This is a genomic window from Rhodospirillales bacterium (assembly GCA_016699855.1).
Classification (GTDB): Bacteria; Pseudomonadota; Alphaproteobacteria; order Reyranellales; family Reyranellaceae.
In genome coordinates, this window is the sequence record CP064988.1 from 1,309,111 (window position 1) to 1,365,989 (window position 56,879).

Genomic DNA, 56,879 nt, shown 5'->3' on the forward strand with positions numbered 1-56,879 from the left:
GTCACGCGGCCCGCACGGTGATATGGGAGAACCGCTTGTTCCGGAGTGAGCATGTGGCGGGGGTTGCGCATGATTGCGGCTATCGCACGTTCGAGCTCATCGATGCGTGATCGCAGAAACTCCAGGCGCGCAATGGCAGGTGGCCGCGCACCGCTGCCACGGGCAACAGCCTTGCGGAAGCTGCTGAGGGAGAATAGCGCAAAGGTATCTTCCAGAAGCTCGCGGACCATCGTATCGAAGGCATCACGCGTGAGCTTGCGCCGGTCAGGATCAGTGATGATCTCGAAGCGTCGCGGCAGATGGCCCGGTACGCGCAGCTCCGCTTCCGCCGTGCCGGCATAAAACCCGGGCGACCAGCGCCAGCGTGCGCTGTCGGACGATGAGGCCCGCAACGCCTCAAGCGGCTGATCGTCGATCAGCAGATCGGCGACAGAAGCGTCAGCGCTGTCATGCAGCTCGAAAAGGTAACTTCCTGTCTCCCGGACGGCGCCAGCCGGCACGGCAGCAGCCTCGGGCCATACCTGCCACGCCATGCCTGATGCTTCGTCGCGGATGAGGAGCGAAGCCACGCATACCTCACCGGCTGGCCTGGAAGGAACCGAACTCGTCGAGATCGGCGGTGAGCCTGGCGAGCAGTGCCTGCGAGCGGGGCAATCCCTCCAGTGCCTTGGCGAGCCCGGTGAGAAGCGATCGCTGACGCTCGGCGCCTCGGAGCTTTACGAGCACCTTCTGGACCATCAGATCGTCGGTCACGACTGCCGCCTCGGCTTTCAGCTGCCCTGACGCAAACGCATGATAACGCACGACCTCTTCGGCGACACGGTACCCGAACCCTGAACCATGCCCCGTCATGATCTGCTGCACTGCGACCAGAGGGGCGTCACAGGCGGCGCGAGCCTCTTTGAGCGCGGGCTCACGGGCTTCCAGAGCAGCAAGGAAGCCGGTGAGATCGACCGCAGACATATCGATGACTACGGCGCGATCCAGCACCTTGTCGCTGATGGGGCTTGTTGTCTCGTCGATATTGATGGTGCCGGTGATGTACAGGTTCGGCGGAAGCGGCAGCGCAGCCGGGATAGCCGTGCCGGTCGATCCTTCAAGCGGAACTCCGCTCGAATGGAGCTGAAGTTCCTCACCGGTCTCGATCGCAGAAAGGATGTCAGAAAGATAGTATTCGACGCGAGCGAGATTCATTTCATCGAGCACCACGAACACCGGGGAATCGCGATGGGCCGTCGCCAGAAGGACGGCCTCGAGGAAAGGCGGAACGACATAACGGTTTGACAGAACGTCGTAGTAGCCGGTAAGCGCTGTCGGATCAGTCCATTCGGGCCGGACCGGGCAGACTACAAGAAGAGGATCCGGCTCGCCCCCTTTGAGCCCGTGGACCGCACGCGCATATTTGAGAGCGAGCTGCGTTTTGCCTGTGCCGGAGAGACCAGCAAGAATGACAAAGTGCTTGTGGGCCAGATAATTCATCGCCGCATGAAAGCGCCGGACCTCGCCGCCAGGATAGAAGCCTCCAAGCGCCGTCACGGCCGCCTCAATCGCATCGAGGGGAATCGTGGCCGGCATCCGCTGCATGTCCGGGCTGACGGCAGATGCGTCGGGCCAGACGCGGACTTCGTGGACTTTTTCGCGGCCGATCAGCTTGCCAAGGTAGCCGACGAACTCGCGCGCGAGCAGGCTGCGCCGTGCGGAAGCAGCCGGGGGCCAGATCGCGAACAGGATCGAGTCGACCTTCGCCATGCAATCGGGGTCGAGCGGGCCTTCGGGTGACCCGCTGCGCAGCGACTGCCGGAAGTCATAGTTGTGAAAGAAGATGTCTCCGCTTTCTGTGATGTAGAACTTGACGTTGTTGCTGATGCTGCCTGCCTTCTTCGCGGCTGCAGCCCGCCCCTTGTTCCGCTCTTCGCCTTCATGGAAGAGCTTGATCAACCCCTTGTTGACGCGATCGGCTTCGGAGCTGATCACAACGGCAAAGTAAACCTCGTCCTCCGGCGGAAAGGTGAGAACGCAGAGAAATACGAACTGCCTGAGCGGCGTCTCGGAGCCGTCTGCAAGCTTGGCTGAATATGTGGCGAGGTTGTTGGTGCACGCAAACAGCCCGCCTTCGATGACGCGCGCGCTGTTTGAGAAGCCGAAATTCTTCGCGAACTTCGCATCCGGGGTGATACCCGGTTGCGTGCTGATCGCGTGTTCAAACTGCTGCTGCCGTTCTTCTGCTGACATAGTCTGTCTGGTCTGCCCGGCCGCGCAGGACCTCCATTATTGTTGATGCAAGCGCTCTGGCCATGAGCGGCGGAACCGCGTTTCCGATCTGACGGAAGGCCGGATTCATCGTTCCGCAAAAAACGAATCCGTCCGGAAAGGACTGGAGACGCGCCGCCTCCCGCACGGAGATCGTGCGCGCCTGTGCGCTGTCATAGTGGATATGGCTGTAGCTGTCTTTACCAAGATGGGCCATGAGTGTGCGTGCCGGCTGGTCACGCCACATCTTCCGCCACTTATTGGGGAACTTACCGGCGTCGTAGGGAGGCACGATGGCCTCGTGAAGCCGTCGGTATTCAGCAGAGCCCTCGATGACCGGCGTTCCCTGCCGGCGCAGGATAGCGAGGCGCTCGGACAGCATGTTCATCGCATGCTGCCACGCCTGCGGGTACTGATCGCCCGGGTTAAGACGGGCGAACAGCTCATAGTCGCGGGGCAGATAGCGGATCACGTGATCGCGCAAGCCCTCTTCCGGCGCCTCGAACCCTGGCCAGGAGCGCATCATCGTTGCGTATGCCGATTTGCGCCGGCGACGGTCATAGGCCATCGCCTGATCAAAGCGACGCGCGCCGCGCACGAGCCTGCCGGCCGCAAGCTCCTCGCGTGCATAGATGGCGGGAAGATCGCCGATCGCGTCTTCGGCTGTGACAGCGGCCGGCAGGGCCGGATGTGCAGCGGGCGGCTCGATGTAGTCGTGCGCGGCATGCATCAGGCCGTTAAGCACCTTCAGAGCGACTGCCCGTGATCCTTCGTACCCGGGCGGCAGGACCATCCAGTTTGTGGCTTCCGGAAAGCTTATCCGGTCCGTCAGGTCGCGGTGATAACCGATCAGGAACATCCGCTCCCGCATCTGCGGTACACCGTAGAACGCTGCATTGAGGAGCGTATAGCCACAGACATATCCCTTGCCTTCCAGGACCTCGCAGATCTCCTCGGCGATGTTCTGGCCGCCGTGATTGAGCACGTCGGGGACATTCTCCATGAGGATCGCGACCGGCTGAAACGCATCGACGTAGCGGAGATATTCCTGGTAAAGGCGTGCACGCGGATCGTGCCGGAATGCCTGCGGATGGGCATCGATCTCCCGCAGCTTGGGACGGCCTACCCGTGCGAAGGCCTGGCACGGTGGGCCTCCGACGACCACATCGATGGCCTCCGCGACGGACCCGAGAGAGAGCTGGGCCGCAAGCTCCTGCGGAGTTGTCGCAATGATGTCCCGGGGAACGCTGTGCCTCTCCTCTCCATGGTGGAAATTCAGGCCATAAGACCTTGCGGCATCCGGGTCGAACTCGACGGCGCCCTGAAGATCAAATCCGGCAGCGTGGAACCCAAGTGAAAGGCCGCCGCAGCCGGCGAAAAGGTCCAGAACGCGCGGGGGTGCGCCGGCCCTCAGCCGAGCCATTTTCTCGTGAATGGTCTTCCCCCTCATTGCGTCCCCGCGTCCTCACGAAACTCTGGCCTGGGATCCGGCGACACTATATGCCGGCACTCGAACTATGCCTGACACTATTACCTGGCTGCCACCTCGATTCGATCCCGGCCTGGGAGTTCCAGGAATCCAGATGAAGAATGTAGAACAAACAGAGAACAAACGCAAGAAGACGGGTCAGCCTGCTTCCCAATGGTCCGAAATGTCCGGCTACGGCGGCGGGAAGGGTCGTCCGGCAGAGATAGTGTGGAAACCCCTTGGGGCCTCAGCCAACCCCGGGCTTGCCGCTGAGGCCGGCCTCGTTCAGCGAGACCCATCGAACGATCCCCGGGGTCATATAGACGACCGCTCCCCTGGCAGCGCCAGTCGCCCGTAGATAGTCTTCGAGCTGTCCAGCGTGGAGACGCATGTCCGCCTCGCCGGGAGCGACGTCACTCTTCCAGTCGAAGACGACCTCGGCCACGTCGCCCGCATAGGCGATTGCGTCGATACGTCCGGCTAGCCCTGTGTCCGGGCTGTCGGCCAGTAGTCCATAAACCGGCCACTCCGGAACAAGCCGGTTGCGCAGAGCGGCGACCTCGGAAAGTTGCAAGGTACGCGACGCGGTTCTGGCAATCTCTTCAGCGTCCGGCAGCGTTCCCTGCCCCATGGTATCGGGCACCAGCTCAGCCAGGAGCTCCCGGGTGCGATTGACAAGGTCATTGATGCCGTCACCAAGCTCTCCGGTCAGCACCTCTTCCATCAGCTTGTGAAGGAGAAGCCCTCGGATACGGCCAGCCCCGACGGGTGCATCGACTTCAGGCGCATCGCCCGCTTCGAGTGCGATGGCCTCGGTCACCTGCAGGCGATCGGGGTCCTGGTCGCTTGGCCGGATCCAGGTGAGCGGGCGGGCCGCCTGGGCGATGGCCTCGCGCTGGGCGGCAAAGAGCTCGGATGTCTGGGCATTCGGCACCTCGGTGCCAACCGGCGCGGGCGCTGGTACCAGGCCCGACACATCAAGCTCGGGTAATGCGCCGTGCGCAAGATCAACGACGCGTGCCCACGATTTCTGTTCAGCCCGGGGCAGCTCCGGCAGAATCAGCAGCTCACGCGCGCGCGTGCAGGCTACATACCAGAGCCGTTCGCGCTCGCGCATGAGGCTCTCGCCATCGGTCTCGAGCGCGGCAAGCAGTTCAGGCGGCACAACATCGCCGATGACCCAGTGGAGCGTATCGTCGTCGGCACGGTGCACAAACGGCTCACGCGGGCGCAGTAAAGTGGCGCCGTTGATCGGGATCACCACCGGCCATTCGAGCCCCTTGGCGCTATGCATGGTGATAATCTCGATGGCGTCGCCTTCGGCGTCCACACGACCTTCGGTAGAGGGCGCGCCGAGGCGCCAGTCACGGCTGAGGTCGCGGACAAAGCGCTTCAAGCCCCTGACGCCGTAAGGCCTTGCCCGTTCAAGCACGACCTCGACATTGGCGGCGGCCCGTCCGCTGCGATCACCGTCGCGTGCGCTCAGGATCGGCCGCACGGACAGGCGTTCCACGGCTTCGGCCAGCAGCAGTGCCGGTGTGGTCGCCCGGGCGCGCCGGCGCAGGTCCTGCAAGATCTCAAGCGTCCGTCGCGCGGTTGGATGGGTGACGCGTTCGGCTGGCGTCAGCAGGGAGAACCGCGGGATCGCCTCGGGCCGGTCTGGTGGCGGCGGCAGCACGGCCGTGATGTCGAGCAATTCCTCCTCGGTCAGGCCGACCAGAGGCCCGCGCATCAGGGCGCCCAGGGCCAGGGTGTCGCTTGCATCGGCTAGCACGCGCGCCAACGCCACCATGTCCTGCACTTCCTGGCGGCGGAACAGTCCCTTTCCGGCCTGGGAGGCAATCGGGAGCCCGCGTGTTTCCAGCGCGCGCTCATAGCGCCACAGTTCCGCGCCCGTGGGAGCCAGAAGCGCGATGCCGCCAGGCGTCAGGGGGGCGAGCCCGCCCTCCTCGTCGCGGACGTTCATGTTGCCGATGAGACGCGAGCAGAGATCAGCTACGGCCTCAGCCTCGGCGTCGCGAATCTCCAACGGACGGGCATCTGGCGGCAGATCGATCCTGATCTTCGCCACGCAGGGCAGATCATGGTCCGGTGGATCGAGAGTCGGGGCAAGCGCTACGTAGCCCGGCTGGCCCGGCCTCGAGAATGGCGCGGCAAAGCAGTCGTTGACGTGGGTCAGAATGGCCGGCCGCGACCGGAAGTTGGCGGTGATCTGGACGATGTTGTCGGGCCAGCGCCGCGCGATGGCGCCGCGCGCCTCAGCGTACGTTCCGACGTCGGCACCCCGGAAGCGGTAGATGGATTGCTTGGGGTCACCGACCATGAAGAGGGCGCCCGGGCGCAGAACGGTGTCCTGCCAGCGGGGTGGCTTGTCCTCGCCAGCGATGCGGAAGAGGATTTCCGCCTGCAGAGGATCGGTGTCCTGGAACTCGTCAACGAAAATGTGGCGATAACGCTGCCCGAGCGCGCGCCGGACAACGTCGTGCTCTCGCACGAGTGTGCGCGCGCGCTCGAGGAGATCATCAAAATCCAGCACGGCGGCGGCGCGCTTGAACGAGGCGTACTCAGCAAGCACCTCGTCGAGCTCGTCAGACAGCCTGGCGACGAGAGCGGTTGCGACCCTGCCAAGGATCACCCGGTAGCAGTGGTTGACCCGGGCAAAATATGTGGCGGCCACGTCGTTGAGCCCGCCGCCGCGATCCTTGCCGGCGGCCCGGTCCCAGGCCGTCTTCGTCCGCGGCGTCAGCAGATCGAAGGTGTGCCGCCGCATGCACGGCAGGCGTTGCGGATGAGCGAGCCGCCACAGCGTATCGAAGCCAGGCGGGTTCTCGAAGCTGCCGGCAAAGTGATCCGCGAGCGTCTCGAGCTGCCCGACCAGTTCAAGCGTTCTGGGCTCAAGCGGCTGCGCTGAAAGCCAGCGGCGGAAGTCCGCGACCGCGTCGACGAGATCGATGTCAGGCCGGCCGCTTAAGTCAGCGGCTGGAGCGCGCGCGCCACGGTGCTGCAAGCGAAATCGTGCAAGCCCGTGTAACGTGTCCGCAACGTGCCGGGGATCGTATTGAGACAACGCGGCGATGGGATCGTCGGCTCGCGCTAGGCCGTTGAGGCGCCGCCTGAACCACTGCTCGAAGACAGCGTCAAAGGCCGCCTCGGCCTCGGTCGCATCGAGGATACGCGCGCCGGGGTCGATGTCTGCCTCGACAGCATAGCTGCAGATGATGGTCTGGCAAAAGGCATGGATCGTGGTGGCGGTCAGTTCATCGAGCTTGCCGGCAGCCACAGAGAGGGCGTGGCGTTGGGTCGTGGTGAGGCCGCGAGGCAAAGCCAGGCGCAATGCCCTCGGAACGCGGCCGGCGAGCAACTCGCCTACATAGCGATGGACGCGCGCGCCGAGTGCGCTTGCGGCGAGTTCGGTGAAAGTGATGGCGGCGACAGATCCCGGTTCGCCACCATGCACCAGCAACATGGTAAGGCGTCCTGCCAGCAGAGCGGTTTTGCCCGTGCCGGCGGCAGCCTCGACCATCAGTGTTGAGACCAGGTCACTGAGCGCTCTCAGGCGCGCCTCGGCGTCGGCGAGGCCGGTCATCGCACGCCCCAGATCTGGGCGGCATCGCCGAACAACCGGTCGAAGGCACTCCGCTTGATCGCGAAGTACGTAGCTTGCGATGCTGGCAGCGCCAGTGCGAAATCGTTCCAGCTTTCGCGTGCATCCGGTCCCGGCAACGCGATTCCGCGGCGTATTAGAGCGATGGCTGCCGCGACATGTGCTCCCACATCGGCGACCGCCTGGTCGATGTCGTGCAGCCGGTATGGCCTCGGCTGGTCGGCGCCGAGGAACACCAGACGCGCAATGACCCTCGGATTGTCCGGCACGAGCTGGAGTGCAGCGAGCGCGTAGAGTACGCGCTGCAGCTCAGCACCGCGCCCGAGCACAATCTCGTCGGCCTTCGGTGGTTCGGCACCAGTCTTGTAGTCGGAGACGCGCACGCCATTGCGGGCGCTGTTGTAATCGACGCGATCGATGGTGCCCCGGATGCGAACGCCCGTGCCGGGAATGACCACTTGAGCCGTTGGTGACCAGAGGAGATCAGGAACAACATCCTGCCGCTCCCCCTCACGGCCGAACTCGAGCTCGGTCCAGCTCCGGGTGTTGGGCTGAAATGCCTCATCAAGGGTGAGCGCCTTCAGCGCAAGATCGCGCGCCGCGGCAAGCGTGTGCTGCCACAACAGCAATGGCGGCGCCGAACGCTCGAGCGGCCAGTGAGCGCCGATGTGCGCGGAAGCTGCATCGAGCGCAGCTTCGATCTCATGGCGCGCGGCGCGTGCGTAGCCGGGATTGGGTTCGAGCGCGTCGACCGTACGTTTCAGCATTTCGTGGACGAGTTCTCCATAGGCACGCGCATCGAGCGTCAGGGGTTGCTCGTCCTCCAGCAGAGAGCGCCATCCCAACGCGTAGCGCCACACGAAGGCCAGGGGATCACGCAGCATGAGACGAAGCCGCGTCGCCGATTGCACCTCGCCGATAGCGCGGACGATGATGGGGTGGTCGGCCCGGACGCGACCGTCATGGCCCGTGACCCGTGGTCTTTGCCAGTTATGCCAGCACGCATCAGCGGCACGGAGCGATGGCGAGGCAGCCGCCTCTCCGGGCCGCGCGAGCAGGCGGTCTGCTTCGCTGAAGGCGTGGCTCGGAATGAGGGCGCGTTTCAATGCGATGGTGCGCATGCCCTGCGGCACAAGTGGGCTCGCCGCCTGAAGCCCGCCTTGAGCGTTACGGCGGCTGCGCGAGAGCACCAGGCGTTGTGTGGCGTGAGCGGTGATGACCTCAAAGGCACGTCGGTCCTGGTCAGTGATCGACTCTGCGCCAAGTTCCTGACGTGACAGAATGTTGGTTGGCAGCAGGGGATCCTCGCCGGCGCGGCGCGGCCAGGACCGCGTGGTCATACCGAGCAGACGCACAAAAGGGCGTGGTGCAGCAGCCAGGTGGCTGGCTGGACACCAGACCGCACAGGCACCCGGATCGCGGTCGTCGGGCCGGCGAAGCTCTTGCAGAGAGAATTCGAGTGCCTGGGCCGGGGCGCGGCGCAGCGCTTCCATCCAGAGAGTTTGCGCCGCGCTTCCGAGCAGGAGAGCGCCGGCTTCATCGGCGGCATCGGGTCCCCTGGCAAGAAGCTCGATGACCGGCGTCACCAACGGGCGAACGTCGGCAGCGTTGGCGCGGCACGCGTGGGCCTCATCAAGCGCGCGGCGCCATTGCCCGAGCTCAAAAAGGGCAGCTCCTGGCCGTAAGCCTTGAGCCCAGGTGGGGGGAAGCGCCTTCAGCCTCGGGCTGTGCCCGGCAGCATGACGGAAGAGCCGACGCACACGATCCTGGCTCAAACCGTTGATCAGGACATCAGCGAGCGCGGCGCAGGCCTGCCCGTCACGTGATGCCAGAGCGGGTACGCCGTGCGAAAAATGTACTGGCAGGTCTGCATCGGCCGCGAGGACGAGCATGTGAGCGTCCCAGTCGTCTGTCGCCGTCGCACAAATGGCGATTTCGTCGGGGCGCGCGTGGCCGCAGGCGATGAGTTCGCGCGTCCACCGGAGCGCCTCGACGACTTCGGCGCGGGGCGTGGCGCAGGAGATGATTTCGGGCGCGGCGGCTGAGGCCAGGGGGCCATCGGGAGTCAGGTCGCCGACGAACCAGGAGACATCCGCCGCGGGAGAATGGCGCCAGCGAAGCGGCACGGTTCGGGCCAATATGTCGAGCAGGGGCCTCCAGACGGGAGCCACGCGCACGACACGGTCGAGCTCGATGGGGCCCAGTACAGCGGGCGCATGCTCCACACGCTTCAAAGCCGCATCGCGCAGATCGCGGGGCGCGAAGGTGCCTGCCGCCAAACCGGCACAGGCGCGGGCCTCGATCGTTGCCAGATCTTCAAGGCGGGGGTTCTCCGAGGCACGCCCGGCGAGAGCGAAATCGGCGTCCCACAGCCGGCTCAACGTCGACGCAGCCGAGCGGGTCATGCCGGGTAGACTCCGAATGCTCTCGAGTTCCGTAAAGCCGCCCGCGTCGAGCGCTGATCGGATCGCCGGGTAGAGATCCGCAGACCCGGCGGGGTGCGCGAAGCCGCCGGCGAGCCGGGCCGCAAGCTGTGGCAGGGTCATTATCTGCACGCCAGCTTCGGCCCTGCGCGCAGCCGCGATCCGCCTCATGCGGAAGGCGAGCGGCCCCTCAACAATCACGGTCCGCCGAATCATTGACCGGCTCCCCAATGTTCATTGCCCCTTGTCCGGTCAGGCCGCCGTCTGTCTTTCCCACAGCCCCCGGATGACCGGCTCATATTCGGGCTTCGAACAGAATTGGCAATCGGGGTGCCGCGGGCGACGGGTGCGTCCGCGCGCGATTGGGAGGTTCCACGGATCGACAGACCAGTAGTTGGTGGAGCTGACGCCCGAAAACGACCGCAGCATCTCCACTGCCATCAGGACCCCAGCCCAGGCGGATACGAAGGCGAACGGTGCCAGGACCTGCCGACCTTCCGGTGTCGCAAGCGCCTGTTCCGCGCACAGCTGCCGGAAGAGACTGTCGAATGCCATGCCGGTGATCGCCGCCGGGTCTATTGCCGGGTGCGTCCTCGCAATTCGCCGCGCAATCTCCTCGGTGATCAGGCCGCTGCGAACATGGGCAAGGTCGACGCCAAGCCCGTCGGCGATAGACCGCTCGCGTGCGTGTTCCTCCACCACGTGACGGTAGATGCAGGCCAGGCATGCGTGGTCGGTGGGGAGAACGTTCGAGTGGACGACGACGCCGCGCACATCGGTGGTCGATGCGTCGACGATCCGTCGGGGGACCTCCAGTTGGATCGAGCGACGCACATGCCGGCTGTCGACTGTCACGAAGACGGTCTCAGGAGGCCGGCCAAGTCCGCGCACATATGCCTTGAAATCGGTTACGTGCGGACGGAGCTGAAGCTGAGGGAAGTCAGCCTGGGCGCGCGCGGTGAGGACCGCAGCCTTGTCGCCGTCCACATCCTCATCGCGCAGATACATGCAGCGGTTCAGAATGCCGCTCTGCACGACCTTTGGATCGACGATTGCCAGCTCACCGCGCACATCCAGGTGACGAGCAGCCCGAAGGAAGCCGTGTGCGACGGCGCCCGCGCCAGCCATTACGGCACCGTGCAGCTTGATCGGTCGGTCCAGGGCCCTTTCGGGAATCCCGAGCTGCGCATAATCGAGACGCATGGGCAGGCGCACCGACGGCAGCGCCGCCTCGTTGATCACCGCGTGCACGGCCGCGGCCGTCGCTGCACATGCGGCTGCCGCAGCGTGGAGACCATGAGGTTCGCCAGCGAACCGACCGAGGGGTTCGCTGGAGATGATGGCACGCGCGGCACCGAGGTCGGCGTAGAGGCGCCTTGCATTCGTCCGGGGAGCAACCGCGCCGACCACGAGCTCCAGATCGGGAGCAGCACCATCTGGTTCGAACCTGACCTCGACGGTACGTCCAGTGAGCAGTCCTACTTCATTCGCCCAGGACCACTTCCACCCCGATTCGGCGCTCACGAGGACGGATCGTTTCAGCCGCTCGCCGGCATCCGCCTCGTCCACCCTAAGCAGCGAGGCGAGCATCATGGCATTCTGCTGCGCGGCGGTGCTCATGGCGTCACCATCACCCTGGCGCCCGGCCCCGCGTTCGGGCAGTGGTCCCATTTACCGGCGGAGGAGTATTCGTATGTCATGACCTCCTCCAGGAAGTTCTCGGCGGTGGTGGCGGCGGCAAAGCGAGGTAACACCAGCGAGAGGGCCCCCACGTGCCTGACGATCGCCCACTGAGCGTCGGCGTCGGAGTGGAAAGCGTCTCCGGGATGGGTATGGATCTGCGCAACGATCCGGCGACGTGTCGCTCGAAGGTGACCCATCAACGCCTGCATGGAGGCGGGCGGTAGCCTGAAGTGATCGACCTGGGCGACCTGGTCGGGCTCATAGACCTCGATGATCGGAGCAGGCGTCCGCGGCGCCGCGGTCGACAACCACAGAGCTACCCGTTCTTCGTGGCGGTCGCCGCCGCCTCGGAGGATCGAAAGGGTCGTGCGCAGCACGTGGTGCGAGCAGATGACAGCGTTCATCCGACGCTCCTCTTCCACGCCCGCCAGAGCTGGAGCACGATCCCGCCCAGGTCCATGCCCGACGTCCCGCGATAGTTGTCCCAGCGGTCTCCTGTATGGCTGTCATGAGTGTGGTACTCGCGCGCCCCACGCATGCACACGAAAGGGCGGCCGGTGTTTGGATGCGCACTGCCGTTGAACACGCCACCGATGTTCGGTGGGGCCTCGCCGAGGTGCTTCCCGTCCTCGTCGAGCAGCTCGATGGAGGGTGGAAGCTCGTCCCATTCCGCGCAAGTCAACCTCAGCCTCAGCGGATCGGCGCTCGTGTGGCGAAAGATGACGTCCAGGATCGGATAGCTCGCCCGGACAATCGTCCAGTCGAACAACCGGGCGGATCGCATATCGATCCGCCCGACGTCCCGATCGAACGCAGCGCGGGATAGGGCTTCAAGCACCGCCGCCGCCCTCCCGCGGGCCCCACTCGAGGGTGACCTCACCCGACAGGCCCGCCTGTGCGAACGTCAGTGACTGGTTCACATCGACGCCGGCGACTGTGACGACCCAGGTCTCGGTCCCGGTGAGATGGAGCTTGTGCGCTGCGTCAGACAGTGCCTTCGCGATCAGCGTCGAGCCCGGATAGCGCTTGGCCCCCTCTGACGGGTATGTGCCCGCGGTGGTGACCACCGTTACCAGCACCTTGTCGGGATGGCGGTCCTCGCGGGACACGACGTCCTCGACTCCCCATCTCGCCGAAGGACAGCAGTCCGCCCGCAACAAGCACGGTGTCCGGCTCGTCCTCCCGCTCGAGGACCCAGCGGTAACCGTTGCGCGGCGGCCAGATCGACAAAAACTCGTCGACGTCGATATCCGCGGTCCCCCACACCTGACCCAGCTCATCAACTGTGAAGCTGTAGCTCCGGTCCGACCGGAAGGCGCGGAACGCGCCGCCCTTCTCCTTCTTGAGGTCGAGCTCGTCGTCGGTGCCGATCAGATGGGTCCGACCGTCACGGACCAGAATCAGCTGGTGTTCGCTGGCCGGCACGTTTCCCGAGCGCGTCAGCACCTCCCGCCCGGTGACGATGTCATCCGGGAATTCGACGTCGATGCCGTTGACCGGGTAGTCAGCACCGCGAGTGCGGCGCTCCGTTACTTCTTCCATCGCGACTCTCCACACATACGGTTAGCCTTCAGCTTGGACTCTTGACCCGGGAATCGGATGGACTATTCTTCTGTCCGAGTCCTGATCGGGACTCTATATCGGGACTGAAATGGCATTTCAAGTCCATTTCAAGATAGGGAGTGATGATGCATGTTCAAACACCCGGCATCCGGCAGGGCGCTGGGCAATCACGGATTCCGGCGGAGCTCGAGGCGTTCTTTGCCATCGCTGACAAGTGGCGCCTCTCGACCGATGACCAGATCGCGCTGCTCGGCTCGCCGGGCAGATCGACGTTCTTCAAGTGGAAGAAGGACGGCGGAACGTTGCCGGCAGACACGCGCGAGCGGATCTCGCACATGCTGGGCATTTGGAAGTCGCTTCGGATTCTCTTCACGCAGGATGAGCGGGGTGAGGCGTGGGTACGGGCAAAGAATCGCTACTTTGACGGTGCCAGTGCGCTCGACGTCATGCTGGAGGGCGTCGCAGGCATCATTCGCGTTAGGAGGTATCTCGATGCCCAGCGTGGCGCCTGAGGGGGCTCCCCTGGTGAAGTGGTCCGCCGAGGCTTTTCGCCTCATCCCGTCCCGCTTTCCCCCGGTCAATGTCTACGAAGGGGTCGTCGCCAGCGACCGCCACGATGAAGTTGTCACGGTGGAGAACATCACCAACCCGCGACTTCGTTCGCTTTGGCGGCTCCGGCACTCGATCCAAGGCGACCCTGGAACGGACCCTAAACTGCAAAACTGGAACTTGGCCCCGTTTGCGTACGGCAATCCCGAAGGCAGCACCTTCTTCGGGGAGGACCGGCCTTGCCTTGAGGTCGCCTTGGAGCGGCAGACGGCCCTGGCAGTGTCCGTTGCGAGGCGACAGTCATTTATGGCCGCCACGCAGGAGCCGCCGATCGGCCTCGACATGCGGATGCTGTGCACGCCGGTGAAGGGGACCTTCTGGGACTTGCGCGATGTGTCAGGACTGGCGACGGACTTCGACGAGACGCAGCGCCGCGAGATCGGCGCCAACATGCCGGACGGCGCGCACGGAATCCTCTACCGTCCGGTCGAACGCCCCGCCGGCACGTGCATCGCCATCGTGACCGGCGACGTCTTGCAGCGGTCTCAGCAGACTGTTCATTACCGGTACGTGTGGGACGGTAGGCGTATCGCGGTGGTGTACGCGTTCGACAGCAAAGGAACGCCGATCGAGGCAGAAACGCTCAGGGGCCAGGATGACGTGTTGGCTGCGGCCTGAGTGCGCGTCAGAGCACGCCAGCAGACCAGTCCTCCAGGCGCACGAAATCGTGGAAGTTGCAGCCGGATGCCAGACACACGACACTCGGCGAAACCCTTCCGTTTGCTGCGATCGAGTGTCCTCGCAGCGACACGCCGTGGCCGTTCGAACAAGTGAGTTCTGCCTTGAAGATAGCGCGTGTCCGTGGATGGCACTCCTTCCACATGAGGGGCGGAGGTCGATCGGGTCCCGTCCAGCGTTCAAGCTCAAGGACCGGCCGCGACCATGTGCTCGGGTGCGCTGGCGGGGACCGCGACAGTCCGAAAAGCCGGAGCAGCGCGCTGATCGCCTTCCTCAACAGGGTCATTCGCGTCTTCCCGCCCTGATTCCGTTAGCAGTCTGCAGCGCGTAGGTGCTGTCTAGCTCATGCGACGCGGCTAGTTCGCTCCTTCGAGTGTGGCATCGACCCTCGAATTTGGCGAGCACTTAGCTTACCCGCGATCACCTATCGTAGGCGTGTTCTCCGAAGGCAGAGGTCGTGAGTTCGAATCTCGCCGGGTCCGCCACTTTCTACCATGTTTCAAAGCGCTTACTAAGCGGGCGTTTTGCTCTCGCCGCGCTTGGACTGGCCGCGGAAGCACCACGGAAGCGGCCCAACGCGTGTTGTGGCGTAGAGCCGCGTGCGATCGGATAGACCTGACCCAGGTCGCCGTGGTTGTAGGCGACCGGAAGCGCGAAGTGGTACGCGGTGTGGACCAGGATCGCCAGGACGAGCAGCGGCCAGCTCGCGGGATCGGGCGAGTCAACGAACGGGAGAGCCGCCATCGAGATCACGCTGCCGATCATGTCACCACCGCCATGACGGCGATACGATCGCCGCAGATCTTGATGACGGCATTCCAGCCCGCATTGAGCGCGGCGGCCAGCAACACGAGGAGTGTGACGTCGATGCTCATGTCCTACCTTTCCGCGACCAGAGAGACAAACGACTCCCACTCGGCAGTACCCGGCCGCCCCGCCCTTCTAGGCAGGCGGCAGAATCGACTTGATGATCGCCCGGTCGAGCGTCTCGTAGGTGTCGTATCCGATTGCCTCATAGAGTTCGGCACGCGTCTGCATCGCCCCGAGGAGACTGTAGACACCGTCTTCGCGCGCAAGCGTCTCGTACAGCCGCTCCTGGGCCTTGTTCGCCATCCGGAGCGATGAGACGGGCCAGATCACCATCCGGTAGCCCATTCGTTCGAACTGGGTTCCCGGCACATACGGGGTGCGCCCGAACTCGGTCATGTTAGCCAGCATCGGCACATTGGGAAGCGCACATGCGAACCGCTCGAACATATCCACGCTCGTCAGCGCTTCGGGGAAGATCGCATCCGCTCCAGCCTGCATGTAGAGCCTGCAGCGCGCAACCGCGGCGTCGAAGCCCTCGCTGGCAACCGAATCGGTACGCGCGATTATGTAGAGGTGGCGTCGTGCCCGGGCGGCCGCCGCGATCTTTGCCGCCATGTAGGGCGCCTCTGCGAGACGCTTGTCATTCAGATGGCCGCACTTCTTGGGCAGGAGCTGGTCTTCGAGGTGCACCGCCGCGGCGCCGGCGTCCTCGAAGCAGCGCACCATGTTCATCACGTTCAGTGCTTCGCCATAACCGGTGTCGCCGTCGACCAGCACGGGCAGGCCGCCCGCGCGCGCCACCTGGCGCACGAAGAACGCCACGTCGTCGAGCGTCAGGATGCCGAGGTCCGGCAATCCCATGGAGGCGCTCATGGCAGCACCGGACAGGTAAAGCGCCTGGAAGCCGGCCGCCTTTGCCTGGAGCGCCGCCATTCCGTTGTGGGCGCCCGGTATCCGAAGGATGCCGCCCTGCGCCAGGAGGTCCCTGAAGCGGTCGCCCGCTGACGATCCGGCTTGTCGCACGAAGTAGGACATGGGCGCCTCAGGCGGCCTGGGCGGCAGGACGGGCCGACCGCTCCGCCAGCGGGACGAACCGCCGGGGTTCCGGTCCGACATAGTTGGCGGCCGGCCGGATGATCTTGTTGTCTTGTCTCTGCTCGATGATGTGCGCGCACCACCCGGCCGTGCGCGCGATCACGAACAGCGGCGTGAACATGTCAGTCGGCACTTCCATGAGGTGGTAGGAGATGGCGCTGAACCAGTCGAGATTGGCGAACATCTTCTTGTTGTCCGACATGACCGTCTCAATGCGGTGGGCGATGTCGAAGAGCTTCGTGCTGCCTGCTTCCAGGCTGAGGCGGTGCGCCACCGACTTGATCACCTGATTGCGCGGATCGGCGGTCGTGTAGACCGGATGGCCGAAGCCGATGATGACTTCCCGCCGCGCCAGTCTCGCGCGGATGTCCTGCTCGGCGGCATCGGGGTCGGCATACCGGCTCTGGATCTCGAAGGCGACCTCGTTGGCGCCGCCGTGCTTGGGGCCCTGAAGCGCGCCGATCGCCCCGGCGACCGCCGAATAGAGGTCGGCGCCGGTGCCCGCGATGGAGCGCGCCGTGAAGGTGGACGCGTTGAACTCGTGCTCGGCGTAGAGGATCAGCGAGGTGTTGAGGGCCCTGGCATGCGAGGCGGGCGCCTCCTCGCCGTGCAGCAACAGCAGGACGTGCGACGCCACATCCTCGGCGTCGATCTCGACGTCGATCGTCCGCCCGTGATGGGCGTGGTGGTACCAGTAGAGAAGCATCGACCCAAGGGAGGCGATGAGGCGATCGGCGATGTGCCGGGCGCCGGTCTCGCTATGGTCCTTCTCCTCAGGCAGCACGCAGCCGAGAACGGAGACGCCGGTCCGCAGCACATCCATCGGATGCGCCGCCGCGGGCAGCAGCTCTAGCGTGCGCTTGAGCGTGGCGGGGAGATGGCGGAGGCCCCGCAGCTTCCTCCGGTAGGCCTTCAGTTCGCTCAGGTCGGGCAGCCACCCATGCACCAGCAGATGCGCGATCTCTTCGAAGCAGCAGACCTCGGCGACATCGAGGATGTCGTAGCCCCGGTAGTGAAGGTCGTTGCCGGAGCGGCCGACCGTGCAGAGCGCCGTGTTGCCGGCAGCCACGCCGGACAAGGCAACGGACTTCTTGGGAGCGGGTGTTGTAGCCACGAGCCTCACCTCATGCGGACGAAAGCTGTCAGACGACCGGCCTGAAGATGCCGGGCGGGGACGGTCTCAGCAGTCTCGGGTCGATGCTGAAGTTGAGGTCGCCGAGTTCGCTCGCCTGGAGCATCGGCAGCCGGGCAACGACATCGAGGAACCGGTCCTGCTCCGCCGCCTCGATGACGCCCGCCGCCAGCGACCGGAATTTCTCGACATAGTGCGGCCGCTTCCAAGGCCGGGCGCCCAGGGGATGCGCGTCCGCGACCGCAAGCTCGTCCTCGACCTTGCTCCCGTCCTGGAGGGTAATCGTGACCCTGCCGCCGAATGCCTTGGTCGCCGGATCGGTCGAGTGGTAGCGCCGCGTCCACTCGGCATCCTCGACCGTGCGGATCTTGCGCCAGAGATCGACCGTATCAGGCCGCGACGCCCGAAAGGGCGCATAGGACTTCTCGTGGTGCCAGGTGCCGTCCTGCAGGGCGACGGCGAAGATGTACATGATCGAATGGTCGAGCGTCTCGCGACTGGCCGTCGGGTCCATCTTCTGCGGATCGTTGGCGCCGGTGCCGATGACGAAATGCGTGTGGTGGCTGGTGCTGATCAGGATGTCGCGGACCTGGCAGAGGTCGACGATCCGCGACCTCATGCGCCGGGCGAGATCGATCAGCGCCTGGCTCTGGTACTCGGCGGAGTGCTCCTTGGTGTAGGTCTCGAGGATTGCGCGCTTTGGCTCACCCGCTTCGGGCAGCGGCACCTCGTACTCGCGGGTCGGCCCACCGAGCAGCCAGGCGATGAAGCCGTCCTCCCCTTCCCATGCCGGAGACGGCGCGCCCTCGCCGCGCATGGCGCGATCCACCGCCTCGACCGCGAGCTTTCCCGCGAAGGCCGGGGCGAACGCCTTCCACGAGGAGATCTCGCCCTTCCGGGACTGCCGCGTGGTCGTGGTCACATGGAGGGCCTGCTGCACGGCCTGGTAGGTCTGCTCCACCGGCAAGGCTAGCAACGCCCCCAGTCCGGCGGCGGCCGACGGTCCGAGATGGGCGATGTGGTCGATCTTGTGCTCGTGCAGGCAGATGCCCTTCACGAGGTTGACGTGGATCTCATAGGCCGCGACCACGCCGCGGATGAGGTCCGCTCCTGTCCGTCCGCAATGCTGCGCGACGGCCAGCAAAGGCGGGATGTTGTCGCCGGGATGCGAGTAGTCCGCAGCCAGGAACGTGTCGTGATAGTCGAGCTCGCGGACCGCGACGCCGTTGGCCCAGGCGCCCCACTCCGGCGAGACCCGCGACGAGGCGTCCATGCCGAAGAGAGTGGACCCTGGCCGAGCCCCGTGTGCCGAAGCCTGGCCGCGTGCGGCGATCACCGGACGACGATTGATCGAGGCCGCCGCCACCGCGGCGTTGTCGATGAGGCGGTTCCCGACCATCTCGACCACATCGTCCGCGATCGGTACCCGGTCGCCGGCGACCGACGCGATCTTCCAGGCGAGCTGTTCCTGGCGCGGAAACTCTTCCGCTGACTTCCGTGTGCGCACGCGATGGGTCTTCACGTTATTGTTCCTCTGCTGTCGGACGCCACGAGCGGGAGATTTAGCCGAGCCGGCGCAGATGGCGGATCGGGCGACCGGGGACGATCGCCTGTGCCGCCGCGACGATGGACTGCGCATCGATGCCGTAATGCCGGTAGAGCTCGCCGATCGACCCGGTCTGGCCGAAATGCTCGACGCCGAGGGCTCTGACCTTGTGGCCGTAAACCGACCCCAGCCAGCCAAGCGTCGTGGGATGGCCGTCGAGCACGGTGACGAGGCCACAATGCGCGGGCACATCGGCGAGGAGTCGTTCGATGTGGCTGCGGGCGTGCATGAGGCCGGTCTCGCGGGCAGTCTGTGCCGCCGTCCAGCCGGCATTGAGCCGGTCTGCCGAGGTCACGGCGAGCAGGCCGACGTCGCGACGATCCTCCGCGATTAGGCCGGTCGCCTCGATCGCCTCCGGCGCCACCGCGCCGCTGTAGACGATGACGACATGCGCGTTGGGCCCCGGCTTGCGCATCCAGTAGGCGCCGTCGACGATACCCTCGGCCAGGTCGGCGGACATCTCGCGTGTCGGTTGCTCCAGCGAGCGCGTCGAGAGGCGTAGGTAGACCGAGCCCCCGCGCTCGTCGCGCAGCCAGCTGGCGCGCGCCGGATCGGACGACGGGCTCGAGGCATCGGCAGAGTCGCGCTGCAGGTAGTCGAAGGCGAAGCGCAGGATGACGCCGAGCTCGTCCACAAAAGCCGGCTCGAACGATGCAAGCCCGTCCTGGGCTATGCCGATAAGCGGCGTGCCGATCGACTGGTGCGCACCGCCCTCTCCCGCCAGCGTGATGCCGGAAGGTGTCGCCACCAGGATGAACCGCGCATCCTGGTAGCAGGCGTAGTTCAGGGCATCGAGGCCGCGGGCGATGAAGGGGTCGTAGAGCGTCCCTATCGGCAGCAGGCGCTCCCCGAAGAGTGAGTGCGAGAGTCCCAGGGCCGACAGGAGGATGAACAGGTTCATCTCCGCGATGCCGAGCTCGATATGCTGTCCCTTCGGCGAGAACTCCCAGAGATAGGTAGAGGGAATGCGCTCCTTGCGGAAGAGATCGGAGACGGCCTCCCGGGAAAACAGCCCGCGTCGATTGACCCAGGCACCAAGGTTCGTTGAGACGGTGACGTCGGGCGCGCAGGTGACGATCCTGTTGGCGAGCTCGTGCGTCGCCCTGCCGAGCTCGTTCATGATCAGGCCGAAGCCCTGCTGGGTGGAGAGCTCGGCCTGCCGCGGAACCGGCAGCTCCGCCGGCACCTCGATGGGACTGGCGGCCAGGCGCCGCGCGGGCGCCTGCCTGAATGGGACCCTGGACAGGAAGGTTTGCAACTCTTCCTGGTCGAGATCCAGGCCTTCGGCGACGTCCCATTCGTGTCCCGGCCGGACGCCGAGACTGTCGCGTAGCGTGCCGATCTGGTCGGGGTTCAGGAGGCCGGCATGGTTGTCCTTGTGGCCAGCCAGCGGGAGCCCGAATCCCTTGATCGTGTAGGCGATGAAGACGACCGGCCGGTCGTGGTCGATTCCCCTGAACGTCTCGAGCAGGGTCGGGAGGTCATGCCCCGCCAGGTTCGTCATCAGGCGCGCGAGTTCGTCGTCGGAGCGGGACTCGATCAGCTGCGTCACGTCTCCCTGATCGCCGATCTCATCGAGCAGCCTCTTGCGCCACGCGCTCCCTCCCTGGAAAGTGAGCGCCGAATAGAGCTGGTTCGGGCACTGGTCGATCCAGGCGCGCAGCGCTTCGCCGCCGGGTTCGGCAAAAGCCTCCTCCAGCAGCGACCCGTACTTGAGCGTGACGACGTCCCAGCCGAAGGCCTTGAACAAGGCTTCGAGGCGGGCGTAGAGGCCTTCGTGGATCACCGCATCCAGGCTCTGCCGGTTATAGTCGATGATCCACCAGGTGTTCCGGATCCCCTTCTTCCAGCCCTCGAGCAACGCCTCGTAAATGTTGCCCTCGTCCATCTCGGCGTCGCCCACCAGGGCGATCATGCGGCCCTCGGGCCATCCGGACGCCCAGCCCTTCCGCTTGATGTAATCCTGGGCCAAACTTGCGAAGAGCGTCTGTGCGACACCAAGGCCGACCGACCCGGTCGAGAAGTCGACGTCGTCGGCGTCCTTTGTCCGCGAGGGATAGGATTGCGCGCCCTTGTAGCCGCGGAAGTTCTCAAGGTTCTCGCGCGTTTGCAGACCGCACAGATACTGGATGGCGTGGAATGCCGGGCTAGCGTGAGGCTTCACGGCCACCCGGTCCTGCGGTCGCAGGATGGCGAAGTAGAGGGTGGTGAGGATCGAGACCAGGGAGGCCGACGAGGCCTGGTGACCGCCCACCTTCAGCCCGTCGGCATTGTCCCGCAGGTGATTGGCGTGATGGATCATCCAGGACGAAAGCCACAGCACTTTGCGCTCGATCTGGCCGAGCAGGTGGACGAGGTCCCCATCTTCGTCGCGTCCCCCAGACCGCGCGTGCCCCTTCCTCATGACGTGATCTCTCGCGAGCGCTTGCGATGGAAGCCGCTGCCCATGGTGCTCCGGACGCGCGACGCGCGATCCAGTCCGCCCTGCCAATCGCACAGGCGACTGACCACCTCTTCCATCTCCTGCGAGGTTCCCGCAAGCGAAAGGCGAATGAACCGGCTTCCCGAGAGCGGGTCGAAGTCGATCCCGGGGGCGGCGGCGATCAGAGTGTCGGCCAGGAGCTTCTGGCAGAATTCCAGGCTGTTGCGTGTGAAGGCCGAGACATCCGCATAGAGGTAGAAAGCACCGTCGGGGGGAGCGAAGGTCTTGATGCCGGCGCGCGGCAGGCCGGCAAGCAGGATGTCGCGGTTGCTCCTGTATCGCGCGACATGGCCGTCGAGCTCGGCCTTGCTTTTGAACGCCGCCGATGCAGCGATCTGCGACAGGGCTGGCGGCGAAATGTGGAAGTTCTGGGCCAGGCATTCGACGGCTCGGGCTAGGGTGGGCGGCAGCACCATCCAACCAAGGCGCCAGCCAGTCATGCTGAAGTATTTAGAGAACGAGTTGATCACGATCGCGTCGGTGCCGAAGGCACGTGCGGTCTGGGCCGGCTCTGAAAACGAAATGCCGTGATAGATCTCGTCAGAGATCAGGGTCACGTCGTTCAGCGCGCACCATTGGTAGATGTCTTTCAATCGGTCCGCGTCGATCATCGAGCCGGTCGGATTGGAAGGGCTCGCGATGATCAGGCCCTTGAGCGGCCCCCCGCGGCACAGCATGTCGACGTCGATCTGGTAGCGCGACGACGGGCCGACTGGGATCAGGACCGGACGAAAGCCCAATGCGGTGAGAATGTTCCGATAAGCAGGATACCCCGGAGCAGCCAGGCCGACCCGGTCGCCAGGCCGGAAGGCAGACAGGAATGCCAGCAAGAACCCGGCCGAAGAGCCCGTGGTGACGAACACCTCGGAATCATCGACGTCCACGCCGTAAGCGGTCCAGTAGTGCGCCGCAATTGCCTGCCGCAGCTCAGGTAGTCCTGCGCTGTCAGTGTATCCAAGGCGATTGTTCCGGAGCGCATGTTGCGCTGCTTCCAACACGGCCGCAGGTGCACCGGTGCTAGGTTGCCCCACCTCCAGGTGGATGACAGCCTCTCCCGCGGCTTGGCGCTGATTGGCAGCGCGCAGCATGTCCATGACCATGAAGGGCGGAATGGGCTCACGGCGCGTCACGGGCATCAGACCCCCGCTCCGGTTTGTGTCGGCTGGAACGGGGAACGGGACGGTAGCGACGTTGCGCCGGGGCCCAGCGGCCTGGTCATGAGAACGCTGTCGAGCCATTTCCCAAACTTGAAGCCGACGTCAGGCAACTTGCCTGCGGGCTGGAATCCGTGCCGCGCGTGGAGAGCAATGGAGGCCGGTTGTCCACCCCCGATGACTGCGATCATCTGGCGATAGCCAAGGGCCGTGCACCGGTCCAGCAGCGCGCTCAGCAGGGCCGTTCCGATGCCCCGGCCGATGCAGTCCTTGTCGATATAGATCGAGTCCTCAAGCGCAAACCGGTACGCGGGTCGCGGCCGGTAGAGGTTGGCGTAGGCGTAGCCCACGATGATGTCGTCGATCTCCGCGACAAGGTAAGGAAGCCCCCGCCTGATCACGTCATGGCGACGCGCCGCCATCTCCTTGTTCGACGGCGGAACCTCCTCGAATGAGGCAGGTCCCGTGTTGACGTGGTGCGCGTAGATGGCCTGGATGGCCGCCACGTCCGAATCGGTCGACTCGCGCACTGTCGCCCGCTTGGCGAATGCGGTCTCGGAAACAGACATGGTCTCGACTCCCTTCAACATACGCCCCTCGCGACCGGCGGCCGCAGCCCACGCGAAACTCGATCTTTCAGGATCTCGGCAAGCGATTCGCAGGCAAGCCCGAGTGGGCGGTCGTTCACGAACTCGACCACGTCGGCTCCCGTCGGAGCGCTTTCCATGGCCCGCGCCAGGCGACGAGCAATGTCCTGCGCACTTTCCCGGCCGCGCTCGCGGAGCCTCGCAGCGAGAACATCGACGGGCGCCGTCACGTTGATGATCGTGACGCCTGGGCCGAAGCGATGCCGCGCTTGCTCGATCACGGCCCGGGACACATTGATCAACACGTGCCGACCGGAGGCCAGGGCGTGCTCGACTTCCGTGTCAGGAATCCCGTAGCAAAGCCCGTGGGCTTCCCAGCTCAGGCAGAAGGCGCCATTGTCCTGCAGCGACCGAAAATCGTCACGGCTTGCGCAGTAGTGCAGCTCGCTGCCGCCATCCGCCGGCCGGGTGATCACCCGCTTGGGAAAATGGAAGCCATCCGACGCGAGAGCGAGCTTCATGGCCTCGATCAGCGTGTCCTTGCCGCTACCGCTCGGTCCAACGATCAGAAAGCAGTGGCCGCGGCTACGCCGTGCGCCCATGAGCGCATGGCGCCGAACGACCTTGAACGGCATGGTGGTGTCCGGCTGGGAAACGATGGAGAGGGCGTCGATCAGGAGTGGCATCGCGAACTGGTCGGAGCCGCTTGCTGCCAGGGCTTGCTTCCACCGAATCTGTTGCCCTATGGGGATGCGGTCAGTAATCGTCAGGTGAAAGCGGAACTCGTCGAGCACATAGGGGTAACCCCAACGCGCGAGCAGCTCCTCCTGGCGCCGGCTGAGCCTGGCGGACCGTCGCCGCTCGGTCTCCTCAGCGCTGGGGGGGGCCCGAAAGCCGTCGAATTCCCGCACGCAAAGGGCCGCCAAGGCGTCGACCCCGGGCGTCGGCGCCACCGGGCGCAGCGCGACGAAGTCGTTCTCGGCTGTGACCTCGAGCCCCGGCAGCAGGACCGGCGACGTTGCCGCCGCAATGCGCGAGACGGCGGTGTCGATCGCGTCGAAATTCGCTCGTGGGGCCAAGTGGAACGGCGCCTTCAGCGTTGCGTGAAACCCATAGTGCCGCGCGGCCTGCGTGTGCTGGAGCTGCCGCCGGGGTCCGATCCCGGGAAGCGGAAATTGGCTGACGGCCTCACCGGTTTCGATGTCGCGCCCCAGCAGCCCCGCGCCAAACCGCGCGAGCGCACTGCCGGGGGCTGGCACGAAGTAGATGCCGAAGCGAGGAGCCGCGCTGGTCATCGCCGATCCGTCAGCTCACCCGCCGGCCCGCGCGCCAGACCATCCGGACGAGGGGTCCATCGTCCAGGCGCTTCACCCACAGCAGATCGGCGCGCTTTCCGACGGCAATCGCGCCGCGGTCGACAAGCCCCACCGAAACCGCCGGCGCTCCGGCGACCATATCGAACGCGTGATTGAGCGTGATGTCCGCCTTGTCCTGGAGCACGAAGGCGGCATGCAGGAGGCTCGACGGAACATAGTCGGACGAAAGGATGTCGAGCAGACCTCGCTCCACCAGCTCGAGCGCGGCCACGTTGCCAGAATGGGATCCGCCACGGATCACATTAGGCGCGCCCATGACGATCGCCATGCGCTGCTTGCGCGCGGCCTCGGCCGCAACAAGCGTGGTCGGAAACTCGGAGATCGAGATGCCGGCCGCCTTGGCCTCCTCGACGTGCTCGACGGACGTGTCGTCGTGGCTGGCGATCGGCAGGCCCCGACTGCGGGCCACCTGGACGATCGCGCTCCGGTTCAGATCCGAGTACTTCTGCTGATCCGACAGGCGGCGGTTTATCAGCTCGTCAAGCCCCTTCTCGTCGAGCCTCAGCAGCGCCGAATTCCGCGCCCGGTACTTCTCTAAGTCCACCCACTGCCGCTGGCCGGGCGTGTGGTCCATCACCGAGACCAGCTTCAGGAGCGGGTGCACCGCGAGCTCGGCAAACAGGGTGGCGACGTTGGGCGTGCTGATCTCACAGCGCAGGTGAATGAAGTGCTCAGCCCGTGTGTGGCCACCCTCCTGCAGCGCGGTGATCGTCTCGATTGACTCGCCCAGGATCTTGGTGCGCAAGCCGTCCGGCTGGCTGTCCCCGACGGTCAGCGCATCGAACGAGGTCGTGATGCCGGCGCTCGCAAGCTGGGAATCATGGGCGAGCACCCCGGAGGAAGCCGGCCAGCGTACGCCCGGCCGGGGAGAAAGGTGCTTCTCCAGGTTGTCGGTGTGGAGTTCGACCAAGCCGGGGGTGACGTAGTCGCCCTCGCAGTCGATCGCCCCGGGGACTGCCGAGCCCCCATACGAAATGTCCTTGATCGTCCCGTCCTCGACGCGAACGGTCCCGTTCGGGACGACCCTGTCGGGCAACACGAGCGTGGCATTGGTCAGGGTCAGATGTGTCGTCATGGCGGTGTCCAAATCAGTGCAAGGTTGCGATCGCGGACATGTCGAAGGACCTGGTGGCCACGTCGGCCCGGACCTTGGGATCGTGGAAAATCCCGACGACCGCGGTGCCGCGCTTCAAGGCCTGGTGGATCAGGCCGACCACGACCCGGCAGTTGGCCTCGTCGAGCGAGGCGGTCGGCTCGTCGAGGAGAAGCACCGGCCGCTCGACAATGAATCCGCGCGCGATGTTCACCCGCTGCTGCTCGCCGCCCGAGAAGGTGGCGGGCGCCAGCGACCACAGGCGCTCAGGGATGTTGAGGCGCGACAGGAGCTCGCGCGCCTTGTCGCGCGCCCGCTCGCGGTCCTCGCCCATCAGCCACAGCGGCTCGCTCACGACGTCGACCGTTGACACGCGCGGGATCACGCGCAGGAACTGGCTCACATAGCCCACGGTCTTGCGGCGGACGTCGAGGATTTTCTGCGGCGGCGAGGAGACCATATCCACCCATCTGTCGTCGTGGCGGATGAGGATCTCGCCCGAGTCGGCCTTGTAGTTGGCGTACATCGAGCGAAGCAGGGTGGACTTGCCGCTGCCCGAGGGCCCGTTGAGGACGACGCACTCGCCCTTGCCGACCGTCAGCGAGGCGCCGGCGAGCGCGTTGATGCGGATGTTGCCCTGGTTATGGAGGTGAAATACCTTCTGGAGGTCGGTCACCTTGATCATCGTGTTGTCTACGGACATGGCGAGCTCCCTCAGGGCAACAGGATCGAGGACACGAGCAACTGCGTGTAAGCGTGGTGCGGATCGTCGAGCACCTGGTCGGTCAGTCCGCTTTCGACCACCTCGCCGCGATACATGACGATCAGCCGGTGTGCGAGAAGGCGCGCCACGGCCAGGTCGTGCGTGACGATCACCGCCGCGAGACCCAGCTCGCCGACCAGGGTGCGCAGGAGATCGAGCAACCGCGCCTGGACCGAGACATCGAGGCCGCCCGTCGGCTCGTCCATGAACACTAGGCGGGGCTTGGTCACCAGGTTGCGGGCGATCTGAAGGCGCTGCTGCATGCCGCCCGAGAACGAGCTCGGGAGATCGTCGATGCGGTCGATGTCGACCTCGACCCGCGACAGCCAGTCGATCGCCTCGCTGCGGATGTTGCCGTAGTGGCGCGAGCCGATGGCCATCAGCCGCTCCCCAACATTGGCGCCGGCCGAGACGCCGATGCGCAGTCCGTCCCGCGGGTTCTGGTGCACGATTCCCCAGTCGGTGCGCATTAGCATGCGCCGCTCAGCCTCCGACATCGTCGCCAAGTCCGTGAGTCCGCCCATCCGAGTGTTGTATTCGACGGTGCCGCTGGTGAGTTGCGCGCGACCCGACAGGCAGCTGAGCAGGGTCGTCTTGCCCGACCCCGATTCGCCCACGACGCACAGCACTTCGCCCGGCCACAGGTCGAGGGAGACGTCGCTGCACGCGAGGCGCGCGCCATACGCCTTGGTGACCGAGGTGGCCCGGAGCAATGGATCGGGAGAGATGGCGACGGTCGCGTTCATGGCTTGGAGTTCCCACTCACATCGGCTTCGAAGAAGTCGGGATCGGCGCCCTTGTGCCCGTGTCGGCGCCGGTCCTCGCAATAGTCGCTGTCCGAGCAGAGATAGATGCGCCGGCCGGTGTCGTCGGCGATCACCTCGTCGAGGTAGCTGTCGGTCGAGCCACACAGCGCGCAGGGTTGGTCCCACTTCTCGATCTCGAACGGGTGATCCTCGAAATCGAGACTACGCACCTCGGTGAAGGGCGGGATGCAGTAGATGCGCTTCTCCCGCCCGGCGACGAAGATCTGGAGCGCCGCGCTCATGTGGAGCTTGGGGTTGTCGAACTTCGGGATGGGCGAAGGCGCCATCACATACCGGCCGTTGACCATCACCGGATAGTTGTAGGTCGTGGCGATCTTGCCGAACCGCGCGATGTCCTCGTAGAGCTTGACGTGGATCAGGCCGTATTCCTGCAGCGCGTGCATCTTGCGCGTCTCGGTCTCGCGGGCTTCAAGCCGGCGCATTGGCTCCGGCATCGGCACCTGATAGATGAGGATCTGGCCTTCCTTTAGCGGGGCCTCCGGGATCCGGTGCCGCGTCTGGATGATCGTGGCATCGGCCGTGTGCTCGGTCGTGCCAACGCCGGCGACCAGGGCAAAGAAGCGTCGGATGGAGACGGCATTCGTGGTGTCGTCGGCGCCCTGATCGATCACCTTGAGGGTGTCCGCAGGACCGATGACGGCGGAGGTAACCTGGATACCGCCGGTGCCCCAGCCGTAGGGCAGCGGCATCTCCCGGCTGCCAAAGGGGGCCTGATACCCCGGCACCGCAATCGCCTTGAGGATGGTCCGGCGGATCGCCCGCTTGGTCTGTTCGTCCAAGTACGCGAAGTTGTAGCCAGCCTGCAGCCGTGCGGTGTTAGACCCTGCGTCCTGCTTCATCGCTCTCTCCCTCATTCGGCGGCCTCGCGCTTCGCCAGCCGGCGCTCCCGCTCCTTGCGCAGTGCGCGCACGAGTACGAGTTCGGCCTGGAAGTCGACGTAGTGAGGCAACTTGAGGTGCTGAACGAACCCCGAGGCCTCGACATTGTCGGAGTGGTAGAGGACGAACTCCGGATCCTGGGCCGGAGCCGCCGCGGCCTCACCGAGGTCAGTGGCACGCAGCGCTCGATCGACCAAGGACATCGCCATCGCCTTACGCTCGCTGTAGCCGAAGGCGAGACCGTACCCGCGGGTGAATTGGGGCGGCTTCTGCTCGGAGCCCTTGAACTGGTTGATCATCTCGCATTCGGTGAGGACGACGTCCCCGATCGATATCGGGAAGCCGAGCTCGTCGGGCACGATCTCGACGTTGACGTCGCCGACGCGGATCTCACCGGCGAAGGGGTGATTGTTGCCGTAGCCGCGCTGCGTCGAGTACCCAAGCGCGAGGAGGAAGCCTTCATCGCCGCGGGCGAGATTCTGCAGGCGGATGTCGCGGGCGGCCGGAAACTCGAGAGGATCGCGGGTGAGGTCGCCGACCTCCTCGCCGTCATTGGCAGCGGGGAGGAATTCCTCGATGAGCCCTTCGCGGTTGAGGATGTCGACGACACGGGGAACCGTCTCGGGCTCAACACCGGCGCCTGCGGACGTCGCCGTCAAATCGGTATCGGCCGTGGGCGGGCGGTCTTGCTCCGGCTGGCCGAGGGCGAAGTCGAGGAGCCGGTGCGTGTAGTCGAATGTCGGGCCCAGGATCTGGCCACCGGGCACGTCCTTAAACGTTGCGGACACGCGGCGATGGACGCGCATCGCCGCCGTGTCGAGAGCCTGCGTGAATCCGAACCGCGGGAGGGTCGTGCGGTAGGCACGCAGGAGGAAGATCGCCTCGACCAGGTCGCCCTGGGCCTGCTTGATCGCCAGGGCAGCGAGCTCGCGGTCATAGACCGAGCCCTCCGTCATGACCCTGTCCACAGCGAAGCCCAGCTGGTCCGAGATCTGGGCCAGCGAGACCTCCGGGGTTTCGGGATTGCCGCGCCGCTTCTCGGCCAGGAGCCGGTGCGCGCTGAGGATGGCCTTCTCTCCGCCTTTGACTGCGACGTACATGGTCAGAGCTCCACGATGACGGACCGCGGAAGCGCCATCAGGCGCTCCCTCGCGGTCAGGATCACATCGACGCCGCACGGATAGAGGCCCCGGTTGGCGGCGAACGCCGACCAGAACCGCAGGTCGAGGCCCGCGACATTGATCGTGATCTTGTCGCGAATACCCGGTGCTGCGATCCGAAGCGGCAGGCCGGACGTGAGGTCAGGGACTTGGATCAGGATGGTCGCCGAACGCTCGGGGAATTCCGGGTCGCCGGTCGCGAAGGTCACCAGCGGCGGCAGGTGGCCGGGCTCGGTGATCAGCGCGAAGTGGGCGTCCGCTGGACGGCGCGCCGCTCCGGCACCGGTATGAAACTTGAGATAGCGGAAGACCGCCGCGTGATCGCGGTCGCTGCCGAGCCAGAGGGACGTCTCGTGGTCGCAGAGCGCCATCAGAAAGCAGAGGGCCGCTGGATCGATGCCGTCGAAGGCCGGCAGGTTGCTGCCGGCGTCGACGATCGTGCCGGGCCGCGCCGAAGCGTCCATGATGCTGCGGAAAGCCGCCTGGCTGTCGAGGACAGGATCGGCGAAGCCGGGCGGCACGAGGTTGGCGGCATGCCCGTTCACGAGGGCGGCCGATCGTTCAGCGGTGACGGTCATCAGCTCATCCCCCGGACCATAGTGAAGAAGTTGACCTTCGTGTCGGCGCTGCGGCGGGCGACGGCCTGGCGGGCTTCCGCCTGGGCTGCCGCGAGCGGCCCGATGACATTGCTCTCGAGCTGGGCGCCGATCTTCTCATCCTGCAGCAGGGCGTCGAACACGGCCGCCAGCTCGGCATGGCGGAGGTCACGGCCCAGCACATAGCCGACACCCGAGGCGGAGCCCGGGAGCTGGACGGCACAGCGCGAGACGGTGGCCTCGCCGAGGTTGAACTGGCCGCCGCTCCCGCCCGCGCGGCCGCGCAGGACGACCAGGCCGGCCTCCGGGCGACGGAGGAATTCGTAAGCGGGCTTCGTGGGAAGCGCACGCCAGGCGCTTTCCAGGTCTTCGGTCCTGGCCCGGGCCAGAATGCCTGTCCAGCGCTGGCGGGAAGCGACGGCGGCGGTAACGGGATCGGTCATCGACATCTCCACAGACGTATAGACGTCTGTATGACTATGTCAAACCGTTTTGGAGGAGTAAAGAGGAAAGACTCGCAAATTTTGGTCGGAGTCGGACGAGATGGAGATCGGTCGGGAACCTGGCGTTGCGGTGTGGCATCAGATCGAGCAGACCCTGTTCAAGGAGATTTCGACGGGCAAGCCAGGACCCGGTGAGCGTATCCCTAATGAAACGGAGATCGCAGAGCGCTTCGGCGTGAATCGGCACACGGTTCGCCGGGCCGTAGCGGCCCTGGTGAGCAAGGGGATTCTGAGGATTCAGCGGGGCCACGGGACCTTCGTCGAGGAAGGCGTGATCGACTATGCGATCGGCAAGCGTACCCGCTTCAGCGCCAATATCCTCCGCCACCACAAAGAACCGGGCCACCGCATCCTCCGGGGCCTGGAGGTCGCGGGCATGGCCGACGTCAACAAGGCCCTGAAGCTCGGAGCGAACAGTCGGCTGATCATGCTCGAGACGATCGGCGAGGCCGACGGCAGGCCAATCAGCGTCTCGACCAACTATCTTCCGGCGGCGCGCTTCCCCGGCTTCATCGAAGCCTACGAGTCCCTACAATCGATGACGAAAGTGCTGCGCAAGTTCGGGATCAACGACTACACGCGGCGGGTCACGAGGGTGACGACGCGTATGCCCTCGGCAGCCGATGCCGAGCATCTGAAGCAGCCGCAGACACGGCCCATCCTCGTCGCCGAGAGCGTCGATGTAGACGGCCGAGACGTGCCGATCGTCTATCACGAGGTTCGCTTCTCCGGCGAACGGGTGCAGTTGGTCTTCGAACCTTGATGGCGGGTTGCCCGGCAGTTCCCTCAAAATGAGCTTGCCGCCTCTTATCGTATAGACGTATAGACGTTCTCTTGAGGTCTGCGGGTGCGTTTTGCGCCGTTGCGGGCCACTGCAGGACAGGAGCGTCACAATGCTGGTCGGTGTCCCCACGGAAATCAAAACGCACGAGTACCGGATTGCGCTGACACCGGCAGGAGCTCGCGAATTGGTGCAGGCAGGCCACCAGGTCCTCGTCCAACAAGGCGCCGGCGCGGGCTCGGGCTTCACCGACCAGGAATACGTTGCTGCTGGCGCTCACCTGAAACCGACCGCGCGCACGATCTTCGACGCGGCCGACATGATCGTGAAGGTCAAGGAGCCGCTTGACGAAGAGTGCGCAATGCTCAGGCCCGGCCAAGTTCTCTTCACCTACCTGCATCTGGCGGCATCGGCGAAGCAGACAGCGCTCCTGATGCAGTCGGGCAGTGTCGCGATCGCCTATGAGACCATCACGGATTCGGCGGGAGGCCTGCCGCTCCTGGCCCCTATGAGCGAGATTGCGGGCAAGCTCTCGATCCAGGCGGGTGCCGCTTTCCTGGAAAAGGCCCGTGGCGGAAGCGGCGTGCTTCTCGGTGGAATTGCGGGCGTGCCGCCGGGACGTGTCGTGATTATTGGCGCCGGCGTTTCCGGATCCAACGCCGCTCGCGTCGCGTTCGGCATGGGCGCAGAGGTGACCGTGCTCGACCGGTCGATCTCGAAGCTGCGGGGAATCGACGAAGCCTACGACGGACGCATCAAGACGCTCGTCGCCACACCAACCGGGATCGAGGGCGCGGTCCTTCACAGCGACATTGTCGTCGGTGCGGTGCTGGTCCCCGGAGCGCCGGCGCCGCGAGTGCTGTCCCGGCAAATTCTTCCGAAAATGCGCCCCGGCTCGGTCGTCGTCGACATCTCGATCGACCAGGGCGGATGTTTCGAGACCTCCCGCCCGACCACGCACGCAGACCCGGTGTATGTCGAGGACGGCATCATCCACTACTGCGTGACCAACATGCCGGGCGCCGTGGCGCGCTCCTCGACCATCGCACTCACGAACGCCACTCTGCCCTTCGTCCTGGCCATCGCGGATAAAGGCTGGCGGCAAGCACTGCTTTCGGACCTCAACCTCCTCGCCGGATTGAACGTGTGCGACGGCAAGCTCACCCATCCTGGGGTGGCGCATGGCCTCTCCCGGAGCACGGACTTCGTGAGCCCGGAACTCATGCTCGCGAGCTAGCACGGCCCGGGAGCGCAGCATGAGCCCGGCCTCGCCGATCGAGGGTGTCCTGGCACTTGCCGGCTGCATCGTCGTGCTGCTGTGGGGCATGCGCGCCGTCCGTGAGGGCATTCTCCGGGCCTGGGGAGCCGACCTCCGCCGGGTTCTCGGACAGACCGGCGCCCGACACAGTACCGCGTTCGCGGTGGGCTTCCTGATCACGTTACTCGTGCAAAGCACGACCGCTACGTCGCTAATCGCCGCGGCGCTCGTTCGCCGTCGCATCCTGGTCCTTCCCGCTGCTCTGGCGATCGTTCTAGGGGCCGACGTCGCGGCAAGCGTGGTCGCCCAGCTCCTATCGTTGCGCTTGTCGGCTCTCTGGCCGGTCTTCTGCGTGCTGGGGTTCCTTGCCGCAAGCCGGGATCGCCAGCCCAAGGTGCGGGATGCTGGCCAGGCCCTGGTCGGCCTCGGCCTCATGCTGCTGTCGCTCCGGGTCATTGGCGAGATTTCGGTCCCGTTGCGCGCCTCGCCCTACCTGTCGTCGGTCCTGCTGTCGGTGTCGGATGAGCCGATCCTGCTCGTTCTGATCGGCGCGGTGCTTACCTGGGCCGCGCACTCGAGCTTGGCCACGATGCTCTTCATCGTCTCGTTCGCGGCAAACGGTACGCTGACGCCCGAGATCGCACTGCCCCTGGTTCTCGGAGTCAATCTTGGAGGTTCGTGGCCTGCCATCACGGCCACCTTCGGGGCAAGTGCAGAGGAGCGGCGCGTACCGCTCGGCAACCTCGTCTTCAAGCTTGCGGGCGTTGCGCTGGGATTGTCGCTGCTGCCGCCGATCAGCCGGCTCATGTCCGACGTAGCGCCGGATGTTGCCCATCAGGCGACGTTTCTCCACATCCTGTTCAATGTCGTGGTGTCAGCTGTCTTCGCACCGGCCCTCAATATAACGGCCAGGATCCTGTCCAAGCTCGTTCCGGATCCGCCCCCCGGGGACGAGGTCGGCAAGCCTCGCCATCTCCCCGCGGCCGGTAGAGCTGACTCCCTCGCGACCTCGCTCGCCGGAGCCTCCCGGGAGGCCCTGCGCATGTGCGACATCATCGAAGTCATGCTGAAGACGGCATTTGTTAACTTCGAGAACGGCAGCGAAGCGAGCGTGAAGGAGGTGCGGCGGCAGGACAAAGGGCTCGATGCGCTGCATGAGGCGGTGAAGCTCTACCTGGCGCAGTTGGCCTGGGAAGGCGCCGGCGAGGAGGAAAGCCGCCGATACGGCATCGTGATCGGCTTCGCGACCATGCTCGAGCACGTCGGCGACGTCGCGTCGCGCGGCCTCCTGCGTATCGCGCTGAAGAAGATCCGGCGCCAGATCAGCTTCTCTGCTGCGGGATTTGCCGAACTTCAGGAACTGGAGGCTGAGGTCCTGCGCCAGCTCAGTCTCTCGACAACGCTCTTTCTCACCGAAGACATTCGAACTGCCCGCGAGATGCTGGAGAACGAGGCCGCCTTCCGGGCCATCGAGCGCCGCACTGTCGACAATCACCTGCAACGGCTGAGCAACCAGGTACCGGAAACACTAGACTCGAGCTCAATTCATCTCGACGTCCTGCGAGAGCTGCGCCACATCCACTCGCTGATTACGTCGACCGCTCATCCGATCCTGGAGAAAGCAGGCGAGCTGTGCGGCACCAGGCTGAGGAAGCCGCCCTCGCCGCAAGGCCAGTTCACCTGACGGCCCATCTCGACTGCTTGACTTATTAATATATACGTATAGATGTCTACTTCTTCCAACTGGGAGAAGAACGCATGCGCCCGCCACGCCTAGTCCGTCGTCATCTGATCAAGGGATCGGCCGCCGCTTGGGCCGTACCGGGAGCCGCCTCAGGACAGGACTCGTGGCCACGACGTCCCATCAAGCTGGTCGTGCCGTTCTCGGCTGGAGGCACCACCGACTTCGTCGCGCGGATCTTCGCGCCCCCCATGTCGGGAAAGCTTGGGCAGCAGATCGTGGTGGAGAACAAGACCGGCGCCGGGGGTACGCTGGGTGCAGATGCGGTCGCGAAAGCCTCAAACGATGGCTACACGATGGGCATAGCAACGGTCTCGACCCATGCGATCGCACCCGCCCTGATGCGCCGCCCCCCTTACCAACCCGCGGTCGACTTCACCCCGATCGCGACGATCGCGACCACGGCCATGGCGATCTTCGCCAACCCAGCGGTCGGCACGACCCTGGCCGATCTGCAGACGAAGGCGAAGAAGGACCCTGGCGCCTACTACTTCGCTTCACCGGGCAGCGGGTCGCTCGGGCATCTTGCGGGGCTTTGGTTCAACGAACTGACGGGCTGCGACCTTACACACGTCCCTTATCGCGGCGGCAGCCCGGCGCTCCAGGACCTGATCGCCGGCCGTGTCCAAGTTCTCTTCGACAACATCCCGACGGCCCTGCCCCAGGTGGAATCGGGATCGGTGCGGGCGCTGGCGGTGACATCACCAGCACGTTCGGCCTCCCTTCCCTCCATCCCGACGACGGCTGAGGCGGGCTTGCCGATGTTCGAGATCCTTAGCTGGACGATGCTTGTCGGCGCTCCGAACCTGGGCCCCGAAATCGTCGAGGCAGCGAACGCTGCTGTGAATGCCGTCATCAGCAATCCGAACGTGAAAGAACGACTCGCCCAGTCCAGCGTCGACGTTAAAGGCGGGTCCGCCAAGGAGGCCGCGAACTTCCTTAAGTCGGAACTTGCTAAATGGGCACCCATCGCGAAGGCGTCAAAAGTCATTCTGGATTAGCGACCAAGTATGCAGGCTGGTGTTTAGCAATGGCGGCTCGCTGGGCGGCGACCCTGCTCACTTTTGCAGGGTCACAGAAAGACTATTCGCCTCGATATAGCGAGACATCTTCCTCAAGGAGGCCACCATGATGCAACTCATCACGAGCGACAGCCATGGCACCTGCGTTGACGAGCTAGGTGAGCCGAAGGCGATCGGCCGTTCGCTTGCGGTAGCTGGCCATCTCGATATCTCGGCTGGCAGTCTCGGTCGAATCCGTGCCGCGGGCCAACTCAAGGGCCCCCCCTTTGTGGTGCCTGGTGACCGCGTTGGCGGCCCAATCGCTCCGCTTTGCCTAACGCCGCCTGCCTCAGCCGTCGGTCAAAGACTCTGAGTTGACGCCCCGCCGAGGGCTGCTTCTGGAGCACATCATGGGGATCGAGCCCAGGTATCTGCGCACCGTCATCGCAGCAGCAGAGCACGGAAGTCTGCGGCGAGCGGCGGCAGCACTCGGCACTAAGCAATCGACACTCAGCCGCCATATCCGGCAACTGGAAAAGCAGCTGGGCGTGCAGCTGTTCGAGCGTTCGAGCGGCGGCGTGCGTGCCACAGTGACGGGTAGCGAGATCGTGCGAAGATCGCGACGTCTGCTGGAGCAGATGGATCGCATGGCATCGGTAGCTCAGTCCACCGGTCGCGGCGAAGCTGGAGGCATCACGATCGGCACCTGCACGCCGCTTTCAGCCAACAGGTTCCGGGCGCTGCTGGCCGAATACCTCCGGGCATTCCCGGACGTCGAATTTCAAGTGGTGGAACATGCCCGTGCGAGACTGCTCGCCGGCCTAGCAATGGGGGACATCGATATCGTCGTCGTCGCCGGCGAAAGCAAGGCGCACGACGGTCCCTCGATGTTTCTATGGTCCGAACGGATCTTCGTAGCGCTTCCTGCAGGTCATCGTCTGACAGGCAACGAGACGATCTATTGGCCCGACCTCAAGGGAGAGGCATTCCTGCTCAGTCGGCGAGACCCAGGATTAGACCTGCACGGCGTCATAGTGCAGAAGCTTGCAGCGCCCGGAGAAGCGGTGGACGTCACATGCTGGAGTGTTGCTCATGATAGCATCCTCGCTATGCTGGAGGTACTGCAGAAAGTCAGCATCCAGTGCGAGTCCTGGACTGGCTTTGCCTGTCCCGGGGTGATCTTTCGCGCGGTGCGCGACGCCGCAGGGCCGAGCTATATCGCCTTTACCGCATGCTGGGAGCATGAAAACAGCAATCCCGCCCTCGCGCGCTTCCTCGAAATGCTACGCAAGGATCACCCTCAGACCGTAGGCAACTAACATTCCGATCGCTCGGGCGGTGCAATGCTGTTGCGCGCTCTGCGAATCGTGGCAAAAGCCCGGTCGGTCGCCATGAAGCGCGCCAGCATCGGGACCACGAGCCTGGCGGGATCGACCGACTGGCCGGTCTCACGTCCGAGCGCCTCGGCATAGGCGACAAGGTCACGATGAACAGGTGCCGGGACTTCAATCGCGAGCTTGACCGGCTTGTCGTCGGGGATCGCGCTGAGCTTCAGCTTGGCCATGAGTTGCCTCTATCCGCCATAAGGATGCAGCACGAGATCGCGGGTGACGATGACGCGGACCGGATAGCCGGGCCGGATGGTCAACGTCGGCTGGATGTTGAGATTGCGGCGAACGACCTGCTGGCCGGCTTGGTTAAGCGTGTCGCCGGTGCCACGGCGCAAGGCGCGGATGATGTCGCTGTCGTTCTGGTCTGATCCAACCTCGGTGCCGACCGCCAGGATGGTCGAGAGCAACGCTGCCTTGAACAGAGATCCCCAATGATGATCAACCCCGTCCTCGAGCCCAGCTTGCCCCGAGGCGTCTGCACCGGGCTGGCGCTCGAGCACGATCGAATAGCCATTGGGCAGGATCAGCCGTGTCCAGACCAATAGGAGACGCGACTGCCCGAATGAGACTTGGCTGTTGTAGACACCAATCAACCGAGCTCCTTGGGGAATCAGCAGCGATCGGCCGGTGGGCGTGTCGTAAACGTTCTCAGTTACCTGAGCGGCAATCTGCCCCGGAAGGTCGGAGCGTAGACCGGTGATCAGGGCCGCCGAGATGATGGCGCCGGCCTGCAGGACGTAAGGGGACGCCGGTAGCACCAGACGATCGGGACTGGTGGTGCGACGGTCGACCGGCGCGTTCAGGAACGCAAGCTTCCGATCCTGCCCGTTCTGGATGGAGGCTTCGTCGAGCGACGACGGGGCCCCTCCCCCCGATGCTCGAGCTGCTGGCCCCGCGGCCGATGCCGCCTGCGGGCGGTTGGTGGTGGCGAACAGGCGGCTGACGCGGGCCGCTTCCGTTTCCTGCGCGCGGCGCTGTATCTCGGGATCCGGCATTGATGCAGCAGCTTGACCCTGGGCCGCCACGATCGGCCGCCCGAGATCGCCCGGCAGGGGCGGGCCGAGCGGCAGTGCGTCGCGCCGAACGCCGACATAGTCGCGGGGTAAAGCGGCAAGTCCATCGGCCACGCTGCGGCGGTCCGTCGTATAGAGCTCCTGGGGCGCGACGCCGCGTAGCCGATCACCCTGCAAGGCCCACAGCACAGCCCCGCAAGTCACGATAGCAGCAAGCGCCGTGCCGCCGATCAGGACATTACGCGACAGGCGGGTAACGCGTGGCCCCTCCGGCCGCAGCCTGAAGGCACGTGCGGGCCCAGGGAGCGAAGAAGCAGACTGCGATTGGTCCGTCATCGCGGCCTGCCGTCCGTGCGCACGATCCGGACTGTCTCCTGGCTCTCGCCGCCGAGCCGCAGCTCAGCCGCGGCGAACAGCCGGTCGACGATCAGAACGTTGCCGAATGTGCGCGAGTTGACGAGTTCCGGCTTACCGTCGGGACCGACGATGAAGAGCGGCGGCATCTCGCCCTGGACGATGCCCGGCGAGAACTCGATGTAGACCTTGCGGCCGTCGTCATAGGCGTTGACGGGCCGCCAGGGCGGTAAGTCGCCTTCGATCGCATAGCGGTAACGGCGCAGGGCGATTTCTGGGAGAACTGGCACCGGCGGCAAGGCACGGAGACTCTTGCCTCGGCTCTCGGGATAGAACCAGGCCACCGAGGGCATGTAGGGCCGGTCGTGTGCACGCAATTCGATCAGATAGGTGCGCCGGTCAGTGTTGACGATGAGGTTGGTCTCTATAGCAGGTCGGGTCGGCTTGACCAGGATGTGCACGCGCCGCGTGTCGCCGTTGCCGCTTTCGGTATCGCCAATGATCCAGCGCACGGTATCGCCCGCAGCGACCGGCCCCGAGCCGGTGAGCTGCTCGCCCGGCTCGAGGGCGATGTCGGTGACCTGTCCCGGAGCGACGTAGACCTGATAGAGGCCGCCTGGGCTGTAAGGGAACACCTGCACGGCGTTGAAGTAGCCCTCACGGCGCGGCTCGATGCGCGCGGCGCCATTGGCGGCCTCGACGCGAGCGATCGGCCCCTTCGCATCTGCCGCGCCCCCGCGTGAGGGTGTCCAGGGCGGCGGAACGTGCAGTGGCCGCGGCTGATGTTCAGCCGGCGCCGATGAGACGGGAAGCGGCGGCACGTTCTCGTCGTAGCTGATTTGCGGCGGCTTGGTCGATGCGCATCCGGTAGTCGCCAGCAGCGAGAGAAGTAAGGCCGGCCTCATGGCTTGCCTCTTTCTTACTTGCCTCATTGTGCGAGCTCCTTCGACCAGTTGATGGCGTTGACGAAGACGCCGAGTGGATTCTTGCGCAGGCGATCGGCATTGCGCGGCGTCTCGATCACGATGGTGAGGATGGCGGTCCACCGCTCGGTGGCGGCAAGCTGGCCGTTTTCGTATCGGCGCTCGGTCCACGCCACCCGAAAACTTTCCGGCGACGCCCTGATGACGCTCGAGACCTCGACGGAGATCTGCATCTTGCCCAGCTTGGCGAAGGGGTCGGTGCGGCGCGCATAGTCATTGAGCGCCGCGGCACCGCGATCGGTGGTGAACTCGTAGGCGCGCAACCAGCCTTGGCGCAGCACGACCGCGTCAGACGGCAGGCCGCGCACATCCTCGATGAAACGCGCCAGATGGAAGGCGATCTGCGGATCGGTCGGCCGATAGGAAGCGTCGGCCGGCGCGATCGCCTGCGCTGGCCGAGCTTGTCGACCTGGACGACCCAGGGCGTGATGGTGCCACGCCCCGCCTGCCAGATGAGGCCAGCGGCGAGACCGGCCGCCAGCACCAGGCAGCCGAACGCCATCAGGCGCCAGTTCTTCGCCTGAACGCGGGCAGAACCGATCCGGTCATCCCAGACCTGTGCGGCCTTCTGATAGGGCGTTTCAGGTGCGGGTGAGTGGCCGTAGCGCACGGAAGAACGCTTGAACATCAACGGTTTCCTTCGGAGAGATCAATGGAGGATCCGCCGCCGCCGTGATCGCCGGAGCGGACGGCGTGGATGGCGGCTGAGGCGCCATGACTGGCGGCCTGGCTCCGCCGCATGCGCTGCGCCCAGGCGGGCGGTGTGTCGCCCGGTTCCGGCGCGGTGCCAGTGTCTGAACCGCCGGCTGCGGCACGACCGCCCGCTTCAAAGTTGGTTGCGAGGCTGGAACCAGCCCGACGCAGCGGACTGCCGACAGCAGAGGCTCCAGTCATGGTCACACCGGACAGGCCACCGCCGCGATAGGCGGCTGTTGCCCCGCCAGCCAGCGCGGCGGAGCCGCGCGCCACACCGGCCGCGGCGCTCGCACCACCTGCGGCGATGGCGCCTGCTGCGACACCAAGGCCGCCAGCCGCCAAGCCCGTTCCCACGGCGGCGCCGGCGCCGAGCTGCGGCCCGCCCGAGACGATGCCGTTGGCGATGCCCGGTCCGAAGATGCCCAGCCCCAGCAACGCCAGCGAGGCGAGCACCAGCGCCATGGCATCCTCGATGGAAGGCTGTGCACCGCCTGATCCCGAGGTGAACTGCGAGAACAAGGTCGAGCCGATGCCGACGATGACAGCCAGCACCAGGACCTTCACGCCCGAGGACACGACGTTGCCCAGCACGCGCTCGGCCAGGAAGGCAGTCTTGGTGAAGAGTCCGAACGGGATCAGCACGAAGCCGGCAAGGGTCGTCAGCTTGAACTCGATCAGGGTGATGAAGAGCTGGACGGCGAGAATGAAGAAGGCGAGCAGCACCACGACCCAGGCGAACAGAAGCACCGCGATCTGGATGAAGTTCTCGAAGAAGCTGATGTAGCCCATCAGTCCGGAGATGGAGTCGAGGATGGGCCGTCCGGCATCGAGACCGACCTGGGCGACGCGGCCGGGACGCAAAAAGTCCGCCGCCGACAGACCAGTGCCGGAAGCCTTCAGACCCAAACCCGCGAAGCTGTCGAACACGATGCGGGCGAGGCTGTTCCAGTTGCCAATGAGGTAGGCGAAGGCGCCGATGAACAGAGTCTTCTTGACGAGCCGAGCGATGACATCCTCGTCCCGGCCCCAAGCCCAGAACAGCGCGGCCAGCGTCAAGTCGATCGCGGCCAGCGTGGCCGCCAGGAAGCCGACTTCGCTGCCCAGCAGCCCGAAGCCGCTGTCTATGTAGCTGGTAAAGACTTCGAGGAACCGGTCGATGACGCCTGTGCCGCCCATCGGCCCTTACCCCGCGTTTCATGCCTGGTTGCAGACAGCTCACTCGTGGAACATTCGGACGATCGAGGGCTGATATCCCTGATTGGGCGCAAGGAAGCGCCGGAGCTGCTCCCTCGCCTGGTCCTGGGCAGCGACGCGCGCGGCCGCCTCGAGACTCTGGGCCCGGCCCTGCGCGGCAATAGCTGCCGTCAGATCCGCGAGCTGTTGTGCCTGCAGCGCGAGGAGCTGGTTGCCCGCCTGCACCGCCTCCAGCGCCCCAACCGCGCCCTGGCTCGCGTCGACCAAAGCGGACATCTCGGTGCGATTGGTGTCGAGGTTGCCCACCACCGTCGCCTGGACGCGCAGAGCATCCTGCAAACCTGCCACCGAGTTCTGCCAACGAGCTTGCGCATTGGCGATCAGCACTTGATCCGACTGGTTCGCCGACGCCGGCGCATAGGTCGTCGAAAAGGCCCGATCGATCTGTTGAACGTCGTAGGCGATGTTCTGCGCCTGGCCGAGCAATTGCCGGGTCCGGCCGATGGACTGCTGCAGTTGCTGCAGGGAGGAGTACGGCAGGCTCGTGAGATGGCGCGCCTGGTTCATCAGCATCTGCGCTTCGTTCTGCAGCGACAGAATCTGATTGTTGACCTGCTGCAGGGTGCGCGCCGCCGTCAGCAGGTTCTGCGAGTAGTTGCTGGGGTCGAACACCGTCATCTGAGCGACAGCCGGCAGCGCGGTGCCCGCGATGGCGACTGTAGCCGCGAGTGTGACGCCGAAGCGACGAATGGAAGTCATGACGATTCTCCTGTGTTGAGGTCGGGGATGAAGTCTGCGGCCCAGGCGACGCCGCGAGCTGCAAGCCAGCCGGCAAGGAAGCCCTCGCGGCCGTGCTCGGCGAGGATGCGTTCGATCAGGGCCTGGTCGGTCTTCGACGAGGCGGCGGTGAGGGCAAGCGCCACCTCGCCGAGCCCGAGCTCGAACAGGCGGTTGCCGCGGCGGGACTGGCAGTAGTAGTCGCGCTTGGGCATTGCCCGCGCGAGGATCTCGATCTGGCGATCGTTGAGGCCGAAGCGCCGGTAGATCGCCGTGATCTGCGGCTCGATCGCCCGCTCGTTCGGCAGCAGCAGCCGGGTCGGACAGCTCTCGATGATGGCCGCCGCGATGGCCGAGCGGTCGATGTCGGAGAGGGACTGCGTGCCGAACACGACGGACGCGTTCTTCTTGCGCAGAGTCTTCAGCCACTCGCGTAGCTGGCCGGCAAAGCCCTCGTCATCGAGCGCCAGCCAGCCCTCGTCGACGATCAGCAAGGTCGGACGTCCGTCGAACCGGGCTTCCAGGCGATGGAACAGGTAGGCCAGAACGGCTGCGGCGGCGCCCGTGCCGATCAGGCCCTCGGTCTCAAAGGCTTGTACCGAGCCCTCGCCCAGATGCTCGCGCTCCGCGTCGAGCAGGCGGCCATAGGCGCCGCCGATGCAGAACGGCCGCAGCGCCTGCTTGAGGTGGTTCGACTGGAGCAGGACGGCAAGACCCGTGATCGTGCGCTCGCCCACGGGGGCGCTGGCAAGCGAGGTCAGCGCCGTCCACAGGTGCTCCTTCAGCTCCGGCGTGATCGCAATGCCCTCGCGCAGCAGGATGGCGACGATCCAGTCGGCCGCCCAGGCGCGCTCTGGTACCTGATCGATGCCGGCGAGCGGCTGCAGCGAGACGCTGGCGGCCGCCCCTTCGGTCAGGCCGCCGCCGAGATCGTGCCAGTCGCCGCCCATGGCGAGCGTCGCCGCGCGGATCGAGCCGCCGAAGTCGAAGGCGAAGACCTGCGATCCCGGATACCGGCGGAACTGCAACGCCATCAGCGCCAGCAGCACCGACTTGCCGGCACCGGTCGGCCCGACCACGAGCGTGTGCCCGACGTCGCCAACATGAAGGGAAAACCGGAACGGGGTGGAGCCTTCGGTCTTGCCGTAGAGCAAGGGGGGGGGCACCGAAGTGCTCATCCCGTTCCGGCCCCGCCCACACCGCCGACAGCGGGATCATGTGGGCGAGATTGAGCGTCGAGATCGGCGGTTGCCGGACGTTGGCGTAGACATGGCCCGGCAGCGAGCCAAGCCAGGCGTCGACGGCGTTGATCGTCTCGGGCATTGCGGTGAAATCGCGGCCCTGCACCACCTTCTCGACCAGCCGCAGCTTCTCGGCGGCCAGCTGTGGATCGGCATCCCAGACGGCGATGGTCGCCGTCACATAGGCTTGGCCGGCATGGTCGGCCCCGAGCTCCTGCAGGGCCATGTCGGCGTCGGCCGCCTTGTTGGCCGCGTCGGTGTCGACCAGCACCGACGCCTCGTTGGTCATCACCTCCTTGAGGATGGCGGCAACTGACTTGCGCTTGGCAAACCACTGCCGCCGGATCTTGGTCAGCAGCCGGGCCGCGTCGGTCTTGTCCATCAGGATGGCCCGCGTCGACCACCGATAGGCGAAGGCCAAGCGGTTGAGGTCGTCGAGAAGGCCCGGCGTCGTGACACTCGGAAAGCCGACGATGGTCAGGATGCGCAAATGCTGATCGCCCAGACGTGGCTCCAGGCCGCCCGTGAGCGGCTGGTCGGCAAGGAGCGCATCGAGATACATCGGTGTCTCGGGCACCCGCACGCGCTGGCTCCGGGTTGAGACGGTCGAGTGGAGATAGGTCAGAGTCTGCCTGTCATCGAGCCAGGCGCATTCCGGCATGAAGCTTTCGATGAGCTGCAGGACACGGTCGGTGCGATCGATGAAGCCGTGCAGGACCTCGCGGGGATTGACGCCCTTCCCGCTCCTTCCTTCATAAAGCCAGCGCTCAGCCCGGGCGGTGTCTTCAGCAGGCGGGAGGTAGACGAAGGTGAGGAAGTAGCTCGATTCGAAGTGGCTGCCCGCCTCCTCGAATCCGGCCTTGCGTTCGGCGTCGACCAGGGCGGATGCGGGATCGGGAAAGCGGTCCGCCGGATAGGCGCCGACAGCGTGCCGTTGCGCCTCGACGAAGATCGCCCAGCCCGACCCCAGCCGACGGAAGGCACTGTTGAGCCGGCCGGCGACGGCCACCAGTTCGGCCGGAACCGCCGAGTCGAGATCGGGCCCGCGGAAGCGTGCGGTCCGCTGGAAGCTGCCGTCCTTGTTGAGGACAACGCCCTCCCAGGCCAGCGCAGCCCAGGGCAGCAAATCAGCAAGCCTCGTCGAGGTTCGGCGATATTCGGCGAGATTCATCATGGCGGCCCCTCAGACGCTCAGATGACCGGGGATGCGCAGGTGGCGGCGCACCACGTCGACGAACTGAGGATCGCGCTTGGCCGCCCACACGGCGGCGAGATGGCCGATCACCCAGAAGCCGAGGCCGACCAGCCAGAGGCGCAAGCCGAGGCCGAGTGCTGCCGCTAAGGTGCCGTTGAGGATGGCGATCGAGCGCGGCGCACCGCCCAGCAGGATCTGCTCGGTGAGCGCCCGGTGTATCGGGACGGCATAGCCCGGAACGTCATGCGCGTATTCGGTGAACCCCGCCATCAGACCAGCGCTCCGCCGCCGAAGGAGAAGAACGACAGGAAGAAGCTCGAGGCGGCGAAGGCGATCGAGATGCCGAACACGATCTGGATCAGCCGGCGGAAGCCACCGGAGGTGTCACCGAAGGCCAGAGTAAGACCGGTGACGATGATGGTGATCACGGCGACGATCTTGGCCACCGGGCCTTCGACAGATTGCAGGACCTGCTGCAGAGGCTGCTCCCACGGCATGCTGGAGCCCGCCGCATAGGCCGCCGACGAGAAGACCAGCAGCGTCGAGGACAAAGTGGCGGCGGCCAACACGGCGTGCCGTGTCGCAAAGCGGATCATTGAGATTCTCCTGCGGATGAGAGGGCGTAGTCGGAGTTGGCATCGAGACCATCGACGCGGGCGAGTTCGGCCAGCCGGCGGGAGACACCCCGGCCCGAGAGGACGGCGATCAGGTCGATGGTCTCGGCGATCAAGGCACGCGGCACGGTGACGACGGCTTCCTGGATGAGCTGTTCCAAGCGGCGCAGCGCACCGATGGCTGTGCCGGCGTGGATCGTGCCGATGCCGCCGGGATGACCGGTGCCCCAGGCCTTGAGGAGATCGAGCGCTTCGGCGCCGCGCACCTCGCCGATCGGGATGCGGTCGGGCCGCAGCCGAAGCGACGACCGCACCAGCTCGGACAAGGAGGCCACGCCATCCTTGGTGCGCAACGCCACGAGGTTGGGTGCGCGACACTGCAGCTCGCGCGTATCCTCGATCAGCACGACGCGGTCCGACGTCTTGGCGACTTCGGCGAGCAGCGCGTTGGCGAGAGTGGTCTTGCCGGTCGAGGTTCCGCCCACGACGAGGATGTTGCGGCGCTTCGCGACAGCCTCGCGGAGGACCGTCGCCTGGCCGACCGTCATGATGCCGGCCGCGGCATACTCCTCGAGGGTGAAGACGGCGACCGCCGGCTTGCGGATCGCGAAGGAGGGTGCCGCGACGACGGGCGGCAGCAGTCCCTCGAAGCGCTCTCCCGTCTCGGGCAGCTCCGCCGAGACGCGAGGACTGCGAGGATGAACCTCGGCTCCGACATGGTGGGCGACCAGCCGCACGATGCGCTCGCCCTCGGCGGGTGAGAGACGCTCCTGTGTCTCGACCAGACCACTCGACAGCCGATCGATCCAGAGCCGGCCATCGGGATTGAGCATCACCTCCACGACCGATGGATCCTCGAGCCACTCGGCGATGGCCGGTCCCAGGGCGGTGCGCAGCATGCGCGCGCCGCGCGAGATCACCTCAGCTTGGAAGGAATGGACCGTCATCGTCACCCCGATTGCAGGACCGTGCGAGCAGCGGTCTTGGAATGGGGTCGATTAGAAAAAGGATGAAACGGGTCGGCGCAACAAGCTCGATGGGGGCCTAGTGCCCTGGCGTACAAAGGCAGGCGAACGGCGGTCGGCTCAGCTCGGCGTGTTTTGCTCGACTGCTGTTTGCGCCTCCGGCTCGATCTCCTGAGAAATCTCCGCGGCCAGGGTCCGGCCTTTGGCCAGGCGACGGCCCAGCGCATCGACATAGCCTTCGTAGCGCTCCCGACCTTTTGCCTGGGCAGCCGGTTGCGCAGCGTCTGGCAAAGGCGGCGTCGCGGTCAGCCAGAACCGCACGAACAGCGCCAGCGCCTCGTTGGAAATGCTGACGTTGCGCTCCAGACGCTCGACCTGTCGAACGAGCCGATCCAGGCGGCGGCCGAGCGCTCCTTCAAGTCTCTCGGAAGCGTCCGGCGACAAGAAGGATGTAAGGGCAGTTTCCACGATGTGGGCCTGCGGTACGCGCTTGCGCGAAGCGTAGTCGGCCAGCTTGAGCGCGACATCGGGTGGTAGACGAAATGTATGCTTGGTGCGCATCTGTCGACTCACAGATCAATCCCAGCGCCAGGATCCGTCGCGGCTTGTCGAGCGAGCCCCCGGGCGGTCGCGCGTAGCCGGCGCGCGCGCACCGCGTCTTCGTCGGCGTCATCCTCGGCAAACTCAAACTCCGGCAACAGCTTTGTCGGCTCGGGTGCGATGTCCTCATGCTCGGCAAGCTCCGGCTCCCGGCGAATCCCGCCATTGGCGGGATCTTCGACGAGCTGCCCCTCCTGAACGCCGGCTGCTTCCCCGCCTGCTGCCGGACTTGGAGGAATAGGCGCCGCGCTCCAGTCATCGAGGGCGATGCTGGAAGCTCTCGGCCGTTCTGGCTTCGGCGCTGGCAGCAGACGCTCCGTCAGCCGCCGGTCCTCGTAGTACCGAGCTTTCCTGGCCCGGATCGGTGGGCAGGCAGAAACCAGCACCAACTCGTCGGTCGCCGGCAACTGCATGACCTCTCCAGGTGTCAGCAAAGGTCGCGCCGTCTCCTGCCGAGAGACCATCAGATGGCCGAGCCATGGACTGAGCCTATGGCCGGCGTAGTTCCTTGCATCACGAATCTCGGTTGCCGTGCCGAGCGCATCCGAGACGCGCTTGGCGGTGCGCTCGTCGTTCGTGGCGAAGCATACGCGCACGTGGCAATTGTCGAGGATGGCATTATTCGGTCCATACGCTTTCTCGATCTGATTGAGCGACTGGGCGATGAGAAAGCTCTTCAACCCATAGCCTGCCATGAAGGCGAGCGCCGATTCGAAGAAGTCGAGGCGGCCCAGTGCGGGAAACTCGTCCAGCATGAGCAGCAGCCGATGGCGCCGCCCCTTGGCATGGAGTTCCTCGGTCAGCCGGCGGCCGATCTGGTTCAACACGAGCCGCACCAGCGGCTTGGTCCGGCTGATGTCGGACGGTGGCACGACGAGGTACAACGTGGTCGGTCGGTCGTTTTCGACGAGATCACGGATGCGCCAGTCGCAGCGGCGCGTCACCTGGGCCACGACGGGGTCGCGGTATAGGCCGAGGAAGGACATGGCGGTGGAGAGCACACCAGAGCGCTCGTTCTCGCTCTTGTTCAACAGCTCCCGCGCCGCCGAGGCGATGACCGGGTGGACGCCCGCCTCACCGAGATGCGCCGTAGTCATCATCGCCCGGAGAGTCGTCTCGATCGGCCGCTTCGGGTCGGACAGAAAGGCGGCGACGCCGGCGAGAGTCTTGTCCTGCCCAGCATACAGGACATGCAGGATCGCGCCGACCAGCAGGGCGTGACTGGTCTTTTCCCAATGGTTTCGGCGCTCCAGCGCGCCTTCGGGGTCGACCAGAACGTCGGCGATGTTCTGGACGTCGCGGACTTCCCATTCGCCCCGGCGAACCTCGAGCAAGGGATTGTACGCCGCCGACTCCGCATTGGTCGGATCGAACAGCAGCACCCGGCCATGCCGTGACCGGAACCCCGAGGTCAGCTCCCAGTTCTCACCCTTGATGTCGTGAACAATCGAGCTGCCTGGCCAGGTCAGCAAGGTCGGCACGACCAGGCCTACACCCTTGCCACTTCGAGTTGGGGCGAAGCAGAGCACGTGTTCCGGTCCGTCATGGCGCAGGTAGTCGGCGCCGAGCTTGCCCAGCACCACCCCGTCTGGACCGATGAGACCCGCGTGGCGCGCCTCGCGGGCCGTCGCCCAACGCGCCGACCCATAGGTCGCCACGTTCTTCGCCTCGCGGGCACGCCAGACCGACATGCCGATTGCGACGGCAATCGAGATCAATCCTCCCGAGGCAGCGATGAAGGCGCCTTCGACGAAGATGGAAGGCGCATAGGCATCGTAAGCGTACCACCACCAGAAGAAGGCGGGCGGGACGTAGAAAGGAACGCCAACGAGTTCGAACCACGGCGGCCCGAGCTGCATCTGGTAGCCCAGCCGCCAAGCCGTCCATTGCGTCGCCCCCCACAAGGTGACGAGCACGATCGCGAAAACGAGGGTCACCTGCCCCCAGAGGATCTTGGTCGCAGACATGGCGACGCAAGATCAGGTCGTCACTCGCCTTCAGTACAAGAGCGGGCTGACGCAGAGCGGCCACGCGGCGGCCCTGGCGTGCAATTCGGCGGACATTGAACCAGCCGCTCGAATAGTCAGCGGCGGTTTGCAAGGATCAGCGTGACGGAAAGCGATCGTCCACCTGTGATCGCAACTTCGCGAACTTCTCCGGCTCATAACGGGTCGCATAGAAATGAGCAGACCATCTGTCACTCAATTCCAGGAAGGCAATCGCTGTGAGGTAGTCGAGGCGAGTGCGATTGGGGAAGTGGCGCACTAAGTGCATCGCAGACGGCACGTTGTTCTTCGCGAACTCACTGAACAGAGCGGTCAATGCAGTCAGCTCAAGAATGGACCGATCAGCGCAAGCCCATTCGGCGTGGGGCGCAACAACCTGAATCCCTACGGGTTTGCGTGGCTCGCGTAGGTGCTGAATACTTTGTAAACCTCGTCTCGCCTCTCGGTCATTTTCGCGCCGTCCCGCTTTCCGAAGCAGTCCGCACGGCGACCGGTTTGAAGCGCTTCCATCGCTCCTGGTCGTCCGCGTCGCGCCATTGCGACACGAGCTTCGGATCGGTGGTGAAATAGTCGATCAGGTTTGCCGTCTCGATGCCGTCGCGCATCTGGGACGCAGCGGTTTGGTAGTATCCCGACAGGAGTAGTTTCAACGCCGAGGCTGAAGCGTTGAAGAGACGTATGCCGAGGAGCTGGATGGTCAGCTTGTCTTGATCGTCGGTCGAGTAGCCTCGTGTAAAATGGTCGAGGGCGTTCATCGCACCTTCAAGCGCTTCTGCATGCAGCAACAGGTCCGGTGACGCCTCGACCGCAGCAATACTTTGCTGTCTAAGTTCCTCTTCATGGCGATGCAGGCTGATGAAGTTCTGTGGAATGCCCAATTTTCTGCTCCGTCACGACAGGGTCCACTACCGGCCGGCGGACGCTGATCACCCTGGCCGGTCAGCGTGTCAGAGGCCCGGTCCTCGAGTTCGTCCAAGAGACCAGCTTACATCCCCGCCGGGCAAGGCGACGCCCGACACCACACGACCGACATGCTGCTCGAGGACGGGCCGCCACGGGACCAGGCTGAAGCCGAGCCCGTCGTCGATCATGGCGAACCGTCCGCTCGAAAGCTGCGTCGAACCGACCAGCGTCCCGGAAACGTGGTTGCCCGGAATAGCGGGCTGCCATTCCCGACCCCGCTCGGCGGCGAGCGCCCGTCCGGTCCGGTCGATGTCGCGGCCCTCCAGCCTGTTCACCATTTCTCTGGAAGCCCGGATCCGACCGTCCCCGAGGTCCGTAGCAAAGCCCTTGTCAGCCAGCCACCGCTGGCGCCTGGTCAGTGCCGCCGTCACGTCCCGACCGAACCCCTCGTCTGCCAGGACGGTGCGCTGACGAGACACCAGCTCACGGTCGAGCCATGTTGCCCCGTCGTGACCGATCTGCTGCTCAAGACCCGAAGGCGAGAGCACAGTGACCCGACCCGCCGCGCGATCCCGCGCGAGGTCGTAGGCTTGCCCGCGCTCGGGCAAGTCGGCCGGGATGCGCCACTGGTCGGCGTCGATCCGCTCGACATGACCCGCCCGACGCAGCGCCTCCAGGCGCCTCACATGGGATCGGACGTACGCAGCGGGATCGCCACCCAGACGCTCGACGGCGCCGACAGCCTGCTCTAGGTGCCGGGCCGGCCGATAGATTCCCTCCTTGCCGGCAATCGCCAGGATGTTCCGGTCCGAGGTACGCGGTCCGGCCTGGCCGGATCCCGCCGCCACGATCATGCCGCGCTGGATATCCTCGGCTCGAGCTGTATCCATCTCAAGGTGATGGACTCGGCCGTCCACGCCGTCGATGACCAGCCGTGCCCGCTCGGCCATCTCGTCACCGCCCAGCCCCTTGTCGAGCACCCGGCCAACGATCGGCTCGGTCATCTTCTCTCGATGAAGGACATAGCCCCCAATGGAGCGGGCGCCGGCCAGCCCTTCCCGATCCAGTGCCCGGTGCATGGTCTTGATGATGTCACCGCGCTCGCCCAGTTCCCGCAAGGCGGGCTCGGCCTTGGGCGACACCGTCCATCGCCCGGGCTCCATCTCGGTGGCCAAGCCCATGCGCTCCAGCTTGCGCGCCCGCTGGATCAGCAGCGCCCGGTTCTGCCGCAGGCTGTCGAGCGTGTCCCGGTCCGGTCTGAGATCGGCGAACTCGTTGCGGCTCCGCTGCTCGGCAATCAGCATGCGATCCAGCCGGGTGAAGCGGTCGGCATCGACCTCCTGCGCCAGGCTGCGGGACACTTCCTGCTCGGACTGGCGGCCCAGTTCTCGCGTCACCGCCTCGCTCGCGCGTTCCCGGATGCCATAAGCGATGTAGTCACCCGCAATGTTAAGGGTCTTGCCGTCATCGGTGACACCCTGGACGATGATATGGGTATGAGGGTGGCCGGTGTTGTGGTGATCGACCGCGATCCAGTCGAGCCGGGTGCCAAGGTCGGTCTCCATCTGCTTCATCAGATCCCGTGTGGTCGCGCGAAGGTCCGAGAGCTCGGCCCCATCTTCCGCCGACACGATGAAGCGGAATTGGTGGCGATCCTCACGGCCCCGTTCGACAAATGCACGACCATCCTCGTCATCCCGGCTGGCCGAATAGACCTGGCCCTTCTCCCCATCCTTCGTCACGCCGTCGCGCTGGAGATAGCGAAGATGCGCGTCGACGGCTTTGGCGCTGACGAACTGCCGCCCTGGGGCAGCGCCGCGCTGTGGGTTGAGCTTCACGACACGAGCTTTGACCGCGACCCGCCGCGAGCGGGTGCGGACGCCACCCTCCCGGCTCCAGGCATTCCGGCTCTTCAGCGCCGCAGCCACCGCGGCGCCACGGCCCCGTGCGTTGAATCGGCCGCTTCCCTTCCCGGCCCCCTTCAATCGGGAAGGATTGCCGCCGGCGCGCCGGATAGCCTGCTGGATCTGACCGGCAAAGCTGTACGGGCGGCCGCGCACACCACCGGCGCGGCGTCCACCGATCCGCGCGCCGCCCCGATCTCGGATCTTGCCGGGGCGGAGGCGGAAGTCGTCGTCATCGCGCGCCATGGCATGACGATTGGGAATTACACGAAGACCTGCAAGCGCCAGAACGCACGCGTCGCCGCGTGGCGTAGAAAAGGTCGTTCCAGCGTAGCGGCGGGTGGCTTGCCCTCAAGCGACGGCGCTGGGAGCCTTGAAAACAAACAGAGAAGTGCCTCAAGAGCCATATGCGTATCGCGGAGAGCCGTCGCCGCGCCCTCAAGAAACAACGTGCAGACAAGCCCTTAGGAGCGCAGCGACGGCAGCGGGGCCACCCGCTTTATCTTGCCGTCCATGATTCAGGGGCCTCCGATCGACCATCTGCACAAGCACGTTTGCACGAATGATCGAACGCTTGCGATCGTCGGCGCTTCAAATCACGGCAGCCGCTTTGCGTACTCACGACGGACAAACAGTCCGCCAGTTTGTGGTGCCAGCCCGGACGCGCCGGCAACGGAACGGCTGTCCGACGTTCGGTCTGGTGACGCTCCCGATAGTGACGACATCGCTGCCCGACTGTCCTGATCACGCGCCGCAAACAGCGGCGACTCTTGCCACGACAGGACACGGCGGCTGCCGGCAACCATGCCATTGGCCTGCCCTTCCCTGATCAGCGGGGCGAGCATGGCGACGTAGAGTTGGGTCTCGGTCGGCAGCTCACGGCCCGTCATCAGATACTCGTCGTAACGCGCAGGACCTGCGTTGTACGCAGCTAGGAAGCCTGGCGAGCCGTAGCGGTCGTGCATCTCGCGCAGATACGCCGCGCCGGCAAGGATGTTGTCGCGCGGCTCATACGGGTCGGCACCGAGCCCGTGACTGGCACGCAAGCCAGCCCAAGTGTCGGGCATGATCTGCATCAATCCCATGGCACCTTGCGGCGACAGCGCCAGCACGTCGCCGCCGCTTTCCATCGCCATCACGGCGCTGATCCAGGATGCCGGCAGGCCAAATCGCTTTGCAGCTTCGTGAACGAAGGCCGCGTAAGGATCGGTGGCGGATGTGCTCTTCGACGACACCGCGGCGGCGGGTTCGGCACGTGCCATTCCGCCAGGTCCGGCCGCGACGGACATCAGCAGGATCTCAGTCATCAACACGGCCGAGCGGACAACGGCTTGCTGGATCCTGGCCGGGAAAGAGGAAGAGTCGCGGCACCGTGCGAACAGGAGCGCGACCTCTTGAGGGAGAGTGCACTGCATGGTCAATCCTCCTTCTCGATCCAAACCGGATGCGCGCGGCCGATGACAGCGGATGCCGGGATCGGCCCGAAGTACCGGCCGTCCAGCGAGTCGGCCGATTGCCAGTTCATCAGGAAGAGTTCCCCGGAGCCGATGGCGCGGCAGCCCTGCCAGGTGGGCAGCGGTCGGCCACGTCCATCGCGCTCGCGTGCCACGCCCATCGCGACCGTATCAACCCTGACGGTGAGGCCGTCCCGGCAAACAGTCTGACCGGGAAGCGCCAAGACGTGCTTCAACAGGGGAACGCCACGCGGCAGGTAGTTGCCGTCCGAGAGGAAGGTCGCGAGCGGTTCTGGCGGCATGACGGCGACGAGCTCGGAGACGTACCGCTCGTCGATCGACTGCAGCCGGTAGAGACCCACGGGCACACTGGCGGAGGCGTTCCACATGTAGAGCGGAGGTGCTGCCCTGCCGAAGGTCAGCGACAGGGAGCCAACACTGGCCAGCATGGCCAAGAGCGTGTGTGTTCGGCCGATCATGAGCCAATCCGCTGCCGGAGAAGCCAAGCCTTGTGCCGCGCCAAGGTGTAGGGTCGCAGCGCTTCGCCGACTGACAGACGATTGTGAACGTGGCGCCAGTAGTCCGGTGCGGCATCGGCCGCATCGATGCCCAGCGCCTCGACGATGTCGATCATCTGCAGCACGTGCTTGACCTTCGGCCAGCCCGAAGCCCGCAGCAGGATGTCGGCACCAGGGCGCACATAGGGAACCGTTGCGCAGGCTTCGCTGGACCGAACGGCGCGCAGGATGTCGATCCGCGAGGCGACCGTGCCGTGGTCGTTGGCGGCCCAGCGCACGAAGGCGAAGATGCTGCCCGGAGCAAAGGACAGGACACGCCGCCGCCGATCGAGAATCTGCTCCGCGGCGGCGCGGCCGAAGCGGATCCAGTGCTCGGTCTGCTTCTCGAGCCACAGGAGCTCGACATGGGTGAGATCGCTCATCCGGCACCTCCGTTCCCTGTCGGAAGCACGTGCCGAGACAGTCCCCTTACCGGGCTGACTGTTATCCTCGACTGTGGATGAGTGCGGCCCGTTAGACAGATTCCGAAGGAATCTGAGTTAGGGAAGTTACGGCTGATCCAACCTGTTGAGCGCCAAGGACTTTCCAGCGATTCCGGTCCCCGATAGCACGAGGATCGGGTCCCCGATGGCACGATGGTCGCCGTCCCCGATAGCACGAGGCGAGTCACAGCTTGTCCCCAGGGCGAGCGTGCATCGTCGCCAGATCACGCAAGACCGGTGTGAACACGAGACGCTCAATGCCGCGCTGTCCCCGCTCTACTACCAGCCGGTAGCCCGGCAGCGTCTGGCGGCGCACGATCTCGCGCAGGTCGTAGGCGAAATGCTTGAGCGGCGAGAGGCTGCCGGACTTGGCGTGAAGATGCGGGAAATCGAAGCTCCAGCCGCCCGCTTGGCGACCGCCGTGCTTGCGCACGACACGGTAGAGCCAGCGCTCCAGTCCGCCCGTCAGGTCGAAGTAGGCCCGGTCGATCGTAAGCACAAGCGCATCGTCCAGCACGCCGGCGTAGAACCAGTCGGGCAGGATTAGCTCGAGCCCGAGCGGTCGGCCGTTCGCGTCGGCGGTCTCCCTCCATTCGTTGATCCACGAGAAGCGGTGACGCCGCCTTTCCGCCGGCTGGCGGATGGAGGTCAGCACGCTGGTCGATTGCAGCCGGTCGAGCGCGGCCTTCAGGCGATCGTAGTCCCGCGCGCCGGTGCCGCGGCCGACGAAAGTCAGAATCTCATAGGGAGTTGCCGCCATCAGGCGCGACGTCGTCAGTCCGGCATCCCTCGCCTCAATGATCTGCGAGGCCGCCCAGATCAGCACGTCGGCGTCCCAGATCGTCGCCATGCCGTGGTCGGGTACAGCCTCGACCCGTATCGCGACCGTGCGGGTGCGGTACTCGATCGGCTGGACACGCTTCGACTTGGCAAGAGAGAAGAACGGATAGGCCATGAGGTCCTGCGCGTCGCGCGGTGCAAGCTCGCCAGGCAACGCCCGGAACAGGTCGAGTTGGTCCCGCTCGCTGGCGCGCTTGTGCCGAGAGGTCACGCTCCGCTCAGCGCCGAGCGCGGGTGGTATTGGCGGGCGAGTTCATGTGCGGCTTGGCCGGCAGCACGGTCCCGGTGCCGGGATCGGAGGTCGAGGTCTTGGCCCCGCGATCAGCCCAGGCCTTGAGGTCTTCGACGGCATAGACGACGCGACCGCCGATCTTGCGGTAGGTCGGACCCGTGCCGTAGGTCCGATGCTTCTCCAGAGTGCGCCCTGACAGGCTGAGGAAGCGGGCGGCTTCGGGTGTGCGCAGAAAGCGTGGCGGCAGGCCGGCGGTGGGATCGGGCATGCGAGAGGCTCCGTGGTCCTGGCGAGAGCCGTCGACGGCGACGGCGTATCGACGGTCACGGTGGCGGAGAACGGCGGCGCGGGTGGATGATGGAGTCGGGCGGCCACGGCGGCGCCACCCCTTGCGGACGCTAGCGCCTGCCGCGCAGGAGCTTGCGGTAGTCCCCCTCCATGGTGGCGATGCCGTCCTTGACGAGCCGGATCGTCTGGCCGCGGCGCGAAGACGTTTTCCAGCCATCGCCAATGGTGCCGGGGGCGTAGAGAGCCTCGGCAATCTCGCGATAGCTTGCCCCGGCAAGATGACCATCGAGAGCACGCACCATCGGAACGAGGCGCTGGCGCAGACGTGCCGTGATCGTCCAGGCGCGTGGAACGCGACCAGCCGGATGGCCATCGAGGCGGCGACAAAGCCGCAGCAGGCCGGAGACGCGAAGCAAGACGTCGTCGTCCAGTGGAATGAGAGCGGCCATCGGCGCACCGGGGCGCACTCCGCGCAGCCACAGGCGGTGCGCACCGTCGCGGGCGGGCAAGACGACATGACGGCCGTCCGGCCCCTGAATGGCAATCACGCCTGGCGACCGATCGAAGTGCTGGGAGCGACGTGCGGCGGCAAAGCTGTCCGGCGCCGGAACGAGGATCACGGCATGGGGCACCAGCTCCGGCCGCCACGCCGGCGAAACCTCGGTGGCCCTGAGCTCAGGGTCGCAGGCGAAAAGAAAGCCCCCATCGTTCGGCGATGGCAGCGGCTTCGCGGGCCGTTGAGTCAAGGATCCGGACGAAATCCTTCCGGTATTCCTGATTGCGCCGCAAGAACTCCCACGCCAATTCCGCGCGGTCTAGCTGTTCCAGATAGTCGTAGTTGCTCGGTGATCTCCAGTCCGGCCCCCGTGGCATACGCTACCTCCACGTTCCAAGAGCCTGCACCATCAGCGATGCCGACTTATGCGCGGGAGGGCGGCCGCGGAAGTCCCACAGATGGAACGCGCGATGCACCGACCGCAGCAGGCGCTCCGGCGGTGGGCGGGCTTCTGCGGGTCAGTTCAAGCGCGGGCGCAGGAGATTCTCGTGGCCCGCGTCCATCATCCAACGGGCGCGCGCCAGATGACTGTCGTGGACGATGCGGGCACGTTCTGGTTCACGAGCCGGGTCGAGACCGAAAATGATTCGGACTGCCTCACGCCAATCGGCACCTTCTTCTTCGGCATCGAGCAGGCGAAGATACGTCGCGAGGTGGCGCTCATCGTAAGGCGTGAGCTTTGCGCTGATAGGCGGGCGATCATCGAAGGCTGGGATGGTCATGGTGGCTACTTCCAAGCATACGGATGGGCCTATTCGTGAACGTCGCGCATCGTGTTGGTTCCGCTCAATGCTTTTTGGCGATGCAGGCGATGCATCGCGTGCATCTTTCGGGTGACGCACGGATGACTGTGAAAGACAGACGAATGGCACGGTTGCATTAGAAACATGGTGCTAGGGCACATCGAGCAGCGTCCTTGAAGCTCGATGCCGCGTATTATAGTACGTAGCGCCAAAATACGCGACCCCCTCCTATCCTGCGGATGGACATTCGCAGGGTTTTCGGTGCCAACGTCAGGCGCTACAGGTTAGCGGCGCATCTTAGCCAGGAGGCGGTGGCGGAGCGCATGGGTGTTGATCGAGCTCATGTCAGTGCGATCGAACGCGGACTGCAGAACGCAACTCTCCTGACCATATTGCAGGCGGCCCAGGCGCTGAACGTGCAGCCTGCAGAACTTCTCGAGGAGAATGTCCCTAAAGCGAAGAGCTGAATTCTTGGCCATGAGGGAGACACCGCAGGCGCGACCATCACGGCGACCCTCTTCAATCGCCGGCTTCTCGCTGTGGCGTCACCCTGTTCGAGATTCATTAGCGTGGGCATTGCGAAAGCCCTGCGCCGCTCCTTCTGCCTTCACGGCCTTATGGCGGATGACTCGGCATTAAAAAGCCCCGCCCGGCGGACCGGGCGGGGCTCTGGGGACGTCGGCTTACTCGCCGTTCTTCTTGCGGCTGCGCGACCAGATCAGGCTGAAGCCCTCGCCGTCCTCATCGTCGAACAGGTTGGCGAAGATCGGCGCAGTGAAGCTCGGATCGTCGAGCTTGAGCGAGAGGTA

Annotated in this window: 50 protein-coding genes and 4 pseudogenes (2 of these 54 only partly in view); 8 read left to right on the forward strand and 46 right to left on the reverse strand. The window is 65.4% G+C overall.

From position 1 onward, the window contains the following. From IPK81_06145 to IPK81_06185, 9 genes and pseudogenes are all read right to left on the reverse strand, one after another. Positions 1-569: the start of a DUF2357 domain-containing protein gene (locus IPK81_06145; protein ID QQS13797.1), read on the reverse strand. The gene continues 1,096 nt to the left of window position 1, outside the view; 569 of the gene's 1,665 nt are visible here — the first part of the coding sequence; the start codon lies at positions 567-569; its stop codon lies off the left edge, out of view. A gap of 7 nt (positions 570-576) precedes the next feature. Continuing rightward, a complete protein-coding gene (locus IPK81_06150; protein ID QQS13798.1) occupies positions 577-2,232 on the reverse strand; it encodes a hypothetical protein in 1,656 nt (551 codons plus the stop codon). Then, the gene (locus IPK81_06155; GenBank protein QQS13799.1) at positions 2,201-3,700 is read right to left on the reverse strand and encodes a DNA cytosine methyltransferase; all 1,500 of its coding nucleotides are present in this window, start codon (positions 3,698-3,700) and stop codon (positions 2,201-2,203) included. Before IPK81_06155 ends, IPK81_06150 begins: the two co-directional genes overlap by 32 nt. Positions 3,701-3,965: 265 nt before the next feature. After that, positions 3,966-7,304 (reverse strand): UvrD-helicase domain-containing protein, encoded by a 3,339-nt coding sequence (locus IPK81_06160; GenBank protein QQS13800.1) that lies wholly within the window; start codon positions 7,302-7,304, stop codon positions 3,966-3,968. Continuing rightward, positions 7,301-9,961 carry a PD-(D/E)XK nuclease family protein gene (locus IPK81_06165; GenBank protein ID QQS13801.1) on the reverse strand — a complete coding sequence of 887 codons (2,661 nt, stop codon included), beginning with the start codon at positions 9,959-9,961 and terminating at the stop codon, positions 7,301-7,303. Before IPK81_06165 ends, IPK81_06160 begins: the two co-directional genes overlap by 4 nt. A 36-nt stretch (positions 9,962-9,997) precedes the next feature. After that, the gene (locus IPK81_06170; protein QQS13802.1) at positions 9,998-11,365 is read right to left on the reverse strand and encodes a ThiF family adenylyltransferase; all 1,368 of its coding nucleotides are present in this window, start codon (positions 11,363-11,365) and stop codon (positions 9,998-10,000) included. Beyond that, on the reverse strand, positions 11,362-11,832 hold the full coding sequence (locus tag IPK81_06175) for a Mov34/MPN/PAD-1 family protein (protein QQS13803.1): 471 nt from the start codon (positions 11,830-11,832) through the stop codon (positions 11,362-11,364). The genes IPK81_06170 and IPK81_06175 overlap by 4 nt, the downstream gene beginning before the upstream one ends. Next, on the reverse strand, positions 11,829-12,266 hold the full coding sequence (locus IPK81_06180; GenBank protein ID QQS13804.1) for a hypothetical protein: 438 nt from the start codon (positions 12,264-12,266) through the stop codon (positions 11,829-11,831). The genes IPK81_06175 and IPK81_06180 overlap by 4 nt, the downstream gene beginning before the upstream one ends. Further along, positions 12,259-12,970 (reverse strand): annotated as a pseudogene (locus tag IPK81_06185) (multiubiquitin domain-containing protein). The gene IPK81_06180 and the pseudogene IPK81_06185 overlap by 8 nt, the downstream one beginning before the upstream one ends. A gap of 146 nt (positions 12,971-13,116) precedes the next feature. Here IPK81_06185 and IPK81_06190 point away from each other — a divergent pair. Continuing rightward, the gene (locus IPK81_06190) at positions 13,117-13,503 is read left to right on the forward strand and encodes a Y4oB family protein (protein QQS14976.1); all 387 of its coding nucleotides are present in this window, start codon (positions 13,117-13,119) and stop codon (positions 13,501-13,503) included. Further along, positions 13,484-14,218, forward strand: coding sequence for an RES family NAD+ phosphorylase (locus tag IPK81_06195; protein ID QQS13805.1), 735 nt, complete (start codon positions 13,484-13,486; stop codon positions 14,216-14,218). Before IPK81_06190 ends, IPK81_06195 begins: the two co-directional genes overlap by 20 nt. A gap of 645 nt (positions 14,219-14,863) precedes the next feature. Here the strand turns inward: IPK81_06195 and IPK81_06200 are convergent. From IPK81_06200 to phnG, 15 genes and pseudogenes are all read right to left on the reverse strand, one after another. Next, positions 14,864-15,153: pseudogene (locus tag IPK81_06200) on the reverse strand (transporter). 67 nt (positions 15,154-15,220) lie between these two features. Next, on the reverse strand, positions 15,221-16,123 hold the full coding sequence (gene prpB / locus IPK81_06205; GenBank protein QQS13806.1) for a methylisocitrate lyase: 903 nt from the start codon (positions 16,121-16,123) through the stop codon (positions 15,221-15,223). 7 nt (positions 16,124-16,130) lie between these two features. Next, entirely contained in the window at positions 16,131-17,297 is a 1,167-nt protein-coding gene (gene prpC / locus IPK81_06210) for a 2-methylcitrate synthase (GenBank protein QQS13807.1), read from the reverse strand. Positions 17,298-17,325: 28 nt separating this feature from the next. Beyond that, entirely contained in the window at positions 17,326-18,837 is a 1,512-nt protein-coding gene (locus IPK81_06215; GenBank protein ID QQS13808.1) for an MmgE/PrpD family protein, read from the reverse strand. A 40-nt stretch (positions 18,838-18,877) separates the two neighbouring features. Beyond that, positions 18,878-21,325, reverse strand: coding sequence for a transketolase (locus IPK81_06220; GenBank protein ID QQS13809.1), 2,448 nt, complete (start codon positions 21,323-21,325; stop codon positions 18,878-18,880). Beyond that, positions 21,322-22,539, reverse strand: coding sequence for an aminotransferase class I/II-fold pyridoxal phosphate-dependent enzyme (locus tag IPK81_06225; GenBank protein QQS13810.1), 1,218 nt, complete (start codon positions 22,537-22,539; stop codon positions 21,322-21,324). The genes IPK81_06220 and IPK81_06225 overlap by 4 nt, the downstream gene beginning before the upstream one ends. Beyond that, positions 22,539-23,126, reverse strand: a complete 588-nt coding sequence (locus tag IPK81_06230; GenBank protein ID QQS13811.1) for an N-acetyltransferase — start codon at positions 23,124-23,126, stop codon at positions 22,539-22,541. The genes IPK81_06225 and IPK81_06230 overlap by 1 nt, the downstream gene beginning before the upstream one ends. Positions 23,127-23,140: 14 nt before the next feature. Continuing rightward, positions 23,141-24,439, reverse strand: a complete 1,299-nt coding sequence (gene phnN / locus IPK81_06235; protein ID QQS13812.1) for a phosphonate metabolism protein/1,5-bisphosphokinase (PRPP-forming) PhnN — start codon at positions 24,437-24,439, stop codon at positions 23,141-23,143. A gap of 10 nt (positions 24,440-24,449) precedes the next feature. Next, positions 24,450-25,595 carry an alpha-D-ribose 1-methylphosphonate 5-triphosphate diphosphatase gene (locus tag IPK81_06240; protein ID QQS13813.1) on the reverse strand — a complete coding sequence of 382 codons (1,146 nt, stop codon included), beginning with the start codon at positions 25,593-25,595 and terminating at the stop codon, positions 24,450-24,452. A gap of 13 nt (positions 25,596-25,608) precedes the next feature. Further along, positions 25,609-26,298, reverse strand: coding sequence for a phosphonate C-P lyase system protein PhnL (phnL, locus tag IPK81_06245; protein QQS14978.1), 690 nt, complete (start codon positions 26,296-26,298; stop codon positions 25,609-25,611). A gap of 29 nt (positions 26,299-26,327) precedes the next feature. Continuing rightward, positions 26,328-27,104 (reverse strand): phosphonate C-P lyase system protein PhnK, encoded by a 777-nt coding sequence (gene phnK / locus IPK81_06250; protein QQS14977.1) that lies wholly within the window; start codon positions 27,102-27,104, stop codon positions 26,328-26,330. Positions 27,105-27,118: 14 nt separating this feature from the next. Next, the gene (locus IPK81_06255; protein QQS13814.1) at positions 27,119-28,042 is read right to left on the reverse strand and encodes an alpha-D-ribose 1-methylphosphonate 5-phosphate C-P-lyase PhnJ; all 924 of its coding nucleotides are present in this window, start codon (positions 28,040-28,042) and stop codon (positions 27,119-27,121) included. An 11-nt stretch (positions 28,043-28,053) separates the two neighbouring features. Continuing rightward, positions 28,054-29,181, reverse strand: a complete 1,128-nt coding sequence (locus IPK81_06260; protein ID QQS13815.1) for a carbon-phosphorus lyase complex subunit PhnI — start codon at positions 29,179-29,181, stop codon at positions 28,054-28,056. A gap of 2 nt (positions 29,182-29,183) precedes the next feature. Continuing rightward, a complete protein-coding gene (phnH, locus tag IPK81_06265) occupies positions 29,184-29,819 on the reverse strand; it encodes a phosphonate C-P lyase system protein PhnH (protein ID QQS13816.1) in 636 nt (211 codons plus the stop codon). Further along, complete coding sequence (gene phnG / locus IPK81_06270; protein QQS13817.1) at positions 29,819-30,286, reverse strand: phosphonate C-P lyase system protein PhnG; 468 nt, start codon at positions 30,284-30,286, stop codon at positions 29,819-29,821. The genes phnH and phnG overlap by 1 nt, the downstream gene beginning before the upstream one ends. Before the next feature lie 94 nt (positions 30,287-30,380). Between phnG and phnF the strand changes: the two genes are divergently transcribed. From phnF to IPK81_06295, 5 genes are all read left to right on the forward strand, one after another. Beyond that, positions 30,381-31,103 (forward strand): phosphonate metabolism transcriptional regulator PhnF, encoded by a 723-nt coding sequence (phnF, locus tag IPK81_06275; protein QQS13818.1) that lies wholly within the window; start codon positions 30,381-30,383, stop codon positions 31,101-31,103. A gap of 130 nt (positions 31,104-31,233) precedes the next feature. Next, complete coding sequence (gene ald / locus IPK81_06280) at positions 31,234-32,358, forward strand: alanine dehydrogenase (protein ID QQS13819.1); 1,125 nt, start codon at positions 31,234-31,236, stop codon at positions 32,356-32,358. Positions 32,359-32,377: 19 nt separating this feature from the next. Then, entirely contained in the window at positions 32,378-34,063 is a 1,686-nt protein-coding gene (locus IPK81_06285; protein ID QQS13820.1) for a Na/Pi cotransporter family protein, read from the forward strand. 74 nt (positions 34,064-34,137) lie between these two features. Continuing rightward, positions 34,138-35,121, forward strand: a complete 984-nt coding sequence (locus tag IPK81_06290) for a tripartite tricarboxylate transporter substrate binding protein (GenBank protein ID QQS13821.1) — start codon at positions 34,138-34,140, stop codon at positions 35,119-35,121. 410 nt (positions 35,122-35,531) lie between these two features. Continuing rightward, positions 35,532-36,440 carry a LysR family transcriptional regulator gene (locus IPK81_06295; protein ID QQS13822.1) on the forward strand — a complete coding sequence of 303 codons (909 nt, stop codon included), beginning with the start codon at positions 35,532-35,534 and terminating at the stop codon, positions 36,438-36,440. On the opposite strand, the gene IPK81_06300 is transcribed toward IPK81_06295, so the two are convergent. The 21 genes and pseudogenes from IPK81_06300 to IPK81_06400 form a co-directional block, all read right to left on the reverse strand. Further along, positions 36,437-36,685, reverse strand: a complete 249-nt coding sequence (locus IPK81_06300; GenBank protein ID QQS13823.1) for a DUF2274 domain-containing protein — start codon at positions 36,683-36,685, stop codon at positions 36,437-36,439. The two genes, IPK81_06295 and IPK81_06300, sit on opposite strands and share 4 nt — an antisense overlap. A gap of 9 nt (positions 36,686-36,694) precedes the next feature. Next, positions 36,695-37,861, reverse strand: coding sequence for a TrbI/VirB10 family protein (locus IPK81_06305; protein QQS13824.1), 1,167 nt, complete (start codon positions 37,859-37,861; stop codon positions 36,695-36,697). Continuing rightward, entirely contained in the window at positions 37,858-38,811 is a 954-nt protein-coding gene (gene trbG, locus IPK81_06310) for a P-type conjugative transfer protein TrbG (GenBank protein ID QQS13825.1), read from the reverse strand. Before trbG ends, IPK81_06305 begins: the two co-directional genes overlap by 4 nt. Continuing rightward, a pseudogene (locus IPK81_06315) lies at positions 38,808-39,490 on the reverse strand (conjugal transfer protein TrbF). Before IPK81_06315 ends, trbG begins: the two are co-directional and overlap by 4 nt. Then, positions 39,490-40,734 carry a P-type conjugative transfer protein TrbL gene (trbL, locus tag IPK81_06320; GenBank protein ID QQS13826.1) on the reverse strand — a complete coding sequence of 415 codons (1,245 nt, stop codon included), beginning with the start codon at positions 40,732-40,734 and terminating at the stop codon, positions 39,490-39,492. Before trbL ends, IPK81_06315 begins: the two are co-directional and overlap by 1 nt. 39 nt (positions 40,735-40,773) lie before the next feature. Beyond that, a complete protein-coding gene (gene trbJ, locus IPK81_06325) occupies positions 40,774-41,511 on the reverse strand; it encodes a P-type conjugative transfer protein TrbJ (GenBank protein ID QQS13827.1) in 738 nt (245 codons plus the stop codon). After that, positions 41,508-43,944 (reverse strand): annotated as a pseudogene (locus IPK81_06330) (conjugal transfer protein TrbE). Before IPK81_06330 ends, trbJ begins: the two are co-directional and overlap by 4 nt. Before the next feature lie 9 nt (positions 43,945-43,953). Beyond that, positions 43,954-44,235 (reverse strand): VirB3 family type IV secretion system protein, encoded by a 282-nt coding sequence (locus tag IPK81_06335; GenBank protein QQS13828.1) that lies wholly within the window; start codon positions 44,233-44,235, stop codon positions 43,954-43,956. After that, positions 44,235-44,561, reverse strand: coding sequence for a TrbC/VIRB2 family protein (locus IPK81_06340; GenBank protein QQS13829.1), 327 nt, complete (start codon positions 44,559-44,561; stop codon positions 44,235-44,237). Before IPK81_06340 ends, IPK81_06335 begins: the two co-directional genes overlap by 1 nt. Further along, entirely contained in the window at positions 44,558-45,526 is a 969-nt protein-coding gene (trbB, locus tag IPK81_06345) for a P-type conjugative transfer ATPase TrbB (protein ID QQS13830.1), read from the reverse strand. Before trbB ends, IPK81_06340 begins: the two co-directional genes overlap by 4 nt. A 138-nt stretch (positions 45,527-45,664) precedes the next feature. Next, positions 45,665-46,105, reverse strand: a complete 441-nt coding sequence (locus IPK81_06350; protein ID QQS13831.1) for a CopG family transcriptional regulator — start codon at positions 46,103-46,105, stop codon at positions 45,665-45,667. Between the two features lie 8 nt (positions 46,106-46,113). Continuing rightward, positions 46,114-48,111, reverse strand: coding sequence for a conjugal transfer protein TraG (locus IPK81_06355; GenBank protein ID QQS13832.1), 1,998 nt, complete (start codon positions 48,109-48,111; stop codon positions 46,114-46,116). A 485-nt stretch (positions 48,112-48,596) separates the two neighbouring features. Beyond that, a complete protein-coding gene (locus tag IPK81_06360; protein QQS13833.1) occupies positions 48,597-49,028 on the reverse strand; it encodes a hypothetical protein in 432 nt (143 codons plus the stop codon). A gap of 69 nt (positions 49,029-49,097) precedes the next feature. Then, a complete protein-coding gene (locus tag IPK81_06365) occupies positions 49,098-51,203 on the reverse strand; it encodes a relaxase/mobilization nuclease and DUF3363 domain-containing protein (GenBank protein ID QQS13834.1) in 2,106 nt (701 codons plus the stop codon). A 350-nt stretch (positions 51,204-51,553) separates the two neighbouring features. Further along, positions 51,554-52,264: a lytic transglycosylase domain-containing protein gene (locus tag IPK81_06370; protein QQS14979.1), complete on the reverse strand. Its 711-nt coding sequence runs from the start codon at positions 52,262-52,264 to the stop codon at positions 51,554-51,556. A gap of 110 nt (positions 52,265-52,374) precedes the next feature. Further along, positions 52,375-52,890: a S26 family signal peptidase gene (locus IPK81_06375; protein ID QQS13835.1), complete on the reverse strand. Its 516-nt coding sequence runs from the start codon at positions 52,888-52,890 to the stop codon at positions 52,375-52,377. Further along, positions 52,887-53,351 (reverse strand): DUF2840 domain-containing protein, encoded by a 465-nt coding sequence (locus tag IPK81_06380; protein ID QQS13836.1) that lies wholly within the window; start codon positions 53,349-53,351, stop codon positions 52,887-52,889. The genes IPK81_06375 and IPK81_06380 overlap by 4 nt, the downstream gene beginning before the upstream one ends. 244 nt (positions 53,352-53,595) lie before the next feature. Beyond that, positions 53,596-54,462, reverse strand: coding sequence for a replication initiator protein A (locus IPK81_06385; protein ID QQS13837.1), 867 nt, complete (start codon positions 54,460-54,462; stop codon positions 53,596-53,598). Between the two features lie 7 nt (positions 54,463-54,469). Then, positions 54,470-54,751, reverse strand: a complete 282-nt coding sequence (locus tag IPK81_06390; GenBank protein ID QQS13838.1) for a helix-turn-helix domain-containing protein — start codon at positions 54,749-54,751, stop codon at positions 54,470-54,472. A gap of 130 nt (positions 54,752-54,881) precedes the next feature. Then, entirely contained in the window at positions 54,882-55,220 is a 339-nt protein-coding gene (locus tag IPK81_06395) for a DUF2285 domain-containing protein (protein QQS14980.1), read from the reverse strand. Between the two features lie 565 nt (positions 55,221-55,785). Then, positions 55,786-56,049: a DUF2285 domain-containing protein gene (locus tag IPK81_06400; protein QQS13839.1), complete on the reverse strand. Its 264-nt coding sequence runs from the start codon at positions 56,047-56,049 to the stop codon at positions 55,786-55,788. Between the two features lie 260 nt (positions 56,050-56,309). Between IPK81_06400 and IPK81_06405 the strand changes: the two genes are divergently transcribed. Continuing rightward, positions 56,310-56,537 carry a helix-turn-helix transcriptional regulator gene (locus tag IPK81_06405; GenBank protein ID QQS13840.1) on the forward strand — a complete coding sequence of 76 codons (228 nt, stop codon included), beginning with the start codon at positions 56,310-56,312 and terminating at the stop codon, positions 56,535-56,537. 216 nt (positions 56,538-56,753) lie between these two features. Here IPK81_06405 and IPK81_06410 read toward each other — a convergent pair whose 3' ends face one another. Continuing rightward, on the reverse strand, positions 56,754-56,879 hold the 3' end of the coding sequence (locus IPK81_06410; protein QQS13841.1) for a DUF736 domain-containing protein. It continues 198 nt past the right edge of the window; only the last 126 of its 324 coding nucleotides appear in the window; its start codon lies off the right edge, out of view; its stop codon occupies positions 56,754-56,756.

What these genes read in the sequence shown, in the direction of transcription:
- IPK81_06150 (QQS13798.1), bottom strand. Translation starts at nt 2,232, where the DNA reads ATGTCAGCAGAAGAACGGCAGCAGCAGTTTGAACACGCGATCAGCACG.
- IPK81_06155 (QQS13799.1), bottom strand. Translation starts at nt 3,700, where the DNA reads ATGAGGGGGAAGACCATTCACGAGAAAATGGCTCGGCTGAGGGCCGGC.
- IPK81_06160 (QQS13800.1), bottom strand. Translation starts at nt 7,304, where the DNA reads ATGACCGGCCTCGCCGACGCCGAGGCGCGCCTGAGAGCGCTCAGTGAC.
- IPK81_06165 (QQS13801.1), bottom strand. Translation starts at nt 9,961, where the DNA reads ATGATTCGGCGGACCGTGATTGTTGAGGGGCCGCTCGCCTTCCGCATG.
- IPK81_06170 (QQS13802.1), bottom strand. Translation starts at nt 11,365, where the DNA reads ATGAGCACCGCCGCGCAGCAGAATGCCATGATGCTCGCCTCGCTGCTT.
- IPK81_06175 (QQS13803.1), bottom strand. Translation starts at nt 11,832, where the DNA reads ATGAACGCTGTCATCTGCTCGCACCACGTGCTGCGCACGACCCTTTCG.
- IPK81_06190 (QQS14976.1), top strand. Translation starts at nt 13,117, where the DNA reads ATGCATGTTCAAACACCCGGCATCCGGCAGGGCGCTGGGCAATCACGG.
- IPK81_06195 (QQS13805.1), top strand. Translation starts at nt 13,484, where the DNA reads ATGCCCAGCGTGGCGCCTGAGGGGGCTCCCCTGGTGAAGTGGTCCGCC.
- prpB (QQS13806.1), bottom strand. Translation starts at nt 16,123, where the DNA reads ATGTCCTACTTCGTGCGACAAGCCGGATCGTCAGCGGGCGACCGCTTC.
- IPK81_06220 (QQS13809.1), bottom strand. Translation starts at nt 21,325, where the DNA reads ATGAGGAAGGGGCACGCGCGGTCTGGGGGACGCGACGAAGATGGGGAC.
- IPK81_06225 (QQS13810.1), bottom strand. Translation starts at nt 22,539, where the DNA reads ATGCCCGTGACGCGCCGTGAGCCCATTCCGCCCTTCATGGTCATGGAC.
- IPK81_06230 (QQS13811.1), bottom strand. Translation starts at nt 23,126, where the DNA reads ATGTCTGTTTCCGAGACCGCATTCGCCAAGCGGGCGACAGTGCGCGAG.
- phnN (QQS13812.1), bottom strand. Translation starts at nt 24,439, where the DNA reads ATGACCAGCGCGGCTCCTCGCTTCGGCATCTACTTCGTGCCAGCCCCC.
- IPK81_06240 (QQS13813.1), bottom strand. Translation starts at nt 25,595, where the DNA reads ATGACGACACATCTGACCCTGACCAATGCCACGCTCGTGTTGCCCGAC.
- phnL (QQS14978.1), bottom strand. Translation starts at nt 26,298, where the DNA reads ATGATCAAGGTGACCGACCTCCAGAAGGTATTTCACCTCCATAACCAG.
- IPK81_06255 (QQS13814.1), bottom strand. Translation starts at nt 28,042, where the DNA reads ATGAAGCAGGACGCAGGGTCTAACACCGCACGGCTGCAGGCTGGCTAC.
- IPK81_06260 (QQS13815.1), bottom strand. Translation starts at nt 29,181, where the DNA reads ATGTACGTCGCAGTCAAAGGCGGAGAGAAGGCCATCCTCAGCGCGCAC.
- phnH (QQS13816.1), bottom strand. Translation starts at nt 29,819, where the DNA reads ATGACCGTCACCGCTGAACGATCGGCCGCCCTCGTGAACGGGCATGCC.
- phnG (QQS13817.1), bottom strand. Translation starts at nt 30,286, where the DNA reads ATGTCGATGACCGATCCCGTTACCGCCGCCGTCGCTTCCCGCCAGCGC.
- phnF (QQS13818.1), top strand. Translation starts at nt 30,381, where the DNA reads ATGGAGATCGGTCGGGAACCTGGCGTTGCGGTGTGGCATCAGATCGAG.
- ald (QQS13819.1), top strand. Translation starts at nt 31,234, where the DNA reads ATGCTGGTCGGTGTCCCCACGGAAATCAAAACGCACGAGTACCGGATT.
- IPK81_06285 (QQS13820.1), top strand. Translation starts at nt 32,378, where the DNA reads ATGAGCCCGGCCTCGCCGATCGAGGGTGTCCTGGCACTTGCCGGCTGC.
- IPK81_06290 (QQS13821.1), top strand. Translation starts at nt 34,138, where the DNA reads ATGCGCCCGCCACGCCTAGTCCGTCGTCATCTGATCAAGGGATCGGCC.
- IPK81_06295 (QQS13822.1), top strand. Translation starts at nt 35,532, where the DNA reads ATGGGGATCGAGCCCAGGTATCTGCGCACCGTCATCGCAGCAGCAGAG.
- IPK81_06300 (QQS13823.1), bottom strand. Translation starts at nt 36,685, where the DNA reads ATGGCCAAGCTGAAGCTCAGCGCGATCCCCGACGACAAGCCGGTCAAG.
- IPK81_06305 (QQS13824.1), bottom strand. Translation starts at nt 37,861, where the DNA reads ATGACGGACCAATCGCAGTCTGCTTCTTCGCTCCCTGGGCCCGCACGT.
- trbG (QQS13825.1), bottom strand. Translation starts at nt 38,811, where the DNA reads ATGAGGCAAGTAAGAAAGAGGCAAGCCATGAGGCCGGCCTTACTTCTC.
- trbL (QQS13826.1), bottom strand. Translation starts at nt 40,734, where the DNA reads ATGGGCGGCACAGGCGTCATCGACCGGTTCCTCGAAGTCTTTACCAGC.
- trbJ (QQS13827.1), bottom strand. Translation starts at nt 41,511, where the DNA reads ATGACTTCCATTCGTCGCTTCGGCGTCACACTCGCGGCTACAGTCGCC.
- IPK81_06335 (QQS13828.1), bottom strand. Translation starts at nt 44,235, where the DNA reads ATGGCGGGGTTCACCGAATACGCGCATGACGTTCCGGGCTATGCCGTC.
- IPK81_06340 (QQS13829.1), bottom strand. Translation starts at nt 44,561, where the DNA reads ATGATCCGCTTTGCGACACGGCACGCCGTGTTGGCCGCCGCCACTTTG.
- trbB (QQS13830.1), bottom strand. Translation starts at nt 45,526, where the DNA reads ATGACGGTCCATTCCTTCCAAGCTGAGGTGATCTCGCGCGGCGCGCGC.
- IPK81_06350 (QQS13831.1), bottom strand. Translation starts at nt 46,105, where the DNA reads ATGCGCACCAAGCATACATTTCGTCTACCACCCGATGTCGCGCTCAAG.
- IPK81_06355 (QQS13832.1), bottom strand. Translation starts at nt 48,111, where the DNA reads ATGTCTGCGACCAAGATCCTCTGGGGGCAGGTGACCCTCGTTTTCGCG.
- IPK81_06365 (QQS13834.1), bottom strand. Translation starts at nt 51,203, where the DNA reads ATGGCGCGCGATGACGACGACTTCCGCCTCCGCCCCGGCAAGATCCGA.
- IPK81_06370 (QQS14979.1), bottom strand. Translation starts at nt 52,264, where the DNA reads ATGACTGAGATCCTGCTGATGTCCGTCGCGGCCGGACCTGGCGGAATG.
- IPK81_06375 (QQS13835.1), bottom strand. Translation starts at nt 52,890, where the DNA reads ATGATCGGCCGAACACACACGCTCTTGGCCATGCTGGCCAGTGTTGGC.
- IPK81_06380 (QQS13836.1), bottom strand. Translation starts at nt 53,351, where the DNA reads ATGAGCGATCTCACCCATGTCGAGCTCCTGTGGCTCGAGAAGCAGACC.
- IPK81_06390 (QQS13838.1), bottom strand. Translation starts at nt 54,751, where the DNA reads ATGCCCGATCCCACCGCCGGCCTGCCGCCACGCTTTCTGCGCACACCC.
- IPK81_06395 (QQS14980.1), bottom strand. Translation starts at nt 55,220, where the DNA reads ATGGCCGCTCTCATTCCACTGGACGACGACGTCTTGCTTCGCGTCTCC.
- IPK81_06400 (QQS13839.1), bottom strand. Translation starts at nt 56,049, where the DNA reads ATGACCATCCCAGCCTTCGATGATCGCCCGCCTATCAGCGCAAAGCTC.
- IPK81_06405 (QQS13840.1), top strand. Translation starts at nt 56,310, where the DNA reads ATGGACATTCGCAGGGTTTTCGGTGCCAACGTCAGGCGCTACAGGTTA.